This window comes from Mesorhizobium sp. M1365 (genome assembly GCF_040317865.1).
In the GTDB taxonomy this organism is placed as follows: Bacteria; Pseudomonadota; Alphaproteobacteria; order Rhizobiales; family Rhizobiaceae; genus Mesorhizobium.
Genome location: NZ_JAMYLG010000040.1, coordinates 1 through 50,078, shown reverse-complemented (window position 1 = coordinate 50,078; position 50,078 = coordinate 1). Strand labels below are relative to the sequence as shown.

The following is a 50,078-nucleotide window of genomic DNA, read 5'->3' as shown; positions in this document are numbered from 1 at the left end:
AAGCTCCTCGGCTCCTTGCTTCAGTGTCAGTATGTCTCGCTCATCACCTCAAGCCGCGCCAGATGGGGTCAGCTTGGCGCTTACAAGTGTTTGTGGTGTCCCCGATGATGAGCGGCATCGGCTTAATGGGGCGCACTTTTGGTGATGCTATGGAGCGCGCCCTGCTAGGCCGAAAGGCATCACCCCTGCTTCTGCCATCACATGAGAGTGTATCTTGGTATGGAGAGGTGCTTCTGCGTGGAAGCCCTCAAATCATGAGCATTGGGGAACTGAAGACGGGATAGGGCGGCCGACTGCTTTCCACCCTATCTCGGCTCATTCCGCAATTATGAGTTCACGGCCTAAATACCCGGTGACCGATAATTCGGTCGTCCTCCTTGGGACACAGCCCTGCCGGTTTTGAAGCCGCGCGTGCATCAAGCAATGGCACCTTGTGCTTCTAACCTTCTAACTAGCATAAGCGAGGATGTTGTCGCCGTAGACCGCCCGGCGCGCAATTCATTGCGGTGAAAGGGAACCGCGACGGGCAGGCCGCGGCGTTTCGCGGGGCTATACACAGGCCTTAAGACGAAGTACCGATGGGAACAAACAACTTGTCACCATTGTGATCGATCTCGATCAGCTCGCCATTATTATGGCTCAAACGTTCCGCAAATCCTTTGTGGAAGATGATTGCATTCATATACGCAAAGGTCATCACCAGCGCCTCAGTTCGTAGCGGATAGTCGACCAACGAATGAATGAGAAGAAAAGACACTGAGAGAAAAGCCGCCTTCTGAAACGGGTCGCGGCGAACCTTAGCCAATGCAGCCAGAAGCAGTACGAAATAACCTGTCATCAGCACGACAGCTGGAACTCCGCCCTCGAAGGCTATTTCAAGATAATCATTGTGAGCATGATTCACATATTGCTTGAAAATCATGCCCTCCCTTTCATATATCTGATAGGCCTTTTGAAAATTTCCGAACCCAACACCCGTCGCCCAATTGTCCTTGATCCCGTCGATCGTGGTTCGGGCAAATTCTCCTCGCCCGAAAGCCGGGTCGATCACGTCCGCGTCGAGCTTCGTCCACGCGCCGATCGAGTAGATTGAAAGTCCGACGAAAATTGCCAGAATGCTCAGCCCGCTTGTCCTGGAACGGGCCGATAGAAAAACGACGGACAACACCGTGATCGCCAATCCGAGTAGAACACCGGCCCGCGAACCGGCGGCCAAAAGAAGCAGCAAAAGCACGATCAAGCCGAAGGATCCAGACAAAAGATGTCCGCGGAACAGACCAAAGTAGACGACGAAGGGGATGGACACAAAAAGCAAAGCCGAAAAATGATTCACATTAGCAAAAAGCCCGGCATTGATGGTAAACGGCAGAAGCCCTATAATGGCGACATCGTCGGAAAACGAATATTGTATCGCTCCTGCCAAACCATTGCAAATAACACCCATGAAAAAGAACGGAAGAAGTGCATTGACCTGCTCGACACGCAAGCGCAACACGGCCAGAAAAAATGCCGCGGCAGCTACGAGATTGAGCAGACATTCGATCGTGCGGCCGACGCCGACGCTGATGAAGCGAAACCGGGTGTCTCCAACCCAGGGGTCGCCCAGCAGCAGTTCTGGTCGCAAGCCACTGAATATCGCCGCTGGTAACGGGACCAGTTGCAAAACCGCCAATGCGACGGCGAAGATCAGCAGCCAGAAAACAGAATGGGGGCTTCTCTGGCCAGGGGCTTGCGAAAAGACAGCCGCCGCCGAGACAATTGCCGCGACTTCGATCAGAGTGTCGGTATAGAGGCCGCTTGCAGTACCACCGCCGATCAGCAGTGACATAAACAACACCGACCCAAGGAGATATTTGTCCCACTCCGACGGCCGGTCATTCAAGATGGAAGTCTCTCGATGCTCAATTTGTGCATTACCAACGTACCGACATATCGAAATCGCCAGCTCTCGGCAATGGCAGCGGTCTGCAGCCTCAGCAACTGTAGCGGACACGAAGCTGATCCAACCGAAAAATTATAGCTGAAACTCTGACGATTGTATGTACCCTCAGAAATATTGAACCGCGCTATTTCGCCTGCCTGATCGACGCACTTGATCGCCCAAAATAGCTCCTTTGGAAGCTTCAAGCTTCTTGCGGAAGCAATCAACGAAATTTTGTAGGAACCTGGCGGGAGTTCAATTAACTGCTGAAGAGCAGTATTCTTAACCGGTGTATTCAAGAACCGGACCGTCGCCCCACCCTCGCCTTCGACCGCATCTTGGGATGTCGCGAACGCAATTTCCAACCCCGATTGATCGCGCAGTTGCCAATCGAAGGGCTTACCACTAAATATCGGCTCGAAGGTACTGTTGAAAATATATCCGCCCAACTTTCGTTCTTGATCGGAAAGGCTGAAAAGAAACAGCCGATACGCTGCCCCATATTCCTTCTGACCAATATAGCCGCTGATCACAGCAGACAATTCGCTCGATTTTGGTGGCGTGCTTGATCCGGCCAAATCGAGCAACAGGCGATCTGCGGTGTCTAGTCCTTCGGGAGTTTTGCCAAGAGCGGCGAACAGGCTGGCTCTCCAAGGGGCTTCCGCTCTGATAGCTATCAGCACGGCTTGGTATCCATCGGAGTTCGACAGGATCGTCGGCAGACCGTCGGCGATAGCCGGAAACTGATCCGGCCATCGCCGCAATAGTGTATCAATCTCGGCCACGGCCTTTGACAGATTGCCTGTCTCGACTGATCGGCCAATTGACCTCCGAAGCGCATGGATTTCTGTCTTGGACAATTTTCGAGCTTGATCGAAAAGCTCATAGGCTTCACCTTTCTCGCCTTGTCGGTATTTGATTTCTCCGATTAGGCTATAGAGACGTGCGTCCGCGATATCGAAGGCAAGCGCGCCTCGGGCCTTCGCAACCAAAGCGTCAAGATCAGGAGCATCGTTCGTATCGTTCAGGTCGCTAGTGATTTCAGCAATCAAGGCCTCGACGTTGAACGGATCCAGATCAAGCGAAGCGGCTGGGGTTTCTGTTTCAAGAAATCGACTTAGCCCGATCGAGGAAGCGACCAACACTAGAACGGACGCGACGAACCAAACGACTGAGCGTCTGAGATTTTGCATAAGCGGGCTGGCTTGCTCCATCATCGATTTTGCCCTCAATCCTCGGCGTACTGCTATCCGTGCCGTAGTTGTAGTACTGGTAGTTCATGTACTTGTATGCGTAATTGTAATCGAACTTGTTCACTGCAAACTTCGACATGGCGGCTCCAACAACATTCGCGCCGGCGGCACGCAGGCGCTTCAGCGCCGTTTTTGCCGACTTACGCGTTACCTGATTGGTAGAAATGACTACCAACGTGCCTTCAGCAAGCCGGCTGAGAATGGGGGCATCCGAAAGACCGACGATCGGCGGCGCATCAATGATAACAAGATCGAAACGCTTGCCGAGATTGGTCAAGATTAGAGCCATCTTCGGCGATGAGAGTAGATCAGCAGGGTTTGGTGGAATTGTTCCCGAGGTCAGAACGGTCAAATTGGGATACTTGGTCGTCCTGAAGATGCTCGCCAAATCCTCCTTGCGGACGGTGTTCGTCAGGAGATTGCTGAGCCCGATCGTGTTGTCGAGACCAAACAGCCGATGAAGGTTGGGCTTTCGAAGATCGCCGTCGACAACGAGGACCCTCGCACCGAGCGCGGCAAAGTCCTGCCCAAGCTTGAACGACGTCGTCGATTTGCCTTCCGATGGCTCGGAACTCGTGACGAGCAACGATCGTGGCGCGCCTTCAGCACCAGAGAATTGCAACGACGTTCGAAGCGAACGGTAGGCCTCCGACAATCCTGACTTCTGATCCGCGATGCTGGCTGTGAGTTCTCGGTCGTCGACGAGCGGCAAGATGCCGAGCATCGCCAACCCCAATTCCTTTTCGATCTGCTCAGGATTGGTGAAGGTGTTGTTCAACAACTCAATGACATAAATGATTGATGCGCTCAGAGCCATGAAAAGCGTCAGCGCCATTGCAAGATTTCTGCTCATGCGAGGAGAATAAGGAGCGCTGGGTTGCGCCGCGAAATCAACTATCGCAGCACTTTGGGTTTTTAGCTCCGAGCTAACACCGACTTCATTCAACTTTGCAATAAGACTGTCATATTGTGACCGGTTCGAGTCAACTTCCCGCTTTAGGATGGTGTATTTGATGTTCTTGTCATTGAAGACAACCTGTTGCCTTTCCATTTCCGCGAGCTTGGCCTTTAAGTCCGATTCTTTGTTCTGTGCCTCTTGGTATTTCAAGCGCAATGAATCCGTTATAGCCAGCACTCCATTGTTATAGAGCCGCTGCAACTCCCTGATCTGCGACTGTAGCTGCTGCATTTCCGGAAAACCGGGTTTCAATATGCCCAGCTTCTGTTGATATTGGCTAGTCAAGTCCGCCAGTTTTTCGCTGAGCGCTTGCAGCCCTTTGCTTTCCAGGACCGGGCTGAGGCTCGAACCACGGCCTTTGTCTATCTGGTCCACCACCCGTCCTGCGTCGAGCCGGTCCTGGATGGCTGTCGCAAGCGCGGTATTCAGGGCTTCGATGTTCGATCCTATTAGCGATTTGTCATCGCCGGTTATCGTGATGCCTGCATCCTTCGCATAAGCGACCAGCTCCTCTTCAGATTTCTGGAGCTTTTGCTTCACCTGCAAAACCTGTTCCTGTATGAACTGCCGTGCTAAATCGGACGTTTCACTGGTCTGATCGAGGCGCTGGTCGATGAAACTCTGCGCAACTTGGTTGGCTACATCGCTTGCATACTTAGGGCTCTGATCGGTGAACGTAATTGACAACAGGCTTGTGTTGGTGACCAGATTGACCGCGAGATCATTCAAGACGCGTCCGATCGCAATTGCTTCCCGTTCCTCGGGAGTTCGTTCCTGAACGGAAGGCGATTTGGAAATTCTGAACGCGCGATAGAAAATATTGCCAAGTGAGAAGTCTGGCGTTGGAAACAGGAAGTCCGGCTTTTCGCTAAGGCCCAATTGGAACACTACGCGCTGCGCCAGCGCGCGACTTTTCAGCTTTTCGCGAGCGGTCAGAAAGGCTCGCACGTCGCTGTTTTCAGAGACCACCTCAATGTCCTGGAAGACCTTTGCTGAAGGGACCAAAACTTCTAACTGAGTTGTTGCCTGATATTTTGGCGTCTGCATCATCGTCACGACGACGCCAGCGACAAGCCCTGCGGCCGCCATCATGACAATCAGCCAACGGTACTGGACAGCGTAAAAAAGCAACTTGAGGGGATTGAACCCCCCGTCCTGCTCCGAATAATCACGTCCGTATGGGCTATAGCTTTGAGCGCCGTCATAATATAGATCCGCAGACAGCGCCTGACCATGTCCAGGGCCTGAAATTTGATGCTGCCTGTTACGATCGAGCATAGCGCCAGGTGATCCTAAGTTTGTCGGTATTCTGATTGAAAGTGATGAATCATTCTAGGGAATCACGGCAAGTCGGGCTGCACTCGAGGCAATGCCTAGGGCGTCCTTGAGATTGTTCATCGCGATTTTCGATTTCGAGGCAAAGACGACAACCTTGTCACCTCCGTAGATGCGCGGGTTGCGGATCTTGCCTGCACGGATTGCCTCCACATCGTAATTTGCAACCAACGTGTTCGAGCCGATATTTCGATAGACGAAGACCTTACTTGCATCCCCAATCGGGCTGAAATTCCCAGCGAGCGCGATCGCGTCCAGAAGCGAGGAATTGCTCGATACCGGAAAGATCCCAGCTCGGTTAACTTCGCCGTCGACGGTTATACGCTGTCCGACGGATTCCTTGACGAAAATCGTCACATCAGGCGACTGCAGATATTTGGCACCGTAAGCGGTTTCGACTTCCTGCTCCAACTGACGGACGGTCTTCCCTGCCGCGGTAACGGTGCCGATAAGCGGAAGCGAAATCTGGCCACCAGAGTCGACTTGAACCGTTCTGTTCAAGTTATCGACCTGAAACACATTTACCTCGAGCACGTCGTTCGGAGACAAAGGCTGCTCGTTGCCGTTCTGGGTGTTTTGCGGCGCAGGCAGATCCTTTACCACCTGCAGAGCACCGCCGCCCGAAAGTGGCGTCGATGATGATGTTAGTTGGAGCGCATCGACCGAATTTGACGAAGATGGTTTCGTCGACGAGGTGCTTGTGCACGCAGAGCTTGCCAGTGAAGCGAGCACGACGAATACCCTGCCCATAATAGGATTTATTGTAAAACGAAAAACGCCCATCACGCAGTCCCGCTCTTGAACAAGCGGCCCAATCCTCCAAAGCGGCTGGTGTTGCCGGCGCTTGGTTTTTTCGGGCGTGCTCTTCCGACCGGCTCGATAGGCCAGTTCGCCAATATTTGGCCCGGACGTCTTAACACCATATTGCGGGCCTCGTCTTCCCCACATCGCTTGGCAGCAGCAGCGACCGCCTGCGAGAGCCCAGGACGCCGGCGCGTAGCGCTATGCGTGTCCGATGCGATGATATCCACCCTGCCCTCGTCAATCAGCTTTTCCGAATAATAAAGCGCCGTGCGTCCAAAAGCACCAACAATCGAGTCTGCGGTAAGCTGGATAAGGCAGCCCAATGCATTCAACCTCTCGACAACGTCGTAGTTCGCTTTGATCCAAGTCAGACGCTCAGGATGGGTAAGGATCGGAATAAAACCGGCCTTTATGAGGCGCAGTGCAAGATCTTCTAAACGTGGAGGCAAAACGTGGTGCGGCGGTTCGAATAGAAAATACCGGGACTTGTTTAAAGTCGGCACACTGCCGAGCGCCAGTTGGTCGGGAAGATCGGGCGCTACGTGAATATCGGCACCGACATAAAGAGCAAGCGGTATTGCGGCGCGACGCAGCGCATGGTCAAGTTCTTGAACCGCTCGAACGATATTCGACGTCCTGTTTTCGTGTACGCCCGGCGTAACATGCGGCGTACACGCCATGTGGGTCGTCCCGTCGGCCACCGCCAGGCGGGCCATTTCCAACGATTCGGCAAGATTGGGTGAGCCATCGTCGAGGCCCGGCAAAATATGGGAATGCAGATCGATCATTGGCGTTTATGACAGCAGCGAAGCGAGATGTCGACGTCATCTCCAAAATACACAAATGCGTCACCCGCAGGATAGCGAATGACGCATTTGTCAAGTTGATGCAATACGGTGAAGGCCAGACCCCGGCTACTGGCTGACAGTGTCGTCGTCGTCATCATGCAGGCCGATGATCAGCGCCGCACCGGCGATTACCGCGCCGCCCGACAGAATTGGTGGCATAAGGCCATGTCCCACGCTGCCAGCGGCACTACCTACAGCTGATGTATCGAGCGCTACACACATGCCGCCCTCCACAGGATGGACTTTGATCGTCGATTTTTCGGAACGCCGGATCTACAACTCGCACCGACACGCAGCGGAGTGCGTGTCGGTCACAAGGTGCGTGCGCCGGGATAGATTAACACTCCGACCCTCACTCCGGGCAGCCTCAGACACCCCGGCATCGCCTAGGGCTTCAGTTATCTAGCCGATACACCGGCTCCGATACCAACATATGGCTAAGGCAACTCTGCCGCCCCGTTTGCCAGCCAACTTAGTTACTGACGCCGTGGTCCTTGTCCGCCGTCGCGGCCAGAATACCGGCCCCAACAGCCATGCCGCCAAAGATCAAGAGCGGGACGTTGCTCTTGTTGTTGGAATTGTCCGTTTGGGCGGTCTGCTCCGAACCCAGCACATTAAGGCAAATCTTGTTCTCGACACGGGAGATGTCGAGGGTAGAATTGGCCGGCACGCTCAGATTGCAGCCACCGACCTGAACCGAAGCCGAGCCTTTGGCGCCAACCACGACACGGCTGCCGAAATCCAGCGCGCCACCGGCTTTTGCCGGGCCATAGCCAGCCACTTGCGAGATTATTACGTCGCCATTGACGTGACCGAGTGACCCAATCGGATTTACGCCTGAATAGGCCGTTGCACAGGTGCACGAGGCATCCTGGGCGAAAGACGATACCGGAACGAAGCCGACCGAAGCTACGAATCCGGCCAACACATTTTTCAAAACAAAATTCATCCGTCTCGATCCCTCTGTCCAACTTTACCTCAGGCCCACCCAACCATAAGGTACTGCAACCAGCGCGTAACAGCTTTTCGGCTTGATTCCAACCTATTTCGCACATGCGAGATAATTTTTGGTTTCGGTGTGGTTGAGAGAGCACACCATAAGAGAATTTGAACGTATCATCTTTACAACGAGCTGCTTCGAAGATCCTCGCGCCAGCTGACATCATCAGGAAGCGTCGTGCCGACCAGGGGCCGTCGTCCATCCGACCTTTCGCCTCACCCGAGGTGGAAGCTACGAGGCTGGTGAGCAGCGTTTATAGGTCGAGCCCGCCTGAGTGGGCTGCCCGCACAGGATGCCGTCCTCGACGAGCTTTGCAGCCAGATCCGCGCCATCGGAAGTGAGGCACTGTACAACGAGGGCGTCACCAAATTTCGTTGCGACGCTGCCGTCGCAAGGTGTCCCAGTGCCGACCGGTTTGCATGTCAAGGAAAGGCCTTGATAATCCCGACGTGCGGCCTCGGTGACCATGGCGCGTATGGATTGGGGCTTGGTGAATGCGACGCCGCACAGCACGATTTTGCGGCTGCCGACACGCAAATCGTCGATTGATTGAACAACGAGCTTGCCATCAAATGGCACTTGCGCCGGCGGCGGCGTGGGCACCTGCGCGCCGAGGTCGGTGCCCCTCGTAACAAAAATAATTAGGAACCCAACCCCAAATGCTAAGGCCAGAAACGCAAACAAGCCTAATTTTTTAATCGACAAATTCAAACCCCGCTAAGTACAGGTTTCTCTGTGACACATCCATCGCAGCCAGCAAACGAGTTGCCAACGATCACTGCCTATTGTTGTAGCGGCTATTGACCTGACGTTCAAAGCACTCCGCCCACGAGCCGTAGTTCACCGCCACAGGCGGAGCAGCAGGCGCCGGGATCGAGCTCCCTGCGCTCGCGAACTGCCTTGTGCGATACGCGCGGACGACGGTGCGTGATCCTTTCGGGCGCGTTCGTCATAGGCGCGACAGACGCTGCCTCGTCGGCCTCATTGATGGCCCGGCATTGCTCTCCCCCGCGGCGATCAAAAGATCCTCCAGGGCCAGTTCCAGCTGCTGGATTTCCCGCTCGATCTTTTCCGAAGACTTGCCGAAGACCAGAGCCTGTGCCGCGACGCTGAAGCCACTACATGCTCTGATCTAGACGCGTGTGCTTAGGCCGAGCTGCTCCCTATATTCTAAACAGCTCACTGCGATTGAGAATTAGGTCTAAAATGATGCGAAAAATGAGCAGCCTTCGCGTCTATCATTATTTCATAAGCCAGCCGAAGGCAGGCAAACTGGTACCCTGCAACACCGTCAAATATTCCAAGGCGGAAGATATAAAGGTAAATAAAGACTAGAAACGGACGCCCAGGAATCCTATAGGCCAAGTTCTTCTGTGCCTCGCGCCTGGCTCTTGGATCTCTAGACACTAAACATTTTACTGCGCCGAACGTAATTGGTGTTCCTTTAACCAGCCTAGCTTCCATTGTCGAGTACCGATTGTGCCTTTCAAGCCACCAGTCTAGGCCCTTATTAAATGGAAAATGTAGAATATGTCCCTCAAGCTGCCTGGCAGAACCCTCGACACGGTAAGTTTCGTTTACCTTGCGCTCCACCAGGACCTTTCCATGGCGAAATACCCTAGGAAACCAAGTCGGATATCCCGATGAGCGCCGAAGCCAGCGACCCATAAATAGGTCCTTTCTCCGAACCAGAAACATAGCGCTGCTTGCATCTGCTGACTGAATGCAATGCTCGATCTCTGTTGCCAACTCACGCGTCATCCTTTCATCCGCGTCAAGCATAACGATCCACTCCTCAAGATCTGGCAAAGTTAGACCAAAATTGCGCTGATCCGCATAGTCCGTAAAAGGTCGCGTTACAACTTTCGCGCCCATCTCCTCTGCTATTTTTGCAGTGCCGTCTGTACTTTCTGAATCAAGTACATGGATATGCTCGCGCCAAGGGATTGATGCTATACAATCTGCGATGTTGACTGCCTCGTTGTAGGTCAGAATCAAGACTGATGGCATGTCATTGCCTAACGTTTACCCACAACCCGTGCTGGATTTCCGACCACGACAGTAGCTTCGTCCACGTTCGAAACAACCACCGCCCTTGCGCCAACTACCGCGCGATTTGCCACGGTGACGCCGGGCCCGATAAAGGCATCCGCCGCAATCCAAGCGCCAGATCCGATCTCGATAGGCCCAATCATAAGTGAAAACATCGGATCACGGTGATCGTGAGTTGCAGCACATAAATGAACCCCTTGGCTAACAATCGAGTGAGCACCGAGCCGAACAGTCCCAACTGAATAACATGTTACCCGAGGGCCCAAACAACTGCCCTCGCCTAGCTCCAAGTGCCAGGGTGCCCAGATTCTGGCACTAGGATAGAGGTGCACACCGTCGCCCACTTTAGCGCCAAACGCACGCAACAGGATTCGGCGCCAACCATGCATCGCAACCGGCGACCACTTATAAAGTGTTGCCTGCACCAGCGTCCATACAAGGCGAGCAGCCTTGTCGGAATAGCTCGGAGGCGGCACCAGACTAAGGCGTGAGCGCGAGCGACTGCTAATTGGCTTCACCGGGCAGAACAACTGATTCGGGCCGCTCAGCCTCACCTAGGGTCCATTTGTAAACTTGCTCCATGTTGGCAGCCACTTTAGTCCAAGAAAAATCCCGACTCATCCAAGCTCTACCGCGAGAACCCATTCGTCGCAATTCCGGCCGAGGCAACATCATGGCGGACGCCATGCTGCCTGCTATCGAATCCGCCCCATGATCAACCCACCAGCCGCATGCGTTGTCAACAACGCCTTGCCAGGGGGCTCCCTTAGTAGTTACTATCGGCGTGCCGCTTGCTAGAGCCTCAGCGATGACCATGCCGAAATTCTCGTTTAACGTGGGTAGAACAAACAATTCCGCTTCGCGATAGGCGTCCTGTTTGTCGTCTCCAAATAAAGCATTCTCGAATGTTACGCGGTCCAGTCTCAACATTCCCGCAAGTTTTCGAAGCTCCAAATGCTGAGGCCCTTCTAGCGGGCCAACAATTCTCAGCCGCCACGCGGGGAATTCTGACTGCAATTTTGCCCAAGCTTGAAGTAAAGTGTCGACGCCTTTCTTAGCATGTAGGCGGCCCAGGTACAGCACCGTACGCGATTCTCCAGCCGCATCTGACCTCTTCGAGTGCCTTGCATTTTCATGGTCCGGTGGTATGTCGACCCCGTTGGGTACAATGGCAACAGGTCGAAGGATCCCGCGTGCCCAGATTGCCTCACATTCTTCCATGCTCGTTGCGTGAAGACAGTCGGACCTCATCAGTACGCGGCGCTGCGCGAGCATCCAGAACATCTGCTTTTTTCGGGCCGAAAACTGCAATGCCTCCTTTCCAAGCATGCCCCGCGGTGAGGTGACAAGCGGGCACCGGTGACGCAAAGCGCTCGTGCCTGGATAAATATTTGGCATAAGCCAAAGGCCATGGGCGTGAAGGACGGCTCCCGCAGCAGCACCGACTTCAATCGCTGCGGCGAGGCTTTTGGAGAAAAGTAAACGCCGCACGCCAGGTATATTGGAAAAATCTGTCGAGAAAACGCGCGAGTTCCCTCGTTCATCGCCGCTCTTTGAAACGCTTGTACTAAATATCTCGGCATCTACTCCACGAGCGCATAGCGCCTCGGCGAGCCCTGTAACAGAATAGCTGGGACCTGCAGCTTTGTTGTCAATCGAACCCACAACCTGAATGACGCGCATCCCGCTCCTGCCCATTCCTTTTCAGTACTGACTGGCCATTACAATAATCTCGCCACACACAGAAGCTCTGCATTTGACCGATCGCCGAGGAATTGTCCTCCATTTAGCGTCCAATTATCAATTTCACGTTTTTCCATTGGAAGCCCGCCAATGAAATATGGATCGTTTTCGAAAGCCGTTTTCCAGTACAAATCACTAATTAAGTTGGGATGCACTTTTCCCCAAAAATGGTGCCAAGCTCTCGGAGCAACTGAGCGAAAATCCAACGACCCGTTTGGAGTTACTGCAATAAATACCCCCCCCTTTTTGGCAAGTCGCCTAGCAAGTTGAATGGCACGTCTCGGACTAGGAATATGTTCGAAAACATGATTAGAAAAAAATATATCAAAGTATCCATGGAGCTCATCACTTGACTCCAATATAGAAATATCTGTCTCACAGTTTACATTTAGCTCTCTCTTGGAGAATTCCGCGCGCATAGACGAAATTTCATAGGCTTTTACATCAAATCCGCGATGCCCAAATTGCCAGCTCCCGAAGCCCCAGGAGGAGCCAAAATCGAAGATGCGTGCGCCTGGTCCAAAGCCAAGGCGCTCTATTAACTCGATTAATCCAGCGTACGACTTTTCGTGCCCAGCAAAATTGGAACGGCACAACTCCGTAAGAGTATCCTTATCAGGTAGGTCGGTTGTAAATCCTTGACTATACTGTTTTTGGTAAAATTCGTAGTTATCATCATTTGTATCTGCAGGAAATCGATACATAAGCTTGCATCGCATACATTCTCGAAGCTCGATCACAACTAACTTTCTGTCAAGCGTTCTGTATGCTAACCCTTTACAATTCGGACATTCGTTAGATACGTTCTTCCATCGGCGCCGAACCTGGCTGGCGAAATACTGAAGCCTTTCTTCGATATTTGTAATAGCCATACTGTTCCCCTGTTATCACTTCAATTAGAGCCTACAATACACAAATCAGCTCGAACAGTCTACCGAAGCGGTAGGTCTAGTAAACACGTGATGCGCGGAAAAGACTCGCCGATATACAATTGTACAATCGAGGTCTGCCGCTTATATGTAGGATGTATCCGCCTTGCTATGCGACTTACTCAATTCGTCAAAATACCGCCTTCCATAAGCTCTCCATGAGAGAAGCTCACGATCCTCATCTGACAGATTTTCCGATCCCTTACTATCGCGAGCGACTTTGAGTGCGCGGGACAAACCATCAGCAAAGCCAGAAACATCGTTTGGCTCGACAACATGGACCCGCTCACGAAGCGATTTTGACAAACCAAGATCAATTCCACCCGTCATAGAGGTGCAAACCACTGGCAAGCCAGATGCCAACGCCTGCGCTTGTACCAAGGCAAGCCCTTCTTCGCGCGAGGCAAGTGCAAACACGTGAGCTTCGCGATAGTAGTCTTGTAGCTTCCACTGCGGTACGGGATCTACGTGCTCAAACTGCGGGTCGTTGAAAGGAAAGGCCTCGTCAACTAGGGAACCCACGTGAAGCAGCCGGACACCTTCAAGTCGGTGAATAGCCTTGGTGAGCACGTCAACACCTTTTCTGCGGCTCCAACCACCAACGAAGAGAACAGTCGCTGGTTTGCTAGGCGGTAAGTCAGCACGAAGAGGAAATTGACCGAGATCGACACCGTACGGATTGCGAAATAGTTTCGATGCGAGAGTATAATCTTGCGACACGAAGCTGTCGACTACTTGGCCAGACGGCACAACAATACGGTCAGCCATCTCGTAGCCTGCTAATTCTCGATTTACGATGAAGTCGCTCGGAATTCGCGGCACGCAGAGATCACGCAGAATGTTCCGCTGTGAAATGATATGACGGCTTCCCCGCTCTAGCCATATTTGGGCGCCAAACCGACGACGTGCATAGTGAGCGGCCTCAAGATAGATACCTGACATGCAAATGAAGAAGTCGCATGGCTCCAGTCGAGCAATCACAGCCGCATTAAGGGCATAGGCAATTGTTCTCTCTTGAAAATTGGGTAAAAACGCCCCTCCGTAATTTTGCCAAATAATCAACGGAGCGACGAACGGCAGAAGCCCACGATGGAAAGTTGGCGCTAGGCCGAACTGCTTGGCCCGGCTGCGGCGAACGTACGAATAAAATCTCGTTTCGGCTCCGAGACCACCCAACTCTCGTGCCAGATCTAGAACATGGAACCGGCCGAGTGACGCTATAGCTACTCTCATTCAGGTCTTCTTGCTCAGTGAAAATCGCAACCATATTCGCAGAACGGTGAGCAACGCACGTAGCGCGTCACTAATTCGAATTCTCTCTTCCCGACTTATAACCATGTTAGCGACCACCAGGCCACAAACTATCAACGTAGAAAATGTAACAGCGAGGCGCACTATCGTCGACTCAGAAGAATATGCGTCACCGAGAAGAAGCGCGAATACAACGAGAGTCATCGCTGTCATCGGCACCATCCAAGGGCGTAATGCTCTTGGCCTAAATTGCCGCGAAAAAACAGTGAAAGACAGCAGAGCGGCAACTGATACTGAGACAGTTTGAGCGATGAGAAGACCTGAAAGGCCATACTCCGAAACTAGCAGCCATGCGCCAATACCCAATGTACTGGCCTGACAAGCTCCAATGACAAAAAGGTATGCAGATTTTCGCAAACCGAACAGCGCGCCTGTCAGCACTGTCAGAATCATCGTCGGTATAAACGCTGCAAGTGCCAACATTCCGAACGATTGAGCTGTGCCAAAGCCGTTGCCAAATAACAGGTGCACCAGAAAGGGCCAGAGCCCCGCCAGGCAGACAGCCATAGCTAAGGCCCCGATCCAGATCGCCTTCAATTGCAAGAGAACGGCCCCCGGGCCTTCAGCAAAGCCATGGCGATCGGCAAAGAATGAAATCATCGGTCCGGAAAGTGAGATAGGAACGACGGTAGCGATCGACATCAGCGTTTGAATCACGCGTAGGTCACCGAGACCCTTTACGCCGATAACCTGCGTTAGGATACCGTTGCTGATGAATTCCGCGGGAATTAGAAGCAGTCCTGCCGCATAGAACGGCATACCAATCGAAAATATTGCTATAGTTTCTCGGGCTGGTCGACGGGCGGTGACCTTTAGGCCTAGGTGCGTAAATAGACGCTTTAGACCAATGGCGAGATTGATGGTTCCCAAAATTTGTGCGCCCACTAGTCCCCATGCTGCTCCGCTTGCGCCAAAGACAAATCCGCCTATGGTGACAGAAAACACGGCTATGACGGACGTGACGCCTGTAATCTTGGAATATGTGCGAAACGCTCCAAGTCCAGCGTAGACGGTGTAGCAATATTGGCTCAACGTTTGCCCGACAAAGAATGCCGCTCCGGCAATCAAAAAATCCGCAAGCTCAGGGGCCCCAAAAATATTCTGGGCAATCCAGTCCGCCCCCAATATCATTACCAAGGGAACGACTATTACAATGAGGACGAATATCGTCAGTCCTTCGCCCAGGATTGCCTCCGCGTGCCTCTTGTCAACGGGCAACTCCACGCCGGCGAGCCGAACATGTATTCCTGCGTCGGTGCCCAGTCTTGAAAGACCATAGAAAGTTTGGCTGGCCGCTTGTGTGAACGCAAATGCGCCCAAGCCTCTACCGTCGAGCAACCGAGCTAGTATGGATATGCTGATCAAACCGGCAGCTCTCTGGAAAAACCCGAGAGCGAGCATTGCTGCTGCGTTTGTAAGCAATCGTCGGTTTCTGCTAGCCGTCAAGTCAGTGATGACCAGGTTGAAAGATTTTGGCGTGCTGATCTTACGAGTCCGCGGGCAAGGCCAACCGCGCCGTTAATGAGGACTCGTTGCGACAGATGGCCGTTTACCAGCAAGTTGAAAGCTTCCCTTGGTGATGCGCCTCTCAATCTCATCCACTCGCTCCGCCAAACGGCTTCAGTTCTGCTCGAGCACCGTCGAGCGGGCGACCGAACTGCGCCGCCTTCATCAATCTTGCCCAAAATCTGGGATAATCTCTTTTGGTATGTATGCTCCAAAAGCACGTGCGATTGACCTCGCAGCGCTATTTCCTCCCGCTCTCTATCATTCTCTACAAAATACCGAATTTTCTCGATGGCCTCACTCGACGAGCTATACGTAACATAATGCTCGCCATCTACTCCAATCTTATCAAGCCCGTTGCTAATACGATCCGTAATCAGCATAGAACCGGAAGCCATGCCCTCGAATACTCGCATGTTAAGATCCCCATTGATACTCTTATTAAATACGATCTTTGAGCTACTATACACTCGTCCCATTTCCTGAGGGGTGTACTTCCGTCGCGTCTCGTTGGTAGGGAATTTCGACAGGACTTCCGTCAAAACACGACTGCGCTCAGATTCGCTTGACCCGAACTTACCGACAAAGCCGACATCATAGGTTCGCTTCAGATCCGCTGTAAAATGCAGCGTCGGATCGCACGCCAGTGGCAGCCAGTGAACGCTTGGGTGAGGAAGTGCTTGAAACGCGTAAAGAAAGTCAAGTTGGGCAATAAAGGCGTGATCAAAGTAACGTGCATACGCCAGACGAGGCATAAGCTGCTGATGCACATCGATCAAATAGCCAACAACTGGGCATGGGGCACTGCGAAATACCGCGGGGTCAGTTAGGAACGGGTCGACCACGATAAGGCAATCTAACCCATTCAGGGAAGAGGCGCGGTCTACGGATTCCATTTTTACAAACTCGTGCCCCGCCGATGCAGCGGCACGTTCAAAGTAGCGTACAGTGCTGGTGGGATCGGAATGTCCCAGTATCCCAATGCGTCTCATCGCGGGAACCGCCCGGATGGTCGGTCTGCGGCCAGCAACAGATACTGCGCCACAAAGGCAATTGGAATAATCCGCAACGTTCCAGTGAGCGCAGGCCCGAAATCGGACGGAATCATAACTAACATAGTCGTTGCACTTAGGTAAATAATGAGCCCGCCGGCGCCTGAGCGAGCCAAGCCCTCAAATATCAGAGCCTGCAAAATCCCCAACAAGGCAAAGCCGGCGGCCACACCGGCCACACCTCCCACAAAATATAGGAACGTTACCGGCCCCATCCCTACCGATGTTGTGGCATCATCTAACTTCCCAATTATCGCTTGATTAAACCATACTCCAGTAGAGTAGGATTGCTTTCCGCTCCACAAGAAGCGCGGCACAAACGCCAGAATTGGCGACAGATAGATACTTTCACCCATTCGACTCGAAATCTCCGGATCGACACCTATATACGTGGCATGGGCCAATCCGACAGAAGTCATGCCCGTCAAATCAAATCGAGATATGATCTGCGATCCAAGGGGAATATCATTCTCGTCAAGGGGCTGGTCTTCCTTCGATTGTTGTAGGGCCTCGAAGAGAGTACCCACATCCCTTGTCCCAACAACCGAGTTGTTGTTGAGGTATACCCGATACGGCTCGATCACATTATAGGCCAGAATCATAGCCACGAACCCCAGTGAAATATAGACTAATGAGATTTGTCGAGTTGCCACAAATCGCGCCATCGTTAGTAAAACAAATGGCATAACAATTTGGGACTTGAAGCCAGATATCGCGCCGAATGCTACACTGACAAACAGAAGCGAGGCACATAGCACGCTGAGAGTTACAGCGGATTGCCCTTCGGCACGTACGCGGAAGCAATGTGTCAGAAGAAGAAACAGCGACAGCGCGCCCCCGCTCATGCCAATGTTCAGAATTTCTAGAAAATCGACGTTGGCTTGGCGAGCCTCTCCCGATCCAGCAAATCCAAAGATTCCTCGGCTTGCCGCGATCAAGACCAAAACGACGTACAATGCCTGCAGCATAATCACAGGTATAAGGGCTGGCCGTAAGCCCTTCCGCAAACTCACGGTCAACCTAAGCTGATGTCGTATAGGACCGATCAGCAGTCGGCCGAGATAATAGCCCCGCCACATGCAAAACGTTGCTAACATGGAAATCAACAGAGCCTTGGTCTGGTCATCGGTCGAAGCCAACAGCGAGAACCTGTCTAGTATCCAAGGATCATAAATCGTAGCAACGGACGGCAAAATATAGCCGAGAAAAAAATGACAAAATGACGCCAATAATACAGGAGAAAGCAGACCTAGATCGTCCGATCTTGAGATATAAACTCTGCATTCGCAAAAAACGTAAAACGCAAACAGCGCGAGCACCAGCCTAAACACTGCTGTTGACTCACTGTCAACTATTATAGCACCAACGGCACTCACACAGCCAGTACCAATCAACAACGCAAAGACGGCGAATTGCGTCATTTTTTTGGTACCGGAGAATTCCGTTTCGCCTCCGATTGAATCTAGAGCGCGCAGAACTTATCTCCTAATGGACCGAGGTGGTTATTTTCGGCTCGGGAAACCCGCTACTCCTGCCGGCTACAGTATCCAAAAGCAGATGCAACCGGTGTGCGTAAGTATGTTCCCGTGCGGCACGCCTTTGGCCTGCCTCAGCGATCTCCCGGCGCTCGTCGGGTGAATTCAGGTAGTGCCAAACTTTCTTCCTCAAGTCGTCGACACATTGGAACGCCACAACCTCGCGGTCCAGTTCGAAGAGCTGTGAAAGTCCGGGTCGAAAGTCCAGAACCTGAAATCCTCCGGCACCGCAAATCTCAAATGTGCGTACGTTTGTTCCCCACACCTCTGCAGGATTCAGATTATTTATCACAATTTTGGCGCCGCGAAATGCCCTCACTTTTTCTGAGTGCGCGACGAAACGGTTTTGAACCATTGGCTTTACGTCACCGAGGTTCATCCAAAGCGGCGCTGGCAAACCCCAAATTTTAATATTCATGTCTGAAAGGTTCTGGAAAAAGGCGACACGGTAGGCGTATAGGTTGCCTGCTGTGCATATGTCCGCAGTGTACTTGTCATCGACTTGGGAACTGGTTTCAACACTCTTAAGCGAAGATGGGCTATAGGCTTCAGGAAGATACGCAACAGGGGCACGAAGGTTTCGCCTGAGTAAATCTACCAAGTACGGATCTTTTAAGAATATATGGTCGAAAGGTGCATTTAGGAACATATGTTTACGAAAACTCCATACCGGATCGGGATACCAAAGAACTAAAGGCGCTTTCGTAATTTTTTTTACGCCCACGGCGTCTGAAGGACTGAGATAATCGTGGGAACAGATCGTGAGGTCTATCAACCCTGACCGTTCTACCAGACGCCGCAACGACCTGGCGTCGCCACCAAAACCAATCCTTCGAGTAGCCGACCTGATCGTCTGATATCCCAATCCGATGGCCCGATTAAGATAAAATCCCGCTTTGGACCCAGTTGGAGGTAACGACAGGCCAGGATCATACCTCACCACATCGTGCCGTAGACGTTCCAGCTCGTCAGCAATAAAGGTCGCAAATCCCTCGGCATAGAACTGTCCGATTACCAAAATTTTCATCGTTTTTTTGCCACCGTCGTCATACCCCTCGCATATCGAGCGGGAAAAAACCGACCAATCGCGGTGTCCGTTAGCGACAAGACTGCCAAATAAGGCAGCCGAAATATACCAGACGTAGCTAACTTCGCCGCTAATCCGACCTTGCCCATCCTTCCTGGCCACTGGGCGAATTTTTGCCAGACGGAGTTACCAAGCATAGGCGTGCGTTCGTGAAAAATTTCTCGGCAGATATCGAACCCAGTGCGATCGAAGTGAACTCGGTTCCCCTGAATATCTGAGTAGCCAAGATGTCCGTCGCCCTCCAAAAAAAGCCTCTCGTATAATTTCGGCTGGAGTTTGCGATAGGCCAAAATCAACGGGTTCTCGGTCTCTATATCATAGAAAAAGACAAGCTTGCCCCCAGGTTTTAGCACCCGATTTGCCTCTCGAAGCAAAGCATCTTTGTCTTCATCAGTCAAATGCTCGAATAGGCAAGAACTAATTACCGCATCAACAGCTTCCGATTTGATTGGCAGTCGCATTGCGTTACATTGAATCACTTTATCATAGTTCTCAGCTGCTATATGAAGTGCTGTCAACGAGAGGTCGACCCCAATCATTTGGTAGCGGCTGGCGAACCAGTCGATTCCCCCAGCACAGCCAATTTCCACCACAGTCGAGCCCGCCGGTACAAATTTTGCAACCTCGGTAGGATAGCCTTGCAAGACAATTCGAAGCGGAAGGGTTGCTAGAAATCCGTCGTCCCAAGGTTTGTATTTTGTGCGATTATTATATTTACCTTCATAGAAGTTATCATTTTCTGACAAGAAGGACAGCACCGGGCCGACCGCTCGCCCTACGACGCCGCACCTTGGGCAACTAAAATGTCCAGCTTCACTTTCTATGTCGATGTGGTGAACAGGACAGCATAATATCTGGGACAAATCGTTACCTCCTTCAGGCTAAAGAAACAAAGACACTATGAGGAGGCTCGGGAGCTGGACGAGCATGCTCTACGTCCTTAAGACGATGGAAAACCATTGGTCGGTTATTGACCTCGCCTCTTTGCGACCAGAGCAATCTCCCTGGCAAACAAATTTGGGAACTTTCTAACCGCTAAATCATCTATAAGAGCCCGAAGTGGGCGGGCAAGGAACCGATTGCGGAAGGGGCCTAGTGGTGCCGAGCCGCGTCCCCGGTATTGTAACAACTCAAGTTCTCGAACTGGCTCAATCAGCTCAGCAACCGCAGTTGCATACGTAAAGAAGCGCAGGTGCGTTCTGTCTAGTATACCGTGGTCTCCGTATTGGAAGCGACCTCTTAGGAAGGCAAACCTTGTTCTCCACTCAAGCGTATTAGGCACAGCGATAACGACAAATCCTTGTTCAGTAAGGAGTGGCAGGAATCGACGGAGAACAGCGACTGGGTCTCTCAAGTGTTCAAGCACATGGGAGAAAATTATTACGTCGAAGCCTGTTCCGAGCGGTAACAAGCTGTCAAATTCCACATCGAGAACTTCTACCCCAGACAGGAAGGGGGCCGCCATGGCAGCTTCCTCAACACTGTGCGTTATCCCGAAGACATCTATCTCCCGCCGAATTTCCCGCAACCTCCGCCCATTGTCGCCTGCGCCACATCCAACATCGAGAATTCGTTTTGCCACCGTTGGGACCAACGACAGTACCAATTCATTGCCGTAATTTTGATATGGTGGTGCGATGGTCAAGCTGTTACCTCGCTTTTGGCGCATGCTAACGCTTGGAAAACGCTGTCAAGCTCTATCGGCATAGCACTCCTTCGCCGGCATCGCATTGCTTCCAGTATTTCCACCCGATCTCGCACCACACTTCGCCAATCTGTGATTGTAAAATCTGTAATTAATCGCGAAAATTGGTACAGAAGTTCAAAGGTTGGCACATCGCGGCTTACGAGACCTCGCAAAGTCGTTCGAAACATTCCACTTACGTTTAATATGGCCCAGTGATTCGCAAATCTTCGAAGGCCTTCTTCATCGCGATTTCTAAGGAAGGCTATCGTGCGAACGCTACGCTTCAGACCAAGAAGGGCGCCTTGCGTTTTCGCATCCTGTAATGGATGGGCGCCTTGTGCAAGAGGTCCAGCAGGCAAGAGGACTACGTCGCCGCGGGCTGCGGCAATTGAACCCACAATCACGTCTGCTGACACTCCTGTCCGCCAGGCTGAGGAATCACGCTCAATTACATCAGATCTCAACATCATGTGCGAAGGAGAGCCCAGTATCCATCCAGATGATAGGCAAATATCCTGCATGGTACGCGAGCAAACTCGGATAGGTTCTCTTAGGAAATGAAAAAACCATTTCTTGCCGGTCGCGTCATCGATAACTGTTGGCACAGCCCAAACAACAGATACTCCAGTTTCAGCGGCAGCTGCATACGCCGCCAGCCCATCTACGAGCAAATAATCATCAGCTTGAATGAATTTGATCCAAGGCTTCGTTGCCATGCCCAAAGCATTAAGATGATTCTCCCAAAGTCCTAGGTTTCGCTCGTTCTCGTGGACTATCAAACGTGAGTCGGAAAACTCCGATAGCATTTCAATTGTGCCATCCTTGCCACAATCGTCGACTACGATTATTTCGCCTGCACCACTTGCCAGCGCCGACCTTACCGCACGCCCGATCTTGTCGCGATACTTGTACGTCGGAATAACAATCGATATGTCGCTCTCTTTGATCGGCAATATTGACCCCTATGACGACATCTTTGGATTGTACTATGCTATGGCAATTTGGCTTCAAGAGCCTTGCGAAGTCCGATTGCGCATTCCCGGTAACTCCAATTCCTGATCCTGGCGAGACTGGAGGCGCGGCACTTTGCGCGAAAATCTGAATCAACAAGGATCGGATGTAACGCAGCCGCAAGTCCGTTTACATCGCCCGCGGTAAATGTTGCCCCGTTCTCACCGTCATGGACCAAATCTTCTACGCAGCCAATCTCTTGCGAAGCCACTACTGGCAAACCAGCGCACATCGCCTCATTGACGGTCAGTCCCCACGGTTCGTTCTCTGAGGGCAGTACAAACACATCGCAGGCTGCATAAACGTCCGGCAACTCGGCTTGGTTTATGAAACCAGGAAATACGACATCCCGAATTCCGCGATCGGCAACCATCGTCTTTAGCTGTCGCTCGAGCACACCAGAACCCGCCATTACCAAATATGCCTGGACCCCCTGCCGCTGGAGCAGACTGAATGCCTCGACCAAGTCTGAGGGGCGTTTGCGATAATCGAACTTAGCCGCAAACAGAATTGCCGGAGCGTTCCCTTCAATTCCGAGTCTCCGGCGAGTCGCCTGGCGATTTCCGTGGGCTTCTTCGGCGGCCGAGAGAAACCTGTCATTGTCCACTGCGTACGGCATCAAAAATATATTTTCCTGCGGAATACTCATCGCAGCAAAATAACGCGAGTTTCTGCTGCCAATGGCCAAGAACCCGTCAAACAGTTTGTACCACATCTTTAGCAATGGAGTCCGTAGTAGCTCGCGCCACGCGGAGCGTTTCAAACCGAGATGGGTCTCGGCCCGCGCGAAAGTGAGGCACTTCGTGGATTTCGCAGCCATAAGTGCGACGTGATGCGCGGCCAGATTATGGCCATGAATTACAACGGCGTCGAACTCGCCTCCTCGAATCGCACCCCACAATTGAGGACCGACCATTGAAAAGAAACCGCCGATCTTTCTTCGTGCGGCTGCTGATCCCAGGAATTGCGATTTATATCCTTGAAGCAAGTCTATATCCCATTTTATAGATTGTCCGAAGCCCCGATCATGCTCCCCGCGAATTGAAAAGTCAGAGAGATAGAGAGCGGTGACTTCGATGTTTGAGTATTTTGAGAGATATGCAAAAAGGGGAGCTACGTATTGAACTGGATGAGTACAGACGAAGGCCACCCGATAGGCAATCGGTGGTGGATCAGAACGCTCTATAATGTCTAATCTTTGAGCAATTATCATCTGCGCCCCGCAGTACCAAAACTAGTCGTCTTTCGGTTCCTCTGGATCGACACACTCACTTGATGAACCTCGTCATCGCCACATTTACTCTCGAACGAAACGCATCGATCCCAAAGCGCGCTTTTGTCCTGCTTGCCAAAAGGTGACGATCAATAGGTAAGCGCTCGATTGCCAATGCCAGATCCTTTGGAAAGTCCTCAGGTGAACCCGCCATGCCCAGTTCTCCGGCGCATAGCGCCTCTGTCGCTCCGCCTATCGCTAAGCCTATCGCGAGTGTTCCACATGCCATAGCCTCAATGAAGGCTATCCCGAATCCCTCGCGCGAGGAGGGCATGACATAGATATCCGCCGCAAGATACAGCGACGGCAACTGCTCAGCGGGTACACGCCCCAGAAACCTTACATACTGGTCGACCCCTTGGCTTTTTGCAACCTGCTGAAGCCGCAAGCTATCATCACCATCGCCTGCAATTACGTATATAACATTGTTTCCCCGTGACCTGAGGAGAGAAATTTGAGAAATAACTTGATCATGCCCCTTATGCCTCTGGTTCGCATCAAGCCTGCTAACCGTCAGCAGCACGATCTCACTACCGAAGCCGACAGCCTCCCTTGCAGCGGTTCGGTCGCCTAGGACGAATCTATCCGAATAGGTGTTATATATGACCTCTGCCCTTTCCGCCGAAAGGCCAGCATTTACGACCAATCGGTCCCTCGTATCGTTGCTGACGCAAAGCGCCATGTCCGCCATTCTCAAGGCCCATCTTCGAGCCAAATTGAGTCTCCCCCATACTTCTAGACCATGTACGTGAACGACGAGTTTTGCACCGTATGCTCTAGCCAACGCTGCCGCCAAGGGCGCCAAAAAGACGTGGCCGCAGTAGACGATTTTAGGACGCGTAGACGACATCAGCCGCCAGGCAACAACGCTATACGAGAAACGGTTCCAAATCGCCGGATGCTGTGTGATCTTTTCGGGCAAGTCGCCGATTTGATCGCGCACAATCCTTGGCAGGACCTCGATTTTATCAATAGCCGGATTGAACGAAATAGCAGATAGTAAATCTTGAGTGGACTGGGCGATGCCCCCATATCCCCCAAACGCCTCTGCAACGAGAGCTAGCACAGTATTATTTCGTTTTAGTCTCAAGTGGCTTGGCGTCCGTGACTACGTCTAACTAAGAAAATGACTCTAATTTAGAGTGTACCGCTACGGCGGCTGGCTACGCCCAACTACAGTGCACGCCCTCTCTCCTGCCATCGTTACAACCGGCTAGATACCAATCCATCCGCCAATGCAGACTACAAGCGAGAAGAGTTACTAAACTACATTTCCATTCTGCAGAAAATCCCGAAAATAGCGTATCGTTGGCTTTAGACCTTCACCCAAAGAAACACCCGGGGTCCATCCCAACAACTTCTGCGCTAGCGCAATATCTGGTTTACGCTGCTTAGGATCATCCCCGGGAAGCGGGAGGTAAACAATTCCCTGTCCTCTGAGACCAATCATTCGCAATATGGTTTCTGCGAGTTCCCTGATCGTGAACTCACTTGGGTTCCCTATATTTATTGGCCCCGTGACTGTGTCGTCAGAGTCCATCAAACGAATCATGCCGTCAACCAGATCATCAACGTAGCAGAAGGCGCGAGTTTGGCTTCCATCCCCGTACAAAGTAAGTGACTCTCCACCCAGAGCTTGCATGATGAAATTTGATACAACCCGACCATCGTTTGGATGCATACGAGGGCCATAGGTGTTAAAAATACGCATCACTTTAATTCTAAGGCTGTGTTGTCTGTAGTAGTCAAAAAACAGCGTTTCCGCGCAACGCTTTCCCTCGTCGTAGCATGATCGAGGACCAATTGGATTTACGTTCCCCCAATAGTCTTCTGTCTGCGGGTGTACGCTTGGATCACCATACACTTCGCTCGTCGAAGCCTGTAGAATTTTGCATTTTAGACGTTTTGCCAACCCCAGCATGTTGATCGCACCATGTACTGAGGTTTTTGTAGTCTGCACTGGATCATGTTGATAATGCACTGGGGAGGCAGGGCATGCCAGATTGTAGATTTCATCCACTTCGATATAGAGTGGAAAGCACACGTCGTGCCGCATAAACTCAAATCTCGAATGATTGTGCAAATGATCGATATTTCTCTTGGTACCGGTAAAAAGGTTGTCAACACATATTACTTCATGACCTTCACTAAGCAACCGATCCGTTAAGTGCGAACCGAGAAAGCCAGCGCCTCCCGTAACTAGTATGCGTTTTCGGCTGTCATACAGACGTGTCATTTTCGGTCGGCTCGCTGAGTAGAGGAAAATACTATCATGATCTCGACCGACCCATCCTCGTTTTGAGTGGGTCGGATTAAACTAAATAACGATATACATCACTACCTTTAGCTTAGGGAGACAGCCGATTCCCCGTCTCTGGCCACGTCAAGCAACTGTTCTACGTCAGATGAATTGCGTCAGCTTGCGCGCGGGCTTCGCGATTAGCGCAAAGTCGACTGTGCCGGCTCTTAGCCATTTCCTGCGAGATCGCAGGGCCTCGATATTGTGCTCGATTTTTGAGCGTAAACCACCGGTGCTTTTCCCCCCCAGCATCATGTCGACCATAACGTGATCTATCAAGCCAGTTTGGAAACCATAGAGTTCCACAGCACGCAGCATCCAATCGTAGTCCGATGCCACCTTAAGACTGAGATCAAATGGTCCGACAATCTCTGCCACTTTTCGCCGAACGTAGAAGGTGGGATGAGCTGGCATCCAACCGGAGCGAAACCCGTTCGCAGGTCTCGGCTCCGCTCGCCACCTGCGCGAAACGCGCTTTCTATCATGGTCATCGACAAAATTGAGATGACCGTGGACAATATCACAAAAGGTCAGACCTTGGGCGACCCGGCCGAGCACTGAATCGTCGTGAAACGCGTCATCCGAATTCAAAACGCCGACAGCGTCGCCAGTAGCAATAGTCAATGCCTTATTGAGCGCGTCATACATGCCTTTGTCGGGCTCGCTGACGAGGGTCAGACCGTCCGTTGCATAGGAGCGAACTATGTCGAGTGTACCGTCAAAAGAAGCTCCGTCCACAACGACAAGCTCCTTCTCTGCGTGTTCTTGTGCAAAAAAACTGTCGAGCGCTTGACGAATAGTGGCCGCCGAGTTTCTGCACACGGTGAGAACGGAGATTTTCACTAATCGATGTACCACGTTTTGGAGTTCACTGCGCAGCAAACCTGAAATGCTCTTCGTCGAGCCTACGATGCTCAGATTCACGCACAACTGCCTGAAGATCCGCACGCACCATCTCGCTCACCATTTCACCGAATGAAGTCGTGGCGGTCCAACCCAACACTCTTTCGGCCTTTCTAGGATCGCCAATCAAAATTTCGACCTCAGTAGGACGGAAATAGCGTGGATCCACTTCTACCAAGACTTTTCCGGAGCTGATATCCAGTCCCTTCTCATCGACCCCCGCACCTTGCCAGGCAATTGTGATTCCAACCTCGGCAAATGCAAGTTCCACAAGTTCGCGAACAGAGCGCTTTATGCCGGTGGCCAACACAAAATCGTCACCATCATCCTGCTGTACGATGCGCCACATCCCTTCCACGTAATCACGGGCATGACCCCAGTCACGCTCTGCGTCCAGATTCCCCAAGAACAGCTGCTCCTGCAGTCCACACGAAATTGCCGCCACCGCTCGGGTGATTTTGCGCGTTACAAATGTTTCGCCCCTTATTGGGCTTTCATGGTTGAACAAAATCCCGTTCGAGGCGTGAATGCCGTACGCCTCGCGGTAGTTCACCGTAATCCAATATGCATAAAGCTTCGCAACTGCATAAGGCGACCTCGGATAAAACCGCGTCGTCTCGGACTGGGGAATCTCCTGCACTTTACCGAATAGTTCGGATGTCGAGGCTTGGTAGAAGCGCGTTTTCGCGGTGAGCCCTAGCAGTCTGATAGCCTCCAGTAAACGAAGGGCACCCATCCCGTCGGAATTGGCGGTATATTCAGCAGTCTCGAAACTCACCTGAACGTGAGACTGAGCAGCCAGGTTGTAAATTTCGTCCGGCTGCACTTCCTGCACGATACGAATCAGATTTGTCGCGTCTGTCATGTCTCCATAATGCAATTTGAGCCGCACGTCAGAATCGTGAGGATCCTGATAAACATGGTCGATTCTGCCGGTATTAAAGGAAGAAGAACGTCGTTTGATGCCGTGAACCTCATAACCTTTTTTAAGAAGGAGGTCGGCCAGATACGCTCCATCTTGGCCGGTGACTCCGGTAATAAGTGCGATCTTACGAGACAATTGCCTACTTTCCTCCATCGGCTATTACTGCCCCCATGAGGCATACCACTTCCGAGATAATTCAGATCAATCTGTCAAAAATTTGAATTGCTTCAGCCGACTTGACGCGATCGGCAACGAAATCCGGGTCTCTGATAAAGGTGGTGTTCGAGGGACCGGCAAAATTGGACTGGCTGCTCAGCGTTCTCAAAATTGGGTTATAATAAGCCTGCTCGAAACCGTGATCCTTCATCGTCTTCAAGGTCCAGGGCGTCACCGTTTCGAGTTCGACCACCCTAAGGTGGCTATTTGCCAACACCGAAAGCGCACCTCGAACAACATCCTCTTCATAGCCTTCAACGTCAACCTTGATCATGATTGGGAAAGCATCATTGACCAGGGCGTCTAGAGGTTTCTGGATTACTTTCAAAGATCCGGTCCCATCATTGGAAACCTTATTCATAGTATCAAGTCCAATAGTGAAAGATACCTCAGCGGCTTCTGAACCAAGCGCGAGCTGGTAAATCTTTATCCTATCGGAAAGGTGGTTTATTGCAACGTTTCTTTCAAGGCGAAGTACAGTCTCAGGATGCGGTTCAAATGCCCAAGTGGTAGCTCCACATACACCTGACGCCAAAACACTATAAGTTCCAACGTTCGAACCAACATCAAAAAAAAGATCACCACGTCGCAAAAAGTGAAGAACTAAACCCATGTCCGCAAACTCGTGAAGTCCCGCATAGATGTTTCCGGTTGCACCCGTCATATGACGACGGACCGCCAACTTCTGACCACCAACCCATGGAACGATCACTTCTTCTTTTAGTCGACTTTCGATCTGCCATCGCAACACTCTCCGCCACGCGCGAAGCTGCGAGTTTCGGGTAAGAGGATGCTCCGCCAAAAAGCGGCCCATTTGCCTAACGGCTCTCATTTACTATGCACCACTATTTCACGCCTCTAACCTTCTGTCTTTTTAGACCAAGCTAAGCGCATTTTTGTCAACTCTCACCTCGCGCCGAATCCTGTAACCATGGTTCGGATGGTACGAAACACAATCAGCACGTCGAGCCAAGGAGAGAAATTTTTGATATAGTAAAAGTCGTAATGAAGTTTTTCTAAAACCTGATCCACGGCAGCAACGTGCCCCTGGTTGACTTGCGCCCATCCGGTAATGCCAGGCCGAACGATGTGCCGGTATCGATAGAATGGCAGTTCCGCCTCATACCAGCGCGACAGTACGAGTGCTTCCGGCCGCGGGCCGATCCAGCTCATTTCGCCGCGCAGGATGTTGAAGGCCTGCGGCAACTCATCGATCCTGGATTTTCTCAAGAACTGTCCGAACCGGGTGATGCGTGTGTCGCCGGCCTTTGTGATGGCCGCCTCCTTCTCGTCGACGGCCGTGTCGCTGAGCTTCATCGTCCGAAACTTGTAGACCTCGTAGGGATGCCCTCTGTAGCCCATTCGCTTCTGTCTAAATAGCGCCGGTCCAGGTGAATCGATCTTCACGCCAATCGCCACGAACAGCAGCAATGGGGAGAAAACGACAAGCACAAATAATGCAGAAGCCACGTCTATCGCCTGCTTTACTTTCAGATAAGCCTGATTTGGATTCAAGGAGCCCAGAGTATTTTCAGAAAGATGCTCTATCTCTACCCTGCCCGTGAGCGACTCGCTTATTTGTTTGACATGATAGACCGGCGTTCCCGAGAGTGCGCTGTCGGCAATATACCGCTCCCACTTATCTGAAAGGTCGGCTCGAAGATCGGCCACCACGCCGGTCGCGTACTCGACGACCCTGTCAGGCGATTGAATCCTGTGCCAGCTCACACCCGGTATGCTCTCCAGCCGGTCGACGTCTCCGCCAGGAATGATCGCCAGCCGGTGTGCATCGAGGCGCCGCGTGGCCAAGCTCAAACCAAAATACCACAACGTCGATTGGATGAAGCTCGCCGCGGCCTGGAACCGGCTGTAGTCGAACCTGAAGAAAAAGATCGTCGCGAACACCAGGCCGTAGGTCAAGCCGAAGGTAGGCAGGATGTAGCCAGCTGCTGCAACACCCGGGAAATTGCCAATGCGCTTGTAAAACAGATAACCTGTGGTGTGAGCGACAAACGCTGCAAAAATCGTGACCTGCATATTCGATGACCAGATTGCTTGCTGGTCGAATGACAGGCGCAACACAGCGGGCATCAGAATGGCGAACGTCAACCCGCCAAGTAGCTGAAACCGCATCCGCAGGAGGAGGTGTCGTCGATTCGGTAAATGGATAGTGGTGGTGTTCATAGTGAATCCCGCCAAGCAGGCTTCATGAAAACGGGTACATTCACCTGACCAGATGCCGCTCTCGGCCGACGCTCGAATAGGCTATGCCTTCCCTAACGACGTCCTCGCCGCGGTAGACGTTTCGCAGATCAACCATCACCGGCGTCGCCATGAGTGCACGGAGCCGCTTCAGATCCAATGACCGAAACGCATTCCACTCGGTGACGATGACGATCGCGTGCGCGCCGTCGGCCACGGCGTAGGCGCTTTCCCCGAACGCAATGCCCTCGATCATCTTGCGCGCCTGCTCCATGCCGACCGGATCATACGCTTTGACCGAAGCGCCCGCATCCTTGAGCGCCTGAATGATGGCCAATGACGGGGCATCGCGCATATCGTCGGTGTTCGGCTTGAACGTAAGGCCGAGGATACCGATGGTCTTGCCACGAACCGAGCCGCCGCAGGCCTCGACCACCTTGCGCGCCATCGCCCGTTTGCGCTGGTCGTTTATCGAGACCGTCGTTTCAATAAGCCGCACTGGGCTTGCCGCGTCCTGCGCGGTCTTGACCAGTGCCAGCGTATCTTTCGGGAAACAGGAGCCGCCATAGCCCGGCCCCGCGTGAAGAAACTTTGCACCGATGCGATTGTCCATGCCGATGCCGCGCGCGACGTCCTGCACATCGGCCCCCAACCGCTCGCAGAGGTCGGCAATTTCGTTGATGAAGGTGATCTTCATGGCCAGAAATGCGTTGCCAGCATATTTGGTAAGCTCAGCCGTACGCCGGCTCGTATAGAATATCGGCGCGACATTCAACGAGAGTGGACGGTAGATCTCGCCCATGACGGCTTTGGCCCGTTCCGCATCGGTGCCGACAATGATGCGGTCGGGCCGCTTGAAATCCTCGATGGCCGATCCTTCGCGAAGAAATTCCGGATTGGAGACCACCGCAAAATCGGCGGCGGAATTTTGCTCGCGGATGATCCGTTCCACCTCATCGCCGGTACCGACAGGGACGGTCGATTTCGTCACCACGACCGTAAATCCTTTGAGCGCGCGGCCAACTTCGGCGGCCGCGTCGTAAACGAAGGACAGATCGGCGTGCCCGTCGCCACGCCGTGACGGCGTGCCGACGGCTATGAAAACGACATCCGATTGAGAAACGGCATCGGCCAGATTGTCGTCGAAACGCAAGCGACCTTGCGCGGTGTTGGTGGTGACGAGGTCGTCGAGCCCTGGCTCATAGATCGGTATCTTGCCAAGTTTGAGCATGGAAAGCTTTTCCGCATCCCGGTCGACGCAGCAGACCTGATGGCCAAAGTCGGCGAAGCAGGCGCCCGAGACGAGCCCTACATAGCCGGCACCAATCATTGTTATTCGCATACCGCGTACTCTCCATCAGCGCCGACGAGACGATTTCGCCAGACAGCGCCTATTCCCCACCGAACGACGGCTACCGCACTCCCGGGTGAAACCCGAGAGCGCATCCTACAACAATTTACATCGCGACGCCGCCTTGATGTTTGCGGCTACGCGATTGCTACGAGATCCCTGGCATCCAAGTCTACAGGGATTTCACCATTCATGATGGCCACCAGAACCCGGGCTCGTCCAGCTGGATCGAGCCGGTCAAGGCGACCGATCTGTTCCGCGAGAGGGCCTGAAAGGATTCGGACCGAGGCACCGGCTGCGAGGCCTCCACTGAAATTAAGCAGCCCGTCCTTACCGGTCAATGCAATGAAACGCTCTACCAGACCCGAGGGGACCGGCAAAGGCCGGTCGCCTTGCGTGACGAGGGAACGCACACCGAATGTTCCATTGACCGAACGCCAACGTTGCAGTCCGAGGTCAAGGGCGATGAACATATAGCCCGGGAAATAGGCCGCCGACCGGGTTTCGAGACGCCGGGCATGACGCACGGTTTTCTCGCAGCGAGGCACAAAGGGCTCGAATCCCTGGATCCGGAGATGCCGCTCTGCGACATGCTCCTTTCCGGGAAAGACGCTGGCCGCATACCAGCGCGTTGCCGGCGCGGCGGTCGGCCCACGCGACAGGGCTGTTGCCTTGCTCGTTGTTTTTTCCGCACTACTCACGTGTCTTCCTTCGGCGGTCGGCGGCATGATCTCAGGTCAACGGTTACGACAGTGTGTGGATACCAGCAAGCAACCAAGCCACTAAAGTCAAGGCGGTTGGGTTAAGAATTTCCTACACATTGTCCAGAAATTTAGCTGTGCCTAAATAATCACCGAGCCGCTTTCTTTTTCAGCTGGCTGAGATGCTATGTCGAGCAATTTATTTCCATATGTAGGTGCTTGGTTACGCTGGTCGTGACGAATCGCCCGTTGGTTCTGGTACTTAGTCCGTCGACTTGAAGCTAATGTGACGGATGGCGTCGCGCACAAGTCTGCCGCCAGCGACAAAGATCCTGCACGGCCACACCAACTACGGCGAAAAATCACTGTCGCGCAGAACAGGTTATCACCGCTCGACCGGCTTCACGAACGCTTCAACAGCGACCAGACAGCCGGCACCAGGCTCGCGGCCAGCGCAACCTTGATCAGATCACCGACGATAAAGGGCACCACCCCGAACTGCCAGGATTTTTCCGGGCCGATCAACAGCGCCAGCCAGGCAAAGCCCATTGCCATCATGACGATCTCGGCCACCAGCATGGCATTGAAGAGCTTGATAGGATGGCGATCCCAGCCACGGTCGGCAGCCCAGCCGACGATCGCCGCCATGACGACGAAGCCGGCAAGATAACCGCCGGTCGAACCGAGCATGTAGGCGATGCCGATGCCCTTTTCCGGCGTGCTCTGGAAGACCGGAAGCCCCAGCGCGCCCTCAGCCATGTAGAGAAGCAGCGTGGCGACGCCAAGGCGCATGCCGAAGGCGGCAGCGATCAGCAAGACGGCGAGCGTCTGCATCGAGATATCGACCGGTCCGAGCATGACCTTGGTCTTGGCAGACAAGATCAACAGCAGCGTTCCGGCGATCGCCAGCAAAAGCTGTCCTGCCAGCCGGGCCGCGCCCTTTTCAGGCAGAGCGAGAGAAATAAGCGGACGCATCGTCGTTGCAATTGCCATGATCTTCCCCGTTCCGGATTGCCGCCGAACGCGGCCTTGCGTTTTCCTATATTGGCTTCCGTGCTATGCGGCAATCGGTTTTGCCCTCACCCCAAAAAAGGTCGCGACGTTCGCATGGCGCTGAAATTCGACACACGCTTCGAACCGTCCTATGGCAAGGGCGTGATCGTTGCGCCTGGTATTCAACGCGTCACGGCCCCGAACCCAAGCCCGTTCACCTTTCACGGAACCAACAGCTATATCGTCGGGCGCGAGACGCTGGCGGTGATCGATCCGGGTCCTGATGACGAGGCACATCTTCAAACGCTGCTCGAAGCGATCGGGACCAGGCCGGTCAGCCATATCTTCGTCAGCCACACGCATCGCGACCATTCGCCGCTGGCGGCGCGGCTGAAGCAGCACACCGGTGCGGCGGTTCTGGCGCAGGGCCGGCATCGCCCGGCGCGGCCATTGCGCACCGGCGAGGTCAATCCGCTCGATGCCAGCGCCGACACCGACTTCGTTCCTGACATCGCGCTGCCGGATGATATGATGATCGACGGTGACGGCTGGGCGATCCGGACGGTGCTGACGCCCGGCCATACCGCCAATCACGCGGCCTTCGCGCTGGAGGGAACCGGCATCCTTTTCTCGGCCGATCACGTCATGGCGTGGGCAACCACGATCGTCGCACCGCCGGATGGCGCCATGGCCGAGTACATGACATCGCTCGATCGGCTGATCGAACGTGACGACCGGCTGCTGCTGCCCGGTCATGGTGGGCCGGTGACCGAGCCGCGCAGCTTCATGCGCGGATTGAAAACGCATCGCAAAATGCGCGAACGCGCAATTCTGGAGCGGATCAACAGCGGCGACCGGGCAATCAAGGACATGGTGGAGGCGATCTATCGAGACACCGACCCGCGCCTCCATGGCGCGGCCGGCCTGTCGGTGCTTGCCCATCTGGAAGATCTGGTGGCGCGCGGCCTGGTCCACACCGACGGCGCGCCGGCTATCGACGGCATCTATTCGCCGGCAACCTAGCACACTTCGGATATCATTCCGCCGGCGCCACGCCCACCTGGCCGGCGACTTCCTGGTCGAGTTCGGAAAGGAAATCGGTGATGCGCGCTGCATTGTCGCCAAGGTCGTAGCGGCCGTAACGCGAGGCCGAGCGCATATCGACGATGACCGCATCGCCGTCGTCGGTCACGCGGATGGCAACATCGGCGGGAAGGCCAAGCAGCAAGCCCTTGGCCAGCGCATCGACCGTCACGTCGCTTTGCCCTGCTGCGTCTGGAAACGGCGCCGTGAGCTGCCAGCCGCGCCGATCGAGCACCGTTTTGACCGCCTCCAGAACGCGATCGACAGGCAAGGTGTAGCTGCGTCCGGTAACAAGCGGATAAGCTTCGATTTGCAGGCGCTGCTCGCCGGGTGTCGGCGGCAAAAGCTCGTTCATATCCTTTGTCCGGGTGGAAATATCGAGCACCGGTGGGTCGTCCAGATCCGTCGAGATGTCGCGCAGCGGCGGATAGGTGGCCACCCAATAGGCCGCGACGCCGTAAGGGATGAGCACCAGAACCGCCAGCAAGGCGCCGACGGTCAGGTCATGGCCGCCGCGATCACCGAAATTCCACAATCGCGCAAAGGCAAACCCGGCGAACAGAAGCGCAAACGCGGCCAGCAAGGCGACAATCGCGAGCACCCACAGGAATGCCGACGTCTCGACGAGATCATATCGGTGGCCGATGAGTGCCGTCAGCAGCAGGATCGCCGAAAAAGCACCGGCGCGCCGCGACCAACCGGCAGCCTTCGATGTCTGTCGCCCGGGAATTCCCGTCATTGTTTTCCGCGCTGCCCCAACCCGAACACAGGCATAGTGCCTTTCAGCGGCGGCTTGAAGGCGCAAAGACGCCGCATCTCCGGTCAATCCGTCGGCAGGTGATAATTCCGGAACTGCTGGCGCAAGGTAATCTTCTGGATCTTGCCGGCAGCGGTGTGTGGGATTTCGCCGACAAAAGCGACGTCGTCCGGCATCCACCACTTCGCCACCTTGCCGTCCATGAAAGCGAGAATATCCGTCTTGGTCGGCTCCCTGCCCGGCTTGCGTACGATCACGAGCAAAGGCCGCTCGCCCCATTTGGAATGCGGAATGCCGATGGCGGCGGCCTCCGCCACGTCGGGATGGCCGACAGCGAGGTTCTCGAGCTCGATGGTCGAGATCCATTCGCCGCCCGACTTGATCACGTCCTTGGCGCGATCGGTGATCTGCATGTAGCCGCCGGGGTCGATATGCGCGATATCACCGGTATCGAACCAGCCGTCTTCATCAAACTGTTCGGATCCGATGCCGCCATAATAGGCGCGCGCGACGGCCGGCCCGCGGACTTTGAGTCGGCCGAAGGTCTTGCCGTCCCATGGCAGCTCGTTATCGTCGTCATCCGTTATCTTCATTTCGATGCCGAACGGCGTAAAGCCCTGCTTCTGCTGGACGGCGAGGCGAGCCTCGCCCTTCAGCCCGGCGTAATCCGGCTTCAAGGTGCACAGCGTGCCGAGCGGCGACATCTCGGTCATGCCCCAGGCGTGGACGACCTGGACATCGTAATTGTCCTGGAACTTCGTCGTGATCGCGCGTGGACAGGACGCGCCGCCGATGACGACTTTCTGCAGATAGGGCAGTTTCTTGCCAGTTTCTTCCAGATGCTGGAGGAGCATCATCCACACCGTCGGCACGGCGGCGCTGAAGGTCACCTTCTCGGTGTCGAGCAGCTCGTAGATCGAAGCGCCATCCATCTTGCAGCCGGGCATGACCAGCTTGGCGCCGATCATCGGCGCGCTCTGGGCAAGGCCCCAGGCATTAGCGTGAAACATCGGCACGACCGGCAATACGGTATCGCGCGACGACAGGCCCATGGCGTCGGGCATCGCTTCGATCATGGCGTGCAGCACGTTCGAACGATGGCTGTAGAGGACGCCTTTCGGATCGCCCGTGGTGCCCGAGGTGTAGCACATACCGGCGGCGGTGTTTTCGTCGAAAGTCTTCCAAGCGAAGTTGCCGTCGGCTTCAGCAAGCCATTCTTCGTACGCAACCACATTGGGCAGCGCAGTCTCCGGCATATGCGCGTTGTCGGTCAGCACGATAACCTGCTCCAGCGACTTGACCGCGCCGGCGATCTTTTCGAGCAGCGGCAGGAAGGTCAGGTCGACGAAGATCGCCTTGTCCCCGGCATTGTTCATAATCCAGGTGATCTGCTCGGGAAAGAGCCGCGGGTTGAGCGTGTGATAGATGGCGCCGACACCCATGATGCCGTACCAGGCCTCGATGTGGCGCGCGGTGTTCCAGGCCAGGGTCGCGATGCGGTCGCCAAGCCCGAAACCGTCACGCTCGAGCCGCTCGGCGACCTTCAGGGCACGATCATGGATTTCGGCATATGTGCTGCGCACGATCGGCCCCTCGATCGAACGCGACACGATCTCGCGGCTACCGTGCTGCCTCTCGGCGTTGTCGATCAGCTTGTGACAAAGCAGCGGCCATTCCTGCATCAGCCCCAGCATTTTGTTCCTCCCGTTATTTTTTGCGCCATTGTGGGACGAACCGGCCGATTGTCCAGCCAGGATCGGGCTGGAGCGGGGCATGGAGCCAATTGAGGCCGAATTCGCCACAATCCGGCCATGCTCGGCGTTAACGTTGATTGATGGCGGGGCGCGATTGGCGAATGAAAGAGGTTCGCATGGACGCGCAGCTCGACGACAAAGCCTTGGAAAATACGCTTGCCGAAAGCCTGGCCGATCTGGTGGCCGCCGATGTGGCGCGGGCCGATCTGGTGCCTGACGCCAAAACCGTTTCCGAAGATGAATTCGTCGAGGTCGTCGGCGGCGCCCTCGAAGCTGTCGGCGGCACGCTCTTGTTCAAGATGTGCGTCGAGAACGAGGGCGAAGCCCAGCACGTCGCCGCCGCATCGGTCGGCGATGGCGGCAATCGCCAGTTCCTGCTGCTCACCTTGCCGACCAACGGTGGTGCTTTGAAGGTCGAGACCACCTCGAAAAGCACCAATCCGGTGGCCGGGATTGCCGCCGCCTATGCCGGGCTGATGGACGCTTTCCAGGCCGCCGCCTGATTTTCGGCGCGATACCGGAGGAAAGCGCAAGACTCCCGCCCGCGGGCGATGCCCGCCGGTGGCTGCCAGGTCTTGCGCAAGGCACTTGCCAGACACATCTTGGGGTAGAGGCAAGGAGATCCGATATGGACCAGATCGCAAATCCGTCACCCGGCTTTCAACGCAATCCGGACAAGGTGATCACCGTCGAGCCTTACAAGGGTACCGTGACGGTGCGCGCCGGCGATGTCGTTATCGCCTCGTCCGGCAAGGTCAAGGTGCTGACCGAACCTCCCTATCCGCCTGTTTTCTACATTCCGTTCGGCGACATCGACTTCAAACAGCTTGGCAAGACCGAACACTCGACCCATTGCCCCTATAAGGGCGATGCCAGCTATTGGAGCGTGCTGCCCGCCGGCGATGCAGGCAAGGATGCGATGTGGGCCTATGAGCGGCCGTTCGACGAGATGGCCGATATCCGCGACCATGGCGCGTTCTATCCGAACAAGGCGACCATCGAGGCCACGCCCGACTGATCAGTCGGTGGTGCCTTCATCGCCGATGCCGTCGGCATCGTCGAGACGCACGAAGGTGAGGCCTTTGGCCTTCAGTGCCAGAAGTCCCTGCACCACGCCTTCGCCGGCCGCATGGGTCGGCTGGTTGATGTGAGCGATGATGACGTCGCCGTCCTTCGCCGCGGCAATGCGCCGGGCGGTCTCTTTTGCGCCGAGCAATGAGCCGCCATCGCCGTTGATCGAGAATCCGGCGATCTTGAAACCAAGCTTGCGGATCATCGCGATTGCCGATGGGCTGTATTCGGCGGTTGCGCCGCGGAACCATTTCGGCGCCGGTTCGCCGGTCACGGCAAGAGCGGCAGCACCCGATTCGACTTCGGCCAGCACGGCCTCCGGGCTGCCGGCACTGCGAATGCCGTAGATCTTTTGCGGCGTGTCGACGGCCGGGACGTGGCGGCCGCCATGGTTTTCCAATTCAAACAGTTCGGGATGCGCCCGCATGATCTCGACGACGGCGGCGTTGTGCTTCAGCCAGATGCCGGTGACGAAAATGGTGGCAGGAATCTTGTTTTCCACCAGCGCCGAGAGAATCCGTGTGTCGGTCCTTCCGCCGCACGCATCGAGCGTCAGCGCGACGCGGCCGCTGCCCGCCTCGGCCTTGATGTGCAGCGTCGGTGCGACGAGCAACTGCGCGTTGCCAGGAGAGACAGCCCACAGCGATATCGCAACGGCGCAAAAATACTTTTGGAACAGGCGCATCGATTATTTTCCAGGTCGGCCGGATCAAAGTTGAAGCGGCGACCCCAAGACCGCCATCAAGGCGGAAATCGGGACGGTGCCCCTGCAAAAGCGTCGGCAGCGGCAATTTGACCGCCGGCCTGACCTTTGGCAAGCGCGAGGTCACAATGCGTGCTCCACGTCCTTAACCTTACGTGAAAGGATCGCGCGCACCGCGTCGACAACCGCTTTGACCTCAAGTCGCCAGACGCAGCAAGCCTTGCTCGGATCGGGTCGGCGGCACAGGTCCCTGGCTATGCACTCGCAAGGCATGGAGGGCCGCGGCGTAACACTGGCCACGCCAACAGGCCCCCAGACGGCCGGGTCGGTCAGGCCGAACAGGCCGACAACCGGCGTTCCGGCGGCGGCGGCCATGTGCATCGGACCACTCTCGTTCCCGAGAAACAGGCGGGCCTGGCCGAGAACCGCCAGCAGCGTTGCAAGCGACAGCGCCCCGACCACGTTGACGACCGGCGAAGCGGCCTTGGCGATGATGCGCTCGGCAGATGCCCACTCGTCGGGGCCTCCCACAAGCAGGAAGTCCAACCCGGTCTGCCGCGAGATCTCGTCGATCGCCAGCGCAAAACGTTCCGGCTGCCATTGCCGCCCCCGGAAGCTCGCTCCTGCATGAACGGCTATGAAGGCGTTACGCCGGAGATGATGCCGGTCGAGAAGCGCCAATGCCCTGGCGGTCTCCAGCGGCAGCGGCTCAATCATTGGGACCGGCGCACGCAACTCCACGCCAAGCGCCTCAAGCGGCGAAAGATAGCGGTAGAGATAATGCTGGCCACCAAAGCCAAACGGCTTGGCCAGGACGTTGGCGGGCTGGCGTTCCAGCCAGCGCAACGGTTTTTCGGGAGGATCATATCCGACGCGGGTCTTGGCGTTGACGAGCCTGACAATGATGCGTGAGGTTTTGGAATCGGCCAGGTCGATGGTCAGGTCAAACCGGAACCGGCGCAGAGCGCGCACCATCGCGTAAAGCTCGCGACCACGCTGCACAGGGGTGCCACGCATCCGTACGCGTCGGAACGCCACCACGTCCGAGGCGATGCCATGAGCCAACAGGAAACTGGCAAAGTTCGCCTCGCAAAGGAACACGATCCTGGCCTTTGGATATTGGAGGCGCAGGTTTCTGGCGAGCGCGGAAGCGAGGACAAGATCGCCGATGAATTTCGTCTGGAGGATGAGAATCGAGCGGACGTGCGTGGGCGGGTTCTGCAACATCTGTTTCTGGCACCGGGGCGGGTTCGGGGGCCGGAAACTGGGCAGAAACGATGTCGGGATTTGGAGCCGACAGACGCACGTTCGCGTGAATTCGGTTACAAATCGGTAAGGTCAAGTGCCGGTGGACTCCAACTCCTATCCACGGCCGTTCTTTGCAGCCTGCACCGCCGCCTGCGCGGCAGCCAACCTGGCGATCGGCACCCGGTAAGGCGAGCACGAGACGTAGTCGAGGCCGACCTTTTCGCAGAAATGGATCGAGGTCGGGTCGCCGCCATGCTCGCCGCAAATACCGAGCTTGATGTCGGGCCGCGTCGCCCTGCCCTTTTCGGCCGCCATCCGCACCAGCTCGCCGACACCCTCTATGTCGAGCGACACGAACGGATCCTGCTCGATGATGCCTTTTTGCCGGTAGGTCTCGAGGAACGAGGCGGCATCGTCGCGCGAGATGCCGAAGGTGGTCTGGGTCAGATCGTTGGTGCCGAAAGAGAAGAATTCGGCCGCCTCGGCAATGACATGAGCGCGGATCGCGGCGCGCGGCAGTTCGATCATCGTGCCGGTAAGATAACCGATCCTGACACCGGTCTCCTCCATCACGCTTTTGGCGACGGCGTCGATGCGCGCCTTGACGAAGTCGAGCTCCTTCACCAGCCCGACCAGCGGCACCATGATTTCGGGGACCACCAGCGCGCCGGCCTTCCTGCCGGCCTCCACGGCCGCCTCGAAAATGGCTCGTGCCTGCATCTCGGCGATTTCGGGATATGAGACGGCAAGCCGGCAACCGCGATGGCCGAGCATCGGATTGAACTCGTGCAGCGCCTCGGTGCGCCGCCGGAGCTTGTCCGGCGACACATTCATGGCGGCGGCGACCTCGGCCACCTCCTCCTCGGTCTTGGGCAGGAATTCGTGCAGCGGCGGATCGAGCAGACGGATCGTGACCGGCAGCCCGGCCATGATCTCGAACAGTTCGAGGAAATCCGAGCGCTGCATCGGCAACAGCTTGGCCAGCGCCGTTCGCCGGTCCTTTTCCGTATCGGCCAGGATCATCTCGCGCATGGCAATGATGCGATCGCCGTCGAAGAACATGTGCTCGGTGCGGCAAAGCCCGATGCCTTCGGCGCCGAAGGAGCGCGCCATGCGCGCATCGAGCGGCGTCTCGGCATTGGTGCGCACCTTCATGCGGCGCGCGCCGTCGGCCCATTCCATGATGGCGGCGAAATCGCCCGAGAGTTCCGGCTGCAGCATCGGTACCGCGCCTTTCAGCACCTGGCCGTTGCCGCCGTCGATGGTGATGATATCGCCCTTGCGGAATGTCGATCCCATCGCCATCAGCGTGCCGGCCTTGTAGTCGACGCGCAGCGAGCCTGCGCCCGAAACGCAAGGCTTACCCATGCCCCGCGCCACCACGGCGGCGTGGCTGGTCATGCCGCCGCGCGTCGTCAGGATGCCTTCGGCCGCATGCATGCCATGGATGTCTTCGGGACTGGTCTCGATGCGCACCAGGATCGCCTTTCGGCCTTGTGTCTTGGCCTCCTCGGCGTCGTTCGAGGAAAACACGACCTCGCCGGTGGCGGCACCCGGCGAGGCCGGCAGGCCGACGCCGATGATGTCGCGCGCCGCTTTTGGATCGATCGTCGGATGCAGCAACTGGTCGAGCGAGGCCGGATCGATGCGAGCGACGGCCTCCTCCTTCGAAATCAATCCGTCCCTGGCCATGTCGACGGCAATCTTCAGCGCCGCCTTGGCGGTGCGTTTGCCGGACCTGGTCTGCAGCATCCACAATTTGCCGCGCTCGATGGTGAATTCGAGATCCTGCATGTCGCGGTAATGCTTTTCCAGGCGGTCTGAGATGCTGACGAAAGCCTGGAAAGCGTCAGGCATCAGCTTCTGCAGCGACGGCTTGTCGGAGCCGGCGGCAATACGCGCCGCCTCGGTTATGTTCTGCGGGGTGCGGATGCCGGCGACGACATCCTCGCCCTGCGCGTTGACCAGGAACTCGCCATAGAGCTGCTTTTCGCCGGTCGACGGATTGCGGGTGAAGGCGACGCCGGTAGCGGAAGTATCGCCCATATTGCCGAAGACCATGGCCTGGACATTGACCGCCGTGCCCCAGCTTTCGGGAATGTCGTGCAGGCGCCGATAGGTGATGGCGCGGTTGTTCATCCAGCTGGAAAACACCGCGCCGATGGCGCCCCACAGCTGCTCGCGCGGATCCTGCGGAAACGGCTTGCCGAGCTCCTCCTCGACCTTGGCCTTGTAGAGCGCGATCACGCCTTGCCATTCGATGGCTGTCAGCTCGGTGTCGAGCTCATGGCCGAGCCCACCCTTCTGGTCTTCGAGGATTTCCTCGAAGACCTCATGGTCGAGGCCCATGACGACATCGGAATACATCTGGATGAAACGGCGGTAGCTGTCATAGGCGAACCGCGCATCGCCTGAATCGGCGGCAAGTGCCTCGACCGTCTCATCGTTGAGGCCGAGATTGAGCACGGTGTCCATCATGCCGGGCATGGAAGCGCGGGCACCGGAGCGCACCGACACCAAAAGCAGTTTCGATGGATCGCCGAAACGGCGCCCGGTCAGCCGACCGACGTGATCGAGGGCGACCGCCACATCCGCTTCCAGCGAGGCCGGATAGGCGTGGCCGTTGGCGTAGTAGGCGTTGCAGACCTCGGTGGTGATGGTGAAGCCTGGCGGCACCGGCAGGCCCAGGCTGCACATTTCGGCAAGATTGGCGCCCTTGCCGCCGAGCAGATTGCGGTCGCCGGCACGGCCTTCCGCCGCTCCATCGCCAAAGGTGTAGACCCATTTGGTCATGCTTGCTCCCCGGTTGCAGGAGATTGGAAATACTGACAAATCGAGCGATATGATGCTGCAGTGCGAAAGGCAAGGCATCGACCAAGCCGGCCGGCCTCTACAATCGATTAATGAAAAGCGCCGCCAAAAAGACTTGCTTTTTGGAAAGTTTTGTTTTAGAACATAACGTGAACAAGAGGTTGAACGATGAGAATGACCGGAAAGCTCGATTATCTGGAAATGCCGGCGACAGGCGGAACGCTGGACAGGGTGAAGGCTTTCTATAGCGCGGTCTTCTCGTGGTCGTTCGCCGATTACGGGCCGACCTATTCAGCCTTTGCCGAAGGGCTGGACGGCGGTTTTCAGGCGGATGGCCAAGATGCGCCGGTCAAGCCGCTGCCCGTGCTCTATTCCGAAAGGCTGGAGGAAACATTGACCGCCGTCGAGAATGCCGGCGGCACCATCGTCAAGCCGATCTTTTCATTCCCCGGCGGCAGGCGGTTCCATTTCGTCGATCCGGCCGGCAATGAAATGGCGGTGTGGAGTGAATAGGTCCGATCAAAGTGACGATTGCAAAAACGGTGGGTCGGTCGCGCATAGTCGATATGTCGGCATTGAGCTTTCTCCCGGCTCGTCCTATAAGGCCGCGCGCACAGCGGGCACGCTCCGGCTGTTGGGGCGTCGCCAAGTGGTAAGGCATCGGTTTTTGGTACCGACATTCCCAGGTTCGAATCCTGGCGCCCCAGCCAATTTTACATTTGTCCAACCCGGAGACATAGGACGGCAGTCCGCCTGTGGCGGAAGAAACAGCGGAGCCCTATGATAGCCGTAGAGGGAGCGCCCGTCCGGTCTTTGGTGGGCTCGACCCCGTTAGCTAACGTGGCCCATGGGCTCCTGCGGATTTGAAAGTGGTGACGCCACCTGTGGCGATCCGGATTAGGAAATTGATATTTTCGCGCAGCCCAGCCCTCCAGCCTTGCTAAGGAGGAGTATGTCATGACGCGCAAGACGCAGCCCCGCCGGAAAAGAAATCTCACCCCGGTCCATCCCAATGCAGCTGCCATCGACATCGGAGCACCATACATATGGCCGCGGTCTCGCCCCGGTGCGATCCCGAGCGGGTACGGACATTCGGAACCTTCACGGCCAATCTGCATCGCCTCGCCGCATGGCTTGAGCAGTGCGGAGTCAAGACAGTGGCGATGGAGTCGACCGGCGTTTACTGGATCCCGCTCTTCGAGATCCTTGAGCAGCACGGGTTTGACGTAATCCTGGTCAATGCCCGCGAGCCCAAACAGGTCCCGGGCCGTAAGAGCGATGTCTCCGATGCCGAATGGCTACAGCGTCTGCATGAATATGGATTGCTGCGGGCCAGCTTTGGCCCACCGGCGAGATCGCGACGCTGCGGAGGTATCTGCGCCAGCGCGAGCGGCTGCTCGATGCGGCGGCTACCCACATCCAACACATGCAACAGGCGCTGACCGAAATGAACTTGCAACTCCATCACGTCGTCACGGACGTGACGGGCGCCACCGGGCTGCGCATTATGCCGGCCCTTGTGGGGGCGAGCGCGATCCAGCCAAGATGGCCACTTACCGTGGCCCACATTGCACGGCTTCAGCCGACACTTTTCGGGCGGCTCTCGTCGGCAACGATCGGGAGGAGCATGTCTTCGCTCTGGCGCAGGCGTTGGAGCTATACGAGATATACCAAGTCAAGGTGGCCGGGTGCGATGAGCGGATCGCAGTGGTTTCGGAACGCATGAAGGACGCCTATACGGCGCCGCCAGCGGCGCTACCGCCTTCCGGCTATAAGCGGCCACAGGCCTGTGAGGCGGGGGTTCCAATGCGCGAGGCCCTGCATGCGATCCTTGGCGTCGATCTTACACAAATCCATGGGATCGGGCAGTACCTGGCGCTCAAGCTGGTCAGCGAGTGCGGCACGGAGCTCCCAGCTTGGCCGACCTCCAAGCACTTTACCGTGAGCCTAGCGCCGCACAACAAGATCTCTGGGGCAAGGTGCTGGCACATTGCGATCCCGTCGGGTGGGGCATCCGCTCCATCACTCGGTTCGGCGGCGGCGAACCGAGGGGACGGCGAATGTCCAGGCCACGCGAGAAGCGCGAGACGGGAAAACAGGATCTGTTCCGCTCCAGGCTCGATCAGATCGTCAACAAGAAGCACGAGTTGGTGCGGCTGGCGCAGGCGATCGACTGGCCGATGCTGGAGGAGCGTTTCGGCGCGGTCTATTCGGACGGCCCCGGCATGCCGCCGCTGCCGACCCGGCTGATGGCGGGGCTGGCCATCTTAAAGCACACTTTCAACCTGTCGGACGAGGTGCTGTGCGAGCGCTGGGTGGAGACCCCCACTTCCAGTATCTTTGTGGCGAGGAATTCTTCGGCCACGCGCTGCCGTTCGATCGCTCGTCGATGACGCGCTGGCGCAGCCCGCATGGGCGAGGAGCGGATCGTGGCGCTCGTGCAAGAAAGCCTCAGCATCGCGGTCAAGGCCGGGGCGATCAAGCCGTCCGACACGCGCCAGGTGATCGTCGACACCACCGTGCAGCCGAAGAACGTGATGTTCCCGACCGACGCCAAGCTCATCCACCGGGCGAGTGAGCGAATGGTGCGGCTGGCCAGGAAGACTGGGCTCAATTTGCGCCAGACCTATGTGGGGTCGGCAAGCTGGCGCTGATCAAGCACCAGCGCTATGCCCACGCCAAGCAGTTCAAGCGGGCCAACAAGGCCCTGCGCAGGCTCAAGACCTTCTCGGCCGAACCATCTCCCGCCAGGTCGCCGGCGATGCGGAACTGGACGCGCTTTTCAAACGGCCGCTCTATCAGGCCGCCACCGTTCTCGTGCAGCGTCAGCGCCAGCGCGGCGCAAGTTCTACAGCCTGCACGCGCACGAGGTGGAATGCATCGGTAAGGCAAGGCGCATATGCCCTACGAGTTCGGAGTGAAGGTGTCGGTGGCCACCACGCTGAAGCGCTCCAAGGGTGGCCAGTTCGCTCTGCATGCAAAAGCACCCGGCCACAACGCACCGCAAAGCCACAAGTTCAGGGTCTTCACCAGCAGCCAGAAACGCCGCGTCACTCCGGCCATCAAACGCCGGTCGGCGGTCGAGCCAGTGATCGGCCACATCAAGGCCGAGCACCGAATGTGCCGCAACTACCTCGCCGGCCAGCAGGGCGACGCCGTCAACACCATCCTGGCCGCCGCCGGCTACAACTTCTCCCTCCTGCTCAGGTGGCTGAAGGGTTTTTTGTCGCTCCTGATCGCTCAGCTTCAACTCCGGCCCAAGCCGGTCGCCGCCTAGAGCTCGGGTTGTTCAAGGTCGACCATCTACAACGCCCTTCTCCATCGCATGGACTACACTGACCCAGGAGCCTCTTATTACGAAGAACGCTACCGGCAGCGGGTTCTCAGCAACGTCCGGCTTCGTGCCAAATCGCTTGAATATGCCCTGCAGAGGATGGAGCCCACCCCGCTGCGGCTGTTTCTGAGGAAGACATAGGTGACAACTTGGTGCCGAACGGGTTGTCGATGGTCTACAAGGTCCTCTGGGCAGCAAACCCCGATGAGCCCCACACCTTCACCCTCCAGCGCGTTCACAATTCCTGACGAAGCAGCGCTGGCCGCGGCGCCAGAGGCCCGTTACCCCATCTAGTGCGGCTGCAGTTTGCCGAAGACGCGGGCCACCTTCCCCAGGGATGATCCACTTCGTACCCGCTGAGGCTGAGGAACCCGGCGGCTCGATCGCTCATCGCAAAGTGAATTGCTGCAAATCCGTTTAGAAGCCAGGATCCTGGCGAGCGGCTTTGAGAAGTGATCCTATACGCCGCTCGCAGGTGAAGCCGCGAATCCACGTTAAAGAAGGGGCTGTCGTTCACGCAAACCCATCTCCTGCCTCCTGGGCGGCAGAAGTCGAGTGATGTCCTGCCGGGCTCTCTCTACCGGCAAGTGATTGGGCAGACATTAGATGAAAAATGAAACCAAAGTGCTGGAACACGAGGTGACAAGAATGGCCGCAGCCACACAATCCGTGACAACACAACTTGCCGCTTCACCAAACGCTCTCGGAATCATCAGCGTCAGGGACGACAAATTTGGTGCGGCAGGCGACGGTGTTACCGATGACACCGCGGCCATCCAGGCCGCGTTGAACAGCGGAATGGGTGTCTTCTTCCCAGCCGGAAATTACCTGATCTCGGCAGCCCTACGCCCCCCGTCTGGTGTTCATCTCTCCGGTGAAGGCTACGACAGCAAAATTTTCTGCGCGAGGACTGGCTGGTTGCTGGACGTCACGGCAAATTTCGGCCTGATCACTGTATACAAAGTCCATCATGTTTCGATCAGGAATCTTCGGCTAGTTGGAACGATAGACGCGGATCAAACTCATACGCCGAAGCTGATTTACTTGGAGGACGCCGAAGACATTTCCATCACTGAGAACTGGATCGAGAATACCGCCTTCGAAGGTATTTGGCAGGGTGGCGACGTCACCAAGACAAAGCGGCTGATCGTCAGAGACAACCGGGTCAAAAATGTTGGCCATCCTGCCGCTGCATACGTTGGACTCCCTGCAATCCAGGTCAATGCTACGGAGGCCCTTATCGAGGGCAACTTTCTGACCGATGTGGGAACGGGTATTGGCGCATCCGGAGATCGCATTACGGTCGCCTACAACCGGATCAACGGGATCACGGTGTGCGGCATCGGTACCGGCGACGGTGGTGCCCAGCACGGCATTGTGATCGTCGGCAACACGATCGAATTTTGTGCGCGCCCAAGCATCCCCCGAGTTGGCATTTTGCTCGGGGGAGGATCCGGTGATTCGGATGCAATTAACGTAGCAAGCAATACAGTTTCGATCAGTGCGGCTCCGGGCGACGCAAACCCAATCGGGATTCGCGGAACGAGTGCGAGCATGTACGCACTTTGCGGAAACGTCGTCGAAATTACGGGGTTCGGTAATGGGCTTCAACTAGGGGGCATTGCCGATGGCGTCATTGCGATCCTTACGGGCAATGTCGTGAGAGTAAAATCGGAGCAGCAAATTTCGTACGGCATCAGCGCGATCGCCGGTGGGGTCGACTGTTCTCTGCGTTTAATTTCAGCCGCCAACCGAGTGTTGGGGACCACACGTGCTGTCGGGTCGTTCGCATATGATTATAGGGCTGCTGGTGGCGGAAAGTTGGACCTGAGCATTGACGCAGATTGGACCGAGGAAGGTTTGGTCCGCGTTGATAAGACATATTTTGCCAACGGCGAATACGACAATGTGCCCATTCGATGGCCACGAACACGCGATTGAAATCGCCGAAAAAGGGCGCCAAACCTGACAACAGGAGCCTAAGCGAACTGCTCGCAGGCAGTCCCTCTCCGATTGTTAGATCTGCGAACGACTCATGTTGATGTTGTCGTCGACCTCTACCGGCCCAGGCGCGTGCGTAAACGTTGCCATGGCTAGTGGTGTTCTGGCTCCTTGGTATCTCGCCGCGTTCGAAGCTAGGCGATTTCTTCGTTGCACCATTGCACTTGACAATGCGGCTTTCGAGATTGGCCACACGGCTCGGCACATAGCGGATCGGAAAAACCAGTTCAGCACAGAGCGCTTCGAGCGCGCGGTAGTGATATGGATCCGATCGGCGAACTCCCATAAAGGCCGGCGGCAAATGGAAGGCCGCATTAGAGGCCGGACAGATGTCAGCACCCGACTACGCGCCGCTATACTGCCTTTCGAAGATTCTTCTTGCGCACACGGGGCGTCCACAGATGACGTTGCGATCACCGATTCCCGTGGAAGGGGAAGTGCCATGACCAATCGAGACGTTAGACTGAGCAGAGGCGAGTTGAAAGCGATGCTGTTGTCGGATGAGGACGGCTTTCGCCAAGCATTGCACAGTGTCGTGCAGGAGGTTCTTGAAGCCGAGATGACGGAGGCGATCGGGGCCGAGAAAGGCGAGCGGACGCCGGAGCGGACGAGTTACCGCCGACGTTGAATTCGTCGCCTCCGAGCGAAGGTCCGGTTCTGATCCTGCAGGACACGACCGAATTTATCTACAGCCGCGCGTAGCCGGGCAAAATCGGCTTCACCAGAACCATCAACCCGGGCGCTCCAAGGCCGGGCAGCCCAACGTGCTGACCTTGTGCGGGATGCTGATGCATTCGAGCCAGGCCGTCACCCTCGCCGTCACCCTCACCCGGACACCCCTCGGTCTGACGCGGCGAAGTTCTGGACACGAACGAAGTTCAAGGGAACGCTCGCGCTCAAGCGGCACATCAATCCCATGCGCGTGCCAATCGAGACAAGGGAGCGCTACCGCTGGCTGGAGAACCTGCGCTAGTCCATCGCGCTCGTTGGCGCGCCCGACCGCTGCTTGCATGTGGGTGACCGGGAGAGCGACACCTACGAGCTCTAGTGCACCGCGCAGGACCTTGGTGCCAGCTTCCTCGTGCGCGTGCAGACGAACAGGCTGGCGGAGCGGACTGCCGACGCCGCCCCACGCGATCCCGCTCATCGCGTCTTTGCCCAACTTGCGACGGCGCCTTGGGCGGAACGTCATCGCATCACGGTTGATCAAGACGAGACGACCTGGCTGCGGGTGAAGTTCGCCGCCATCAACACCTTGCCGCCGGTGGGCAAGCAGAAGCGCAACAGTCCGCAAGTTCCGCCTCGAAGAGAATCCGTCACCCGATGGCGAGCCGTTCAACTGAATGCTGGCGACCAACTTGCTGGTCGAAGATCTCTCCGTAGCGGTCGAGAAGCTCGGCTGGTACGCTCTGCGCAGGAAGGCGGAGGTGTTGCACAAGTTCAATGAAGTCCGGCTGCCGTGCCGAGTAGGCGAGACTCGAGACCGCCTAGAAAGCTGGGGAAGTTCCTCGCCCTCATCGCGGTGGTCAGCTGGCGCACGTTCTTCGTCAATATGTCGGCGCGCGCCAAGCCAGACGCCGCGCCCGACGTGTTTCACCTTTGCCGAGATCACTGTGCTCGACCGGATCGACGCGTCCCGAACGCGACCGCGCCTTCAGCGGCTCAGATGCGAAAATCGCTCAGATCTCATTCCAGATCGGCCGCGGGCGGATCGGGCATCAGGATGGCGGCCCAGCACTCCGGTATGCTGGTTGCACCCCACCTCAGACACAAACCTCGCTCTAGACAGTCGTACCGAGCAGGCAGATAAGCCAAACTCGACATTTTCCGAGGTCGGCAGTCTCAGTTGCCGGGTGACATCGGGTTGTGAGCGAGCACCTGCAGTATCTGTCCACAACAAATTAGTGTCGCCGGCAGAGTGCGTGGTCCGGCCAGCATCTTAGCTTAACGTTGGCTCAATTGGCCGGCAGGCAAAATGCATATTTTTGAGAAAGGCCGTTTCTCTGCCGTGGCTTGGCGTACGATGTTCCAGTTTTAAACTTTTGTAATAAAGACATCAAATTGTTTGTATCTCTTATTCATATTTTCAATATTGAAATACATTTTCTTTCAGTGTGAATTTGCTATGTTACAAATTTTAATATTTATCAAGTTTTTTCCAATCAGAATATACCTTAATTGTTGTCATACATTTCCGAGCAACAAATGGGAATGCCATAGAGATACCAATAAACATCGAAAACGACCTGAGCCTCCCCGCAATTGAATTTTGCTTTTATCGAACAAGGCAACTATCCGTAGGTATATTTTTCGCGGCAATGTGACAATCGTGCCGCCGATCAACCATTCTATCAGAGCCTGCAGGTATGTGATTTGGCGCTAATATACACCCTCTAGTAGGCAGACATCCGCGGGGCGCTA

At 55.6% G+C, this 50,078-nt stretch carries 39 protein-coding genes, 1 tRNA gene and 3 pseudogenes; 9 read left to right on the top strand and 34 right to left on the bottom strand.

Annotated features, from left to right (window positions below):
• Nucleotides 1-562: 562 nt before the first annotated feature.
• The 29 genes and pseudogenes from NKH04_RS27530 to NKH04_RS27390 form a co-directional block, all read right to left on the bottom strand.
• A complete protein-coding gene (locus NKH04_RS27530; protein WP_353045290.1) occupies nt 563-1,828 on the bottom strand; it encodes an O-antigen ligase family protein in 1,266 nt (421 codons plus the stop codon).
• Between the two features lie 50 nt (nt 1,829-1,878).
• Nucleotides 1,879-3,138, bottom strand: coding sequence for a tetratricopeptide repeat protein (locus NKH04_RS27525; RefSeq protein ID WP_353045289.1), 1,260 nt, complete (start codon nt 3,136-3,138; stop codon nt 1,879-1,881).
• The gene (locus tag NKH04_RS27520; RefSeq protein ID WP_352996794.1) at nt 3,026-5,410 is read right to left on the bottom strand and encodes a GumC family protein; all 2,385 of its coding nucleotides are present in this window, start codon (nt 5,408-5,410) and stop codon (nt 3,026-3,028) included. The genes NKH04_RS27525 and NKH04_RS27520 overlap by 113 nt, the downstream gene beginning before the upstream one ends.
• 54 nt (nt 5,411-5,464) lie before the next feature.
• The gene (locus NKH04_RS27515) at nt 5,465-6,250 is read right to left on the bottom strand and encodes a polysaccharide biosynthesis/export family protein (protein WP_352996796.1); all 786 of its coding nucleotides are present in this window, start codon (nt 6,248-6,250) and stop codon (nt 5,465-5,467) included.
• On the bottom strand, nt 6,250-7,059 hold the full coding sequence (locus tag NKH04_RS27510; RefSeq protein ID WP_352996798.1) for a tyrosine-protein phosphatase: 810 nt from the start codon (nt 7,057-7,059) through the stop codon (nt 6,250-6,252). The genes NKH04_RS27515 and NKH04_RS27510 overlap by 1 nt, the downstream gene beginning before the upstream one ends.
• A 532-nt stretch (nt 7,060-7,591) precedes the next feature.
• On the bottom strand, nt 7,592-8,068 hold the full coding sequence (locus NKH04_RS27505) for a hypothetical protein (protein WP_353045288.1): 477 nt from the start codon (nt 8,066-8,068) through the stop codon (nt 7,592-7,594).
• Between the two features lie 282 nt (nt 8,069-8,350).
• Nucleotides 8,351-8,824 (bottom strand): hypothetical protein, encoded by a 474-nt coding sequence (locus NKH04_RS27500; protein ID WP_352996800.1) that lies wholly within the window; start codon nt 8,822-8,824, stop codon nt 8,351-8,353.
• A 119-nt stretch (nt 8,825-8,943) separates the two neighbouring features.
• Nucleotides 8,944-9,206, bottom strand: a pseudogene (locus NKH04_RS27495) (IS66 family transposase); the annotation flags it as partial.
• A gap of 92 nt (nt 9,207-9,298) precedes the next feature.
• Complete coding sequence (locus NKH04_RS27490; protein WP_353045287.1) at nt 9,299-10,117, bottom strand: glycosyltransferase family 2 protein; 819 nt, start codon at nt 10,115-10,117, stop codon at nt 9,299-9,301.
• A 558-nt stretch (nt 10,118-10,675) separates the two neighbouring features.
• Complete coding sequence (locus NKH04_RS27485; RefSeq protein WP_353045286.1) at nt 10,676-11,854, bottom strand: glycosyltransferase; 1,179 nt, start codon at nt 11,852-11,854, stop codon at nt 10,676-10,678.
• A 38-nt stretch (nt 11,855-11,892) separates the two neighbouring features.
• Nucleotides 11,893-12,786: a class I SAM-dependent methyltransferase gene (locus NKH04_RS27480; protein ID WP_353045285.1), complete on the bottom strand. Its 894-nt coding sequence runs from the start codon at nt 12,784-12,786 to the stop codon at nt 11,893-11,895.
• A 141-nt stretch (nt 12,787-12,927) separates the two neighbouring features.
• Nucleotides 12,928-14,076 (bottom strand): glycosyltransferase family 4 protein, encoded by a 1,149-nt coding sequence (locus NKH04_RS27475; protein WP_353045284.1) that lies wholly within the window; start codon nt 14,074-14,076, stop codon nt 12,928-12,930.
• Complete coding sequence (locus NKH04_RS27470) at nt 14,077-15,474, bottom strand: MATE family efflux transporter (protein WP_353045283.1); 1,398 nt, start codon at nt 15,472-15,474, stop codon at nt 14,077-14,079. It abuts the gene before it with no gap.
• Nucleotides 15,475-15,596: 122 nt separating this feature from the next.
• Nucleotides 15,597-16,652 (bottom strand): CgeB family protein, encoded by a 1,056-nt coding sequence (locus NKH04_RS27465; RefSeq protein ID WP_352996814.1) that lies wholly within the window; start codon nt 16,650-16,652, stop codon nt 15,597-15,599.
• Nucleotides 16,649-18,133 carry a DUF8712 domain-containing protein gene (locus tag NKH04_RS27460; RefSeq protein ID WP_353045282.1) on the bottom strand — a complete coding sequence of 495 codons (1,485 nt, stop codon included), beginning with the start codon at nt 18,131-18,133 and terminating at the stop codon, nt 16,649-16,651. The genes NKH04_RS27465 and NKH04_RS27460 overlap by 4 nt, the downstream gene beginning before the upstream one ends.
• A 64-nt stretch (nt 18,134-18,197) precedes the next feature.
• Nucleotides 18,198-19,274, bottom strand: coding sequence for a CgeB family protein (locus tag NKH04_RS27455; RefSeq protein WP_352996818.1), 1,077 nt, complete (start codon nt 19,272-19,274; stop codon nt 18,198-18,200).
• Entirely contained in the window at nt 19,271-20,197 is a 927-nt protein-coding gene (locus tag NKH04_RS27450; protein ID WP_353045281.1) for a class I SAM-dependent methyltransferase, read from the bottom strand. The genes NKH04_RS27455 and NKH04_RS27450 overlap by 4 nt, the downstream gene beginning before the upstream one ends.
• Before the next feature lie 104 nt (nt 20,198-20,301).
• Complete coding sequence (locus NKH04_RS27445; protein ID WP_353045280.1) at nt 20,302-20,979, bottom strand: class I SAM-dependent methyltransferase; 678 nt, start codon at nt 20,977-20,979, stop codon at nt 20,302-20,304.
• Nucleotides 20,976-21,974 (bottom strand): glycosyltransferase family 2 protein, encoded by a 999-nt coding sequence (locus NKH04_RS27440; RefSeq protein ID WP_353045279.1) that lies wholly within the window; start codon nt 21,972-21,974, stop codon nt 20,976-20,978. Before NKH04_RS27440 ends, NKH04_RS27445 begins: the two co-directional genes overlap by 4 nt.
• Nucleotides 21,975-22,012: 38 nt before the next feature.
• Nucleotides 22,013-23,245 (bottom strand): glycosyltransferase family 4 protein, encoded by a 1,233-nt coding sequence (locus NKH04_RS27435; RefSeq protein ID WP_353045278.1) that lies wholly within the window; start codon nt 23,243-23,245, stop codon nt 22,013-22,015.
• 55 nt (nt 23,246-23,300) lie between these two features.
• Complete coding sequence (locus NKH04_RS27430; protein ID WP_352996828.1) at nt 23,301-24,371, bottom strand: glycosyltransferase family 4 protein; 1,071 nt, start codon at nt 24,369-24,371, stop codon at nt 23,301-23,303.
• 195 nt (nt 24,372-24,566) lie between these two features.
• On the bottom strand, nt 24,567-25,541 hold the full coding sequence (locus NKH04_RS27425; protein WP_352996830.1) for a UDP-glucuronic acid decarboxylase family protein: 975 nt from the start codon (nt 25,539-25,541) through the stop codon (nt 24,567-24,569).
• 165 nt (nt 25,542-25,706) lie between these two features.
• Nucleotides 25,707-26,528 carry a glycosyltransferase family 2 protein gene (locus tag NKH04_RS27420; RefSeq protein WP_353045277.1) on the bottom strand — a complete coding sequence of 274 codons (822 nt, stop codon included), beginning with the start codon at nt 26,526-26,528 and terminating at the stop codon, nt 25,707-25,709.
• Entirely contained in the window at nt 26,473-27,585 is a 1,113-nt protein-coding gene (gene gmd / locus NKH04_RS27415; RefSeq protein ID WP_353045276.1) for a GDP-mannose 4,6-dehydratase, read from the bottom strand. The genes NKH04_RS27420 and gmd overlap by 56 nt, the downstream gene beginning before the upstream one ends.
• A gap of 43 nt (nt 27,586-27,628) precedes the next feature.
• Nucleotides 27,629-28,462 carry an FkbM family methyltransferase gene (locus NKH04_RS27410; RefSeq protein ID WP_352996836.1) on the bottom strand — a complete coding sequence of 278 codons (834 nt, stop codon included), beginning with the start codon at nt 28,460-28,462 and terminating at the stop codon, nt 27,629-27,631.
• Between the two features lie 92 nt (nt 28,463-28,554).
• Complete coding sequence (locus NKH04_RS27405; RefSeq protein ID WP_352996838.1) at nt 28,555-29,832, bottom strand: sugar transferase; 1,278 nt, start codon at nt 29,830-29,832, stop codon at nt 28,555-28,557.
• 40 nt (nt 29,833-29,872) lie between these two features.
• Nucleotides 29,873-31,192, bottom strand: coding sequence for a UDP-glucose dehydrogenase family protein (locus NKH04_RS27400; protein WP_353045275.1), 1,320 nt, complete (start codon nt 31,190-31,192; stop codon nt 29,873-29,875).
• 146 nt (nt 31,193-31,338) lie between these two features.
• A complete protein-coding gene (gene nusG, locus NKH04_RS27395; RefSeq protein WP_353045274.1) occupies nt 31,339-31,902 on the bottom strand; it encodes a transcription termination/antitermination protein NusG in 564 nt (187 codons plus the stop codon).
• Between the two features lie 402 nt (nt 31,903-32,304).
• The gene (locus NKH04_RS27390) at nt 32,305-32,895 is read right to left on the bottom strand and encodes a biotin transporter BioY (protein WP_352503745.1); all 591 of its coding nucleotides are present in this window, start codon (nt 32,893-32,895) and stop codon (nt 32,305-32,307) included.
• Between the two features lie 114 nt (nt 32,896-33,009).
• Between NKH04_RS27390 and NKH04_RS27385 the strand changes: the two genes are divergently transcribed.
• Complete coding sequence (locus NKH04_RS27385; RefSeq protein WP_353045273.1) at nt 33,010-33,918, top strand: MBL fold metallo-hydrolase; 909 nt, start codon at nt 33,010-33,012, stop codon at nt 33,916-33,918.
• Nucleotides 33,919-33,931: 13 nt separating this feature from the next.
• On the opposite strand, the gene NKH04_RS27380 is transcribed toward NKH04_RS27385, so the two are convergent.
• Both NKH04_RS27380 and NKH04_RS27375 read right to left on the bottom strand, forming a co-directional pair.
• Nucleotides 33,932-34,717, bottom strand: a complete 786-nt coding sequence (locus NKH04_RS27380) for a DUF1499 domain-containing protein (protein WP_353045272.1) — start codon at nt 34,715-34,717, stop codon at nt 33,932-33,934.
• Between the two features lie 83 nt (nt 34,718-34,800).
• Nucleotides 34,801-36,429 carry a fatty-acid--CoA ligase gene (locus NKH04_RS27375; RefSeq protein ID WP_353045271.1) on the bottom strand — a complete coding sequence of 543 codons (1,629 nt, stop codon included), beginning with the start codon at nt 36,427-36,429 and terminating at the stop codon, nt 34,801-34,803.
• Nucleotides 36,430-36,605: 176 nt separating this feature from the next.
• On the opposite strand from NKH04_RS27375, the gene NKH04_RS27370 reads away from it, so the two are divergent.
• Complete coding sequence (locus NKH04_RS27370) at nt 36,606-36,992, top strand: hypothetical protein (RefSeq protein WP_353045270.1); 387 nt, start codon at nt 36,606-36,608, stop codon at nt 36,990-36,992.
• Between the two features lie 125 nt (nt 36,993-37,117).
• Nucleotides 37,118-37,507 (top strand): DUF427 domain-containing protein, encoded by a 390-nt coding sequence (locus NKH04_RS27365; RefSeq protein WP_353045269.1) that lies wholly within the window; start codon nt 37,118-37,120, stop codon nt 37,505-37,507.
• On the opposite strand, the gene NKH04_RS27360 is transcribed toward NKH04_RS27365, so the two are convergent.
• From NKH04_RS27360 to ppdK, 3 genes are all read right to left on the bottom strand, one after another.
• Nucleotides 37,508-38,245: a polysaccharide deacetylase family protein gene (locus tag NKH04_RS27360; RefSeq protein ID WP_353045268.1), complete on the bottom strand. Its 738-nt coding sequence runs from the start codon at nt 38,243-38,245 to the stop codon at nt 37,508-37,510. It abuts the gene before it with no gap.
• A gap of 141 nt (nt 38,246-38,386) precedes the next feature.
• Nucleotides 38,387-39,490: a glycosyltransferase family 9 protein gene (locus NKH04_RS27355; protein ID WP_353045267.1), complete on the bottom strand. Its 1,104-nt coding sequence runs from the start codon at nt 39,488-39,490 to the stop codon at nt 38,387-38,389.
• A gap of 135 nt (nt 39,491-39,625) precedes the next feature.
• Nucleotides 39,626-42,304, bottom strand: coding sequence for a pyruvate, phosphate dikinase (ppdK, locus tag NKH04_RS27350; RefSeq protein ID WP_353045266.1), 2,679 nt, complete (start codon nt 42,302-42,304; stop codon nt 39,626-39,628).
• A gap of 186 nt (nt 42,305-42,490) precedes the next feature.
• Here ppdK and NKH04_RS27345 point away from each other — a divergent pair, with 186 nt between their 5' ends.
• The 6 genes and pseudogenes from NKH04_RS27345 to NKH04_RS27320 all read left to right on the top strand — a co-directional run bounded on the left by NKH04_RS27345 (nt 42,491) and on the right by NKH04_RS27320 (nt 48,285).
• Nucleotides 42,491-42,835, top strand: a complete 345-nt coding sequence (locus NKH04_RS27345; protein WP_353045265.1) for a VOC family protein — start codon at nt 42,491-42,493, stop codon at nt 42,833-42,835.
• Nucleotides 42,836-42,957: 122 nt separating this feature from the next.
• Nucleotides 42,958-43,032 (top strand) — tRNA-Gln (locus NKH04_RS27340).
• A 247-nt stretch (nt 43,033-43,279) separates the two neighbouring features.
• Nucleotides 43,280-44,302: pseudogene (locus tag NKH04_RS33295) on the top strand (IS110 family RNA-guided transposase); the annotation flags it as partial.
• Between the two features lie 80 nt (nt 44,303-44,382).
• A pseudogene (locus tag NKH04_RS27330) lies at nt 44,383-45,599 on the top strand (IS5 family transposase).
• Nucleotides 45,600-46,262: 663 nt separating this feature from the next.
• Nucleotides 46,263-47,597, top strand: a complete 1,335-nt coding sequence (locus tag NKH04_RS27325) for a glycosyl hydrolase family 28-related protein (RefSeq protein WP_353045263.1) — start codon at nt 46,263-46,265, stop codon at nt 47,595-47,597.
• A gap of 502 nt (nt 47,598-48,099) precedes the next feature.
• Entirely contained in the window at nt 48,100-48,285 is a 186-nt protein-coding gene (locus NKH04_RS27320; protein WP_353045262.1) for a transposase, read from the top strand.
• The last annotated feature ends 1,793 nt before the right edge of the window (nt 48,286-50,078 follow it).

Excerpts from the sequence above, each read along its gene's own strand:
- NKH04_RS27530 (WP_353045290.1), bottom strand. The coding sequence starts at position 1,828 with ATGTCACTGCTGATCGGCGGTGGTACTGCAAGCGGCCTCTATACCGAC.
- NKH04_RS27525 (WP_353045289.1), bottom strand. The coding sequence starts at position 3,138 with ATGATGGAGCAAGCCAGCCCGCTTATGCAAAATCTCAGACGCTCAGTC.
- NKH04_RS27520 (WP_352996794.1), bottom strand. The coding sequence starts at position 5,410 with ATGCTCGATCGTAACAGGCAGCATCAAATTTCAGGCCCTGGACATGGT.
- NKH04_RS27515 (WP_352996796.1), bottom strand. The coding sequence starts at position 6,250 with ATGGGCGTTTTTCGTTTTACAATAAATCCTATTATGGGCAGGGTATTC.
- NKH04_RS27510 (WP_352996798.1), bottom strand. The coding sequence starts at position 7,059 with ATGATCGATCTGCATTCCCATATTTTGCCGGGCCTCGACGATGGCTCA.
- NKH04_RS27505 (WP_353045288.1), bottom strand. The coding sequence starts at position 8,068 with ATGAATTTTGTTTTGAAAAATGTGTTGGCCGGATTCGTAGCTTCGGTC.
- NKH04_RS27485 (WP_353045286.1), bottom strand. The coding sequence starts at position 11,854 with ATGCGCGTCATTCAGGTTGTGGGTTCGATTGACAACAAAGCTGCAGGT.
- NKH04_RS27480 (WP_353045285.1), bottom strand. The coding sequence starts at position 12,786 with ATGGCTATTACAAATATCGAAGAAAGGCTTCAGTATTTCGCCAGCCAG.
- NKH04_RS27475 (WP_353045284.1), bottom strand. The coding sequence starts at position 14,076 with ATGAGAGTAGCTATAGCGTCACTCGGCCGGTTCCATGTTCTAGATCTG.
- NKH04_RS27465 (WP_352996814.1), bottom strand. The coding sequence starts at position 16,652 with ATGAGACGCATTGGGATACTGGGACATTCCGATCCCACCAGCACTGTA.
- NKH04_RS27460 (WP_353045282.1), bottom strand. The coding sequence starts at position 18,133 with ATGACGCAATTCGCCGTCTTTGCGTTGTTGATTGGTACTGGCTGTGTG.
- NKH04_RS27455 (WP_352996818.1), bottom strand. The coding sequence starts at position 19,274 with ATGAAAATTTTGGTAATCGGACAGTTCTATGCCGAGGGATTTGCGACC.
- NKH04_RS27435 (WP_353045278.1), bottom strand. The coding sequence starts at position 23,245 with ATGATAATTGCTCAAAGATTAGACATTATAGAGCGTTCTGATCCACCA.
- NKH04_RS27425 (WP_352996830.1), bottom strand. The coding sequence starts at position 25,541 with ATGACACGTCTGTATGACAGCCGAAAACGCATACTAGTTACGGGAGGC.
- gmd (WP_353045276.1), bottom strand. The coding sequence starts at position 27,585 with ATGGAGGAAAGTAGGCAATTGTCTCGTAAGATCGCACTTATTACCGGA.
- NKH04_RS27410 (WP_352996836.1), bottom strand. The coding sequence starts at position 28,462 with ATGGGCCGCTTTTTGGCGGAGCATCCTCTTACCCGAAACTCGCAGCTT.
- NKH04_RS27405 (WP_352996838.1), bottom strand. The coding sequence starts at position 29,832 with ATGAACACCACCACTATCCATTTACCGAATCGACGACACCTCCTCCTG.
- NKH04_RS27400 (WP_353045275.1), bottom strand. The coding sequence starts at position 31,192 with ATGCGAATAACAATGATTGGTGCCGGCTATGTAGGGCTCGTCTCGGGC.
- NKH04_RS27390 (WP_352503745.1), bottom strand. The coding sequence starts at position 32,895 with ATGGCAATTGCAACGACGATGCGTCCGCTTATTTCTCTCGCTCTGCCT.
- NKH04_RS27385 (WP_353045273.1), top strand. The coding sequence starts at position 33,010 with ATGGCGCTGAAATTCGACACACGCTTCGAACCGTCCTATGGCAAGGGC.
- NKH04_RS27380 (WP_353045272.1), bottom strand. The coding sequence starts at position 34,717 with ATGACGGGAATTCCCGGGCGACAGACATCGAAGGCTGCCGGTTGGTCG.
- NKH04_RS27375 (WP_353045271.1), bottom strand. The coding sequence starts at position 36,429 with ATGCTGGGGCTGATGCAGGAATGGCCGCTGCTTTGTCACAAGCTGATC.
- NKH04_RS27370 (WP_353045270.1), top strand. The coding sequence starts at position 36,606 with ATGGACGCGCAGCTCGACGACAAAGCCTTGGAAAATACGCTTGCCGAA.
- NKH04_RS27365 (WP_353045269.1), top strand. The coding sequence starts at position 37,118 with ATGGACCAGATCGCAAATCCGTCACCCGGCTTTCAACGCAATCCGGAC.
- NKH04_RS27360 (WP_353045268.1), bottom strand. The coding sequence starts at position 38,245 with ATGCGCCTGTTCCAAAAGTATTTTTGCGCCGTTGCGATATCGCTGTGG.
- NKH04_RS27355 (WP_353045267.1), bottom strand. The coding sequence starts at position 39,490 with ATGTTGCAGAACCCGCCCACGCACGTCCGCTCGATTCTCATCCTCCAG.
- ppdK (WP_353045266.1), bottom strand. The coding sequence starts at position 42,304 with ATGACCAAATGGGTCTACACCTTTGGCGATGGAGCGGCGGAAGGCCGT.
- NKH04_RS27345 (WP_353045265.1), top strand. The coding sequence starts at position 42,491 with ATGAGAATGACCGGAAAGCTCGATTATCTGGAAATGCCGGCGACAGGC.
- NKH04_RS27325 (WP_353045263.1), top strand. The coding sequence starts at position 46,263 with ATGAAAAATGAAACCAAAGTGCTGGAACACGAGGTGACAAGAATGGCC.
- NKH04_RS27320 (WP_353045262.1), top strand. The coding sequence starts at position 48,100 with ATGACCAATCGAGACGTTAGACTGAGCAGAGGCGAGTTGAAAGCGATG.